We start from the raw sequence: 57,671 nt of genomic DNA on the forward strand, positions 1-57,671 counted from the left end.
TTTATGAATAATCGTACAAAGGTGAAAGCAGAGGAATTAGTGGCAGAGGCAAAAGCAAATGCAGCACAATCAGGGGCTGCGCCTACGCCAGAGCAGATGCAGCAAATGCAAGACCAAATTATGCAAACGGCTTTATTAGATGGTATTACACATTCCTTCTTAATCGCGACAGCTTTAACAGCGGTTGCCATAGTGCTGGCATTCTTCTTAAAACGTGTAAAAGTTGAAAGTGCAGCAAATACTATGGATTTAAAAAAGCCAACTAAATAATATGTAGAAACTCCCTTAAGATAAATTAGTTATCTCTAGGGGGTTTTTTAAGTAAAGTTCCAATGACGGTACAATTGATTAACTTTAATAGCGCTCTAATATAGGGCAATCTTATCTATATGTGGGAACAGTATGCTCTGTAAAATAAAGGTTTATCAACAAGCATAATGTTCAAGCTTTGATGCTGCATAATAAGTCAAATTTATGATAGTTTAATAGCAAATCGTTGACCAAAACAAAGGAGCTTGAAAATATTGTCGAATTTGTGTATTAGCGCATTGAAATAATGGGCAAACAGTCTTATAATGAAGGTTGTAATGTCACCAAGACAAGATAAGGATGGTATTATGATGCGCTTTTTGCACGATAAAGTTAAACACGCTAATAACAAGTCATACGATTGCTATCCAGCCCTTGTGACTGGTGAATGTGTAAGATATACGCTGTAACGACTGTTAAGTTTTACCTTAATGGTCTTTTTTACATGTAAGTAATAAAAAATAGTACTAGTGATGGCAAAGGAGAGTTCAAAATGTCAGAAACGAATAACCAAACACAGGCTGAGCAAGTAACTGTGAGTAAAGAGCAATTAGATGTACTAGATCAATTATTAAAGCCTGAAGTTCAGGAGTCACTTACAACATTAGTTGAGCAATTACCAAAGCTAACTGAAATGATGACATTAGTAACAAAATCATATGAGTTTGCTCAAGCTGTTGCAACAGACGAAGTGCTTAAAAATGATACTGTTGGAGCAGTATCAGAAATTGCTGGACCTGTAGTAGGTTCTGCCAAAAACCTTGCAGCAACTGCGATTGAAGCGAAAGACCGTGCATCTGAAAGCCAGGAAGTAATTGGTTTATTCGGTCTTATGAAAATGTTAAAGGACCCGCAAGTTCAAAATATTTTCCGTTTTGTTAATGCTTTCTTACAAGTAAACGCAGAACGTAAAGGTAAATAAGACTAAAGGTAAATTCAATTCGTAAGGACGGAGGATCAATTAATCATGTCAAAAGAAATCGTCATCCTAGGTGCTGGTTACGCTGGTGTGTTAACTGCACTAACAGCACGTAAATACCTATCAGCTGATGAAGCTAAAATTACTGTCGTTAACCAATTTCCAACACACCAAATTATCACTGAGCTTCACCGTTTAGCTGGTGGTACAATTGCAGAAGGTGCTGTTGCATTGCCGCTAAAAAAAATCTTTAAAGGTTTAGATATTGATTTACACATTGCAAAAGTAACAAACTTCAATGTAGATACAAAAAAAGTTGATTTAGATAATGGCTATACATTAACATACGATACACTTGTTGTATCTTTAGGTAGCCAAACAGGATTCTTCGGTATCCCTGGCTTAGAAGAAAACTCAATGGTTCTTAAATCAGTTGATGATGCAAATAAAATTAACAAACATATCGAAGATCGCATTAAAGCATATGCACAATCTAAAAATGAAGCAGATGCAACAATCGTTATCGGTGGTGGCGGTTTAACAGGTGTTGAGCTTGTTGGTGAAATCGTGGACAACTTCCCGAAAATCGCTGCAAAACATGGTGTTAATTTTGCTGATCTTAAAATTAAACTTGTTGAAGCTGGTCCGAAAATCTTGCCAGTTCTTCCAGATACTCTTATCCAGCGTGCTACTGAAAGCTTAACAAAACGCGGTGTAGAATTTATTACAGGTACGCCTGTTACAGGTGTTGAGGGTAATGTGATTTCCCTAAAAGACCGTGAACCAATTGTAGCAAATACACTTGTTTGGACAGGTGGGGTAGCACCACTGCCAATCGTAGGTGAATCAGGTCTTGCTGTTGACCGCGGTAAGGCAACAATTAATGAATTCCTACAATCTACATCACATGAGGATGTATTTGTTATTGGTGACGCATCTGTAGCATTACCAGCTGACGGCGGACGTCCATTATATGCGCCAACAGCACAAGTTGCATGGCAAATGGGTGAATGTGCAGGCTACAATGTATTTGCACAATACAAAAACCAAGATATGAAGCAATTCTCAGCAGTAAACTCTGGTACACTTGCAAGTCTAGGTCGTAAAGATGCTGTAGCTACAATTGGCGCTAGCAACACAGAGCTAAAAGGTCTTCCTGCTACATTAATGAAAGAAGCATCGAATATTCGTTACTTAACACATATTAAAGCTTTATTTGGCTTAGCATACTAAAATAGTAAATCCTCTTAAATGCAATTTTGCGTTTAAGGGGATTTTTTCGGTCATCTAAAATAGGCATCATTGATTAATAGTAAGAAAATAAGTAAAATTAATTAGACAGGAAAATTTTACTTGAGGTGATAGGGCTATGTTCACAGTATTTCAATCTAAAAAAGAGGACGTTGAGCAATTTAAAACAAAAATTGATGAATTAAATGCAAAGCTGGATAAAAAGGACCATGAATTTCAAATATTTTTAAACGAGCTACATAAAGAAATCATTGAAACGATTGAACAGCATAATAAGGTCAATGATCAGCATGCTGTTTTAGGTAAAATGGTTGGCGAAATCGTAGGAGAATTTAATAAAGTAGAAAATAGCACAATTCAATCCAATAGAATTTCAGAAAGCGCGCTGGATAAGGGCAACTCATTAATTTCTTCCTCTAATCAAATGATGACATTATCAGTGGAAAGTAAACAGGCTGTTCATGAGGTGGAGCAATTGATTGATGCATTAGGGGAGCAATCGCAAAAAACGTCGTTAAGCATGAGCAATTTAAGCGAACGCTCCAAACAAATTGCAGAAATTGTAAACGTTATTGGTGAAATTTCAAATCAAACGAATTTACTAGCTTTAAATGCATCCATTGAGGCGGCAAGAGCAGGAGAGCATGGTAAAGGTTTTTCCGTTGTGGCTGAGGAAGTTCGAAAATTAGCGGAAAGTACAAAAACAAGTACAGAGGATATTGCTAATTTAACAAAGAAAATTGAAGAACAAATTGGACTAGCCTATGAGGATAATAAAAATAATATGCAGCTAGTATCTGAGGGAATTGAAAAAAGTGCTAAAACGTCCACTCAAATTGATAATTTATTGCAAATTATGACGAATGTGCAAACAGGCATTAATGAGCTATTAGACTATATTAAAGATCAAAAATTATCAAATGAAGATGTGATGCATAAATTTAAGACAACGACTGCCTTATTTGATGAAACAAACCGTGTGTTAACAAGCCATATTGATGAATCCGAAATTGTAACGAAAAAATTATTAGAGGCAGTAGAGCAAGTAAAGCATTTTCCAACAGAGCAGTAAAAAACACCAGATTGTATGCCACAATCTGGCTAAAGCTTTAAAAAGAATTTTGATAAAAGTGCCTCTTTGCAGGCTGTATATTGCAGCATAATAAAATAACAGCCACCACTAACATAACCCAAGAGGCACTAACGATAACAAGACGAATGGTTATCCATTCAGCAACAATGCCAAACAGTATTGTTAAGATAATACTAAAAAATGCTTCAAAAAAGCTATACATGCTGCCGATACGTCCCATGCTTTCAGGTGGAATATTATTTTGATAAAATGTATAAAAGCCTGTATTCGCAAAGGCAGTTGCAAATGCTAAAAGAAAGCAACCAAAAGTTGCGATAGTGAATGTCCAGGATGCGGTAAAAATAACATAGCCCAAAGCTGTTAAAACAGACCCCATGCCAATAAGCCAAGCAGTAGAAATTCTTTCAACAACAGCAGAATTGATAACAGAGCCAATAAGGACACCAACTCCTGCGATACTAACTAAAACCCCATATTCCCCCTCAGACAAAGCAAGTATCTGAGTAGCAAAAGCAGCCTCTAAAGAATCGGTTGCTGTCATAAAGACAATCATCATATTAAATAGCAAACAGATTATCATGACATACGGGTTACTAACACTAAAGCGTATCACCATTTTCCAATCATCAAGCCATAATTGATAAAATAATTTTTTCGTTGTATGCCGAATAAATTGCTCGTGTACTTCTATATTCGGCATTTTTATAGTAAAGCAGGCGGATAACAATAAAGCTACTGCATTTAGGTAGATGGCTATATGGGGTGTGCCAAGCGTAAAAAGTAAGCCCGCAATAGCCGGTCCTGTAAGAAATGCGCCCGAATCCAATAAGCTACGCAGTGAGTTAAAGCGTTTTCGTTGTGCAGCCGGTATTAATTTTGTGATATAGGCTGTAGATGTTGGCTGATACATAGCACTTGCGGCCGTAATCGAAAAGACTAAGCTATAAATCCATCCTAAGCTAGAAAAGAGGGGCAGTAGCACAATTAATAAAGCTTGAAAAATATTGAGAAGAATCATGAGATATTTTTTGTTGAAACGATCTATCAAGCTGCCTGCCCAAAAATTTGTTAATAGAGAAGAAGTAGCTCTCACAATATATAAGCCAGATACAGCAAGAGCGGATTGTGTAAGGTTTAGCACAATAAGGTTTAAAGCAATAAAATAAACCCATTCACCAACACTAGAAATACCAATACTACATAATAAAATAACAGGATAGCGCCATGCTTTCTTCATCATAAATTCCTCCTTTTATTTTGGCAAAATAAAAAATCTCACCTCCAAGACCTATAGTCTTAGGGACGAGATTGTGGAATTTATCGTCACGTGGTGCCACCCTAGTTCACTATTATGTTACCATAATAGCCTTTTCAGTACGGCATAACTTCCATGCTTATACTGTAACTCTATAACGGGAGTTCCCGTCACACCATCATTCAACCGAAATCCAATGCGCTACTCCGAGACTTGTTTCGATAATTCGTTCCTGCTCATTTGCAGCACCCTGAGCTCTCTGGGAGGAACAGCCTTATGTACTCTTCTCTTCATTGTATTTTTGCTAGTGTAGCATATGTATGGAAACTTGGTAAAGAGTGCATTTAATATTTTCGAAGGAGTGTTTGTAATTGTGTGAAAGCAGATTGGCAAAGTTGTAGAGATAACATTGTATTATCTGTAATTTCAAGAGAATAATCTGCTCCTTCTAATATGACTAGATGATGATTCGTAAGCTGTGCTAGCTTTTCTTGTGAGTAGTGGGGGTCTGCTGTACCAATAGCTATAAATGCTTGCTTATTGCATAAGTTTTCCATCGTATGCTCCAGCGATAACATTGGTGTGAATAGCACATAGTAAGCAGGAATCACAGAAGGCTGCTGCATATAAAAATCTATAATCGGCATAGTGCCTAATGATTTTCCTAGATACACTGCATTTGTATAGGACTTTGTTTGCAAGCAATATTCTACAATAGTATTAACGCTGTTGTATACCATATTGGAAATAGCTAGTGGTTCCTGCTCAAACTGTTGCTGTTCAAACGTGTAGTTGATCTGTATAACATCATAGCCAAGCTCAGGCATTAGGGATTTTGCATAATAAAGGATAGGCTTATTATAGCTATAGCCTGTACCAGAGAACATAAAGCAGATTTTATTACTATTCTTGTCAAAAAAATCATAGGAAATGCCGTTGTAAATGTTTTGCTGAGGTTTGATTTTTATGTAAATTACTCCATTTGTTCTATCTATTGGTTTATAATTTTACTATAATAAGGAGGCGAACTTTATGAAAGCTATCATGATCAATGAATTTGGATCAGCGGATGTTTTAACATATTGTGAATGTCCAAAGCCTACGATTGCAAAAGGCGAGGTATTGATACGTACAACCTTTACAAGCGTAAATTTTGCTGATATTAAAAATCGTACAGGCAATAAAGCCAAGGCAAATTTTCCAATGATTCTTGGTTTAGATGTCGCAGGTATTGTAGAGGACGTATTCGATATAAATAGTCCTTTTCAAAAGGGTGATCAAGTAATTGCCTTTCCGAAAAATGGAGCATATGCAGAGTATGTTGTAGCAAAGGAACAGCTAGTATTTAAAATTCCACAAGATGTTCCTATAGAAAAAGTAGCCGCTGTACCGACTGTGCTATTTTTGTCGTATATCTTAACACATCAAGTAGCAGCCATTACTGAGCAGGATAGTGTATTAATTCATGCTGCCTCTGGCGGAGTCGGGACAATGCTAATTCAAATGGCAAAAAGACTTGGGGCAAGGCAAATCATAGGCACAGTAAGTCATTTAGACAAAGCAGCCATTGCTTACGAGCTTGGGGCGCATCAAGTATTTACTTATGATAGCTTCAGTGCATCTATTAATAATTATACAAATGGTGTTGATATTGTTTTTGATTCGATTGCAGGCGTAATTACAGAGGAAAGCTTACATTGTTTAGCACCATATGGCACACTTGTCCAATTTGGCAATAGCGGGGGTAGGGCAGGAACGATTAAAACATCGGATTTACATAGCAGCTGTCGCAATATGAAAGGCTTCAGCTTGGGTACAACAAGAGCGAAAAGACCTGAAATGCTACAGCAAGTGGCGCAGGCTATTTTTGCTATTGTAAAAGAAGAAGGCTTTCAAGTGCCAATTGCTAAAATTTTTACCCTAGAGGAAATGCGACAGGCTCATGAATTCATGGAAAGTCGTCAGCATCAAGGTAAAATACTAATAAAAATATAAATTAAGGAAAGATGATGCTCCATACTTATGAGAGCATCATCGTTCTTTATTAATTTTCTAATTCAGTTAACCTTTCAACAATACGCCTTTTGCGGTAGAGCATAATGCCTGTTTCAGCAATATCCTGAATCATGCCTTTATTAGCATAAGCACCAAAAATCATGCCAGCGATTGGAATCATTTGAAACAGCTTTTTCCAGCCTAGCTGATCGCGATACGTATAAAAGACCTCCTGCCAGCCTTGAAGCTGAGAAATCATATTTTCTGATGTCTTTTCGTAGCTATTCATCGTTGAAAGCTCCTGTAAAATCGCCTCTTTTCCAACAATATCAGCAGAGGTAAACTGGAGGCATTTGACAATAAAAATCCGTTCCATTTTATCGTTAGGATCATAGCCATGGATCATCGCAATTTCCTGCAATGTTTTTAATGCTGTGCCTAGAATCATAGGGATATCAATGGCTAATGTAAAAATACCACCAAAGCCAGTAGAAGCTCCTTGAACTGTCGCAAATTTCACACGCTCACTTTGTAATTGCTCACTAAGCGCTATCATATCCTCTAACGGTATTTGTCCAACATCAGAAATGGTTAAAAGATGCTCTGTTGAGGAATGCTTGCGAATCCTTTGTAGCATGGCTTGTTCACTAATTAAATATTTTCCACCTGACTGAATATAACTGCCTAATTCATCGACTAATAGGGCAATTTTATTTTGAATAAAGGCAGGTGTCATTTTATCGAGTATTTTAAACGGTATTCTTCCTAGCTTCTCCCAAAACCATAAACCCTTTTGATCATTTTCCCATGCATTGATTTCTTGTAAATGCTGTTGTAATAGCTCACGATTCTCCATGGTTATCAAATCCCCTTATTTGTTCATTTAACTGTACATACGAAAAAATAGCAGGAAAGTTTCATTGATGATATAAGCTAACATCTTCACGGAGATTCATATAAATATTTTTGGATAATATTCGTCATTTTCTCATCATAATCAGGGTAAGTATAATCTAGTAAGGATGCGACTTTTTTAGAATAAAATCTAAACATTTCACAGCATAGATTAAAGGAATCCCAAGCATCTGTATAACCAGCTAGGGAAAAGGTTTGAACCAGTTTCTCTAACTCTTTTTCGGGAAGATATTTACCAATAAATTTATAGTTCTTACCTACACTAAAATGACATCCTTGTCTTATTCCAATATCCCATGACATCATCCGTAAAAGCTCAGGTCGAAGAATTTGGTTGAAATGGTCCAATGCAAAAAGTAGCTCTTTTCTAAGTAAGCCTTTTGCTACATAAGCTGATACGTTCCAAAACTCATTGCAACAATCATCAAACTCTCGCTCGGATGGCTTTTTAATCCAATATTTCTTATCACTTGGAATAATTTTTTCTTTTATTCGTTTATCTTTATCCATCAATACTTCTACTAAACCATCTGAATCAGAGAAATATTGATCTACTTCATTTACAGGAATCAATGTCAAATCTATTTTTATACCATCGCTAAAATACATAATATAGCTGAACCAATTCCCTAACTCTGATGGGTATAGCTCCATATCTTCTGGTTTTTGCATAAATATTATGTCCCCAAATACATTTAGCCAATGGTCACTTTTCTTATAGGGCTCTATATTTGTGACAAAGAATGAAATATCATAATCTTGAAAGTTATCTTTTGGAATATTTGTATTAGTTCTTGAACCTTCAAGAACAGCTAGTCTAATTCGATCATCGTCCATAATAATAGTATCGAAAAGTGTAATTAGTTCATTTTCTTTCCTCATTTCAATTCCTCCCTTTACATTTTGATATGACAGAGGCTATTGCCAAACAGATGCAAGACGAGCAATGCCATCATTAATTTGCTGAAGTGTTAGCCCACCATAGCCGATAATAACCATTGCCTCCTCCGTTTTATGCTGATAGGAGGTAGCGCATGGATAGACACGAATTCCAGCTTCTTTGGCAAGCTCGATAGCCTTCGTTTCTAACAATCTATCAGGAAGCTTTATCACAATATGCAGCCCTGATTTTTCCCCAATTACTTGAAATTCCGCTGAAAAATAACTTGAAATAGCTGTTAGTAATGCTTGCTGCTTTTTACGATAAATTGTCCGCATTTTAGCTAAATGCTTATCAAACAAGCCCTGCTCCATAAAATCTGCTAAGACAAGCTGATCAACCCTTGAAACGACCGATTTTTGTTCATGATAAAAGGCTGTAAATGGCGCTACGAGTGATGTTGGTAGAATCATATAGCTAATTCGTAAAGCTGGTAGCAATGTTTTTGAAAATGTTCCAAAATAAATCACGTGCTGAAGCTGATCCATTTTAGCTAAAGAGGGAATAGGGAGTCCCTTATAACGAAATTCAGCATCATAGTCATCCTCTATAATATATGCTTGGTTTAAGCTAGCCCAGTGTAATAATGCCGCTCGTCTTTCTATGGTCATAATCATACCTAAAGGAAATTGATGGGCTGGTGTTGTGTATAGTAGGTGGATATTTTCGGACGGAATAGTGATACCTGCATCATCCACAGAAATAGCCTTAGTGGACAGACCACATTGCTGTAAAACCGCACGTACTCGTTTAAAGCCAGGCTCCTCTAATCCAACACATGTTTTTGGACCAAAGAAGTGACAAAGGGCTTGAAGCTGACTTTGTGTGCCGCTATAAATAAAGACTTGTGAAGCATCACAAGTAACGCCACGAGAGCGTTCTACATACCGAGCGATGGCTGTCCGTAAAGCATCCTCTCCCTGCCAAGGGCTTATTGTTAAATTATCCACAGTAAAATGCCTTTTTATTAGCTTATACCAAATAGCATAAGGAAAAGCCTCGTTATCCACATGCCCATTATTAAAATCAAATTGAATATGATTCACGGTGGGCATCACGGATATAGAGGGGGGCTGTTGCTTTTGCTGTAGCCAATCAACCTCAAAGGGAGCGATAAAATAGCCAGCGCGTTCCTTACTGTAAATATAACCTTCAGCAAGTAGTTGTTCATAGGCTTCCTTAATCGTATGTACACTCACATTTAGCGTTTGAGCAAGTGTCCGTTTAGAAGGTAATTGTTCATGAGCAAGCAGCCTTTTCTTTAAAATTGTCTGCTTGATTGCTTGATAGATTTCTATATATTTTGGTGATTTGCCAGTAAATACAATAGGTAATTCCACAATGAAAACCTCCTCTGGTATGGTTTGTTTTTTTGAAATTGGTTATATGTATCATATCAATTTTATCGTGTAATAGATAAAGAAGGAGTGAGGAATTATGGAATTTATTACATTAGAAAATGATATTGTTAAATTAAAGCCTTTGGAATTAAACGATAGCGAAGGGTTATTAACGGCAGGGAGTTATCCAGAAATTTGGTCTTATATGCCCATAGCAATTGAAAAAAGGGAAGATGTGGATAACTTCGTGGAAAATGCATTAATAGCAAAACAACAACAAAAGGAATTTCCGTTCGTCATTGTGGATAAACAATCAGGTGACATTGTAGGGTCTACTCGATTTATGGATATAGATAAGAAGCATCAGCGCCTTGAAATCGGCTATACATGGCTAACACCTGCTTATTGGCGTACAGCGATAAATACAAACTGTAAATATTTATTATTGCAATATTGTTTTGAACAGCTTCATTTACAACGAGTGCAAATTAAAACAGACCATAATAATAGACGTTCGCAACAGGCGATTGAACGTATTGGTGCTATAAAAGAAGGCGTTTTACGCAATCATATGGTACGCAAGGATGGCACCACTCGGCATACAGTGATGTATAGTGTAACAAAGGAAGAATGGCCACAGATAAAGCAGCATTTACAAAAGGCCTTCCAGCAATATATCAATGAATAGGATTAAAATGGAATTTTATTAATACTTAAGGCTTTTTTTCGGCTTGAAAAGTGTCAAAAAATAGCATGTAGGGTAGAGTATCTAAAACTTGAAAGAGGGTAATCTACTTGAAACCAAAGTTTACATTAAGACAAATTTATGGTGATAATGCTGTTTACACGCCTAGAACACCATATAGTGATAATCCATGGATGATGGACAATCAGCATAAACTGGATGCTTTAACCGCAAGGGAAGTAGCGATTGCTGATATACCTGTATTGGTGCATAGAGCCACACAAACTGCAAAAGCACAGGAGCTTCATCAATTAGCAGGGCTGCCATGGATTGAGCAGTCTTATAGCTATGATACAGAGGAAGAATATACAGCACAGCTTCAAGCTTGGTGTGCAGAGGGCAAGACCATTGTTTGTCAGTATATACATGATCCAGAGCATATGGAGCGCCAATGCTATTGGATGGATGCAGAGAAGTTTAATGAATTAAATACAAAAGCATATATTGATCATTTAATTGATAGCAAATTTGTACCAAGTCGTGTCAATGTGGAAACATATAGACTGTCAGACGCCATTAAAAATTGGCAGCCGCCTGTTGTTTTGAAGCCAGGGGATGACTCTCCAACATCAGGAGGCTATGGAGTAATTATTTGTCATAATAAAGAAGAGCTGACTGAAGGTTTACGGCAATTTCGAATGGCTGGTACAGAAAGTATTATTATTGAGGAGCTTTTACAGACAAAGGATAATTATAGCTGTCAATTTATTTATTCGAAGGAGCTAGGTGTTCAATACTTAGGCGCTTCACAGCAAATTACTGATGATAACGGTATTTATGAAGGAAATATTATGGTAGAAAAAGTGCCTGAAAAAGTAATTGAAGCGGGACACCATATTATGGAGCGTGGCGTTGCAGAAGGCTTTGTGGGAGTAGCAGGCTTTGATTTAATTGTTACAGAGGCTGGCGATGTTCAGGCAATAGATTTGAATTTCCGTCAAAATGGCTCTACCTCAATGCTGATGTTCCATGATGCTTTAGGCAAGCCTATCAATAAATTTGCGACATATGCAGCACAAAGACCAGAGGAGAATAGCGCCTTTTATCGAACCATTAAAGCATTGGTGGAGCAGGGAATCTTATTACCATTATCCTTCTATGATGGTGACTACTTCGAACAACCCGTTGCTTCTAGGTTTGTTGGGATTTGGTATGCAGATACATTAGAGGAGATTGAGCAGCTTGAAAAGCAATTACTAAAAAAGAATGGTCATTAATCGACCATTCTTTTTTTATAGATAATTGCTGTTATAAACCAAGTAACCAGTGACCAAACGATAATTGTTATGATAGGAATGATGACGTCTAACATGGAATATTGACCTTCTAATGCTTCTGCTAGTAGTAATAATTGCGAGCTAGGTAGCCACTCTGCTATCTTTAGAATCGGATAAGTAGAAGAAAGTAGCATAGCAAGTGGTCCTATGGAGAAAATAATAATAACAGGCAAAACAATAATGGATGCCTCCATTGTCGATTTAGCGAATAAGCCGCACATAGTACCTAATGCAATATAAAACACTGTTGAAAGGACGAATGCAAGAGCGATAAGCAGCAGATTAGCTGGCTCATAGCCTACCAGAAAGGCTGTTAAGGCTATAACAATAATTGTTAAAATAAATGTAAATAAGCTTTTGCCAATTAAAATATCACCAAGTGAAGCAGGGGAGAGCATTAAACCACGAAGTGTATTTTTCTCCTTTTCCTCAGCAATCAGGCAGCATTGTACATAGGCTGTTACGACTGCGAAGGCCATATTTATTGGCAGAAAAAGAGTATCCATTGTATGAGTACCAGTTTTATTGTAGATAAAAGCTAGCATTAATGGCAGCAATACCATTAGGGATACAGCATAATTACGTGAAAATTCCTTATAATCCTTTTTAAAAATTGCCTGAATACGTGTTATTGAAAGATTCATACTAAATCACTCCCTGTTATTTGCATAAAAATATCACCTAATGTTGGCTCATTTGTATAGATGCGAGAAATTTCGTTCGCTTGCATCCATTGATACAGCTTCTCTGCATCCTGTGCACCGTTGTGAATTATCTGCTGTGTACCATTTTTAAGCTCTACTGTAATGGAGTCATCACCAAACTCCTGCTTTAAAGCTTTTGGTGCACCAATTGCTTGAATTTTCCCATTATGCAGGAAAGCTACACGATCACACAGTATTTCAGCTTCACTCATATCATGTGTTGTTAAAAAAATTGTTGTTCCCATAGCATTTAATTTGCGCAAGCCATTGTAGATATGCTGCGTATTCACAGGGTCGAGAGCAGAGGTAGGCTCGTCTAAAAATAATAATTCAGGCTTATGCATAATAGCACGGGCAAGTGTAACACGTTGAATCATTCCCTTTGAAAGCTGACTGACCTTCTTTTTACGATCAGCATATAAGTTTACAAAATCTAAAGCCTCTTTTACAGCAGTTGCTGGTAGCTGGTAGAGTTCATGATAAAGCTGCAAATTTTCCTCAATTGAAAGCCTTGTATATAAACCACTATTATCCGATAAAATGCCAAACCGTTGACGATTTTGCTGTTGCTTCATATTTTTAGCTGGCTGCCCGAACAGTAAAACATTTCCAGATGTTTTATCAGTTTGAGCAGTTAATATTTTAATGGTAGTTGTTTTACCAGAGCCACTGGGTCCAAGAAAGCCAAATATTTCTCCTTTTTGAATGGTGAAAGAAACATCTTGTAATGCTGTTTCTTTCTGAAATGTTTTTTTCAAATGCTGTACATTGACTATTGTGTTCATAGGTAAACCTCCTGTTTGTTGTGGATGTCTACACTATAAACAACAAATAAGAGCCTTACAGTAAATTTCAGTTGAAAGGCAGAAAATTGATCTTCAATGAAACAATAATGAAGGTAACAGGAGTCGATTATTTCCTGGGAAATCTACTAAATTCCGAGTATTTTCTTTAAATTGGCTAGTTTATTTTTCGACAATGGCACAACAGTCTTGTCAGTACTATTGAGTGCCAAACTATAGCTATTGCGTGTCCAAGTAATAATTTCTCGAACCTTTTGTAGGTTGACAATATAGGAACGATGGCTTCTAAAAAAGCCAAATGCTGTCAATTTTTGCTCTAGCTCATTTAAAGATAACGCACATGGATACGCCTCTCCAACAACATACACCAAAACAACTCCCTCAACACTTTCAATATAATCAATTTCAGGTGGGTTAAATAAAATAATTTTGTCATTTTTCTTTGTAGGGATTTTATCAAAGCGAATAGGTATATGCTCAGGAGGTTGAGGTGCTTGTTCAGAGTCCTCTTCTTTCACATCTAAAATATGTAAACCTGTTGTATCTAATCGATAAATTTCACTACATGACATCATTAAGTCCTCTAAATTATTTGATAATAAAAGGATGCTTTTTTGTTGTGCTTGAATAACCTCGAATATTTCCAAAATATTTTGCTTAGAAAATTCATCAATATTTTGGAATGGTTCCTCTAAAACTTGAATAGGTGCTTGATTAAGATAGGTATTTAATAGCTTTAATCGTTGCTTTTCACTATAAGTAAGCTTATGAATACGATTATTTTTTTGCTTGGTAAGGTTAAAAAGCTTTAATAAATTTTCTATTTCATCATTTTTATAATGAAAAAGCTTTACAAAAAACTGGATATATTCGTATACAGTAAGACGTTCATATAAGGCACTTTCACGAAAAGAGGTAAAGGTATCTTGTCGTTTTAGAAACCAGTGCATTAATGTATGTATTTTTGAAACATCTGTATAGATACCAATAATCGCGCCAATTTGTAAGGAAAGATGGAAGCTAGAATAAATAACATTGCCTCCTTCGATATAAGGATCGACTAGAATTTTAATGTTTTCTGCCATTTTATAATGTTCCCCCTGTAGTTTTCTTGCTCGCATCTTTTTCTAATAGTGTATCAAAAAGCATTAAACTTATTAAATATCTTCAAAATATAGCTATATTGTTCATAAAAATAGTTGATAATGATTATCATTATCGTATAATGAAAATAGAAGGAATCAATAAGTACAGTAATGCAAGAGCTGCTGTTGAAATAACTATAAATCAAACGAAGGGCGTGTTCAGCATTGTTAGAACAAGAATTATATGATGTAACGATAATTGGGGGAGGGCCAGCGGGGTTATATTCAAGCTTTTATTGTGGTTTACGTGAAATGAAAACAAAGCTTATTGAATCACAGTCACAGCTTGGTGGGAAAATTCATGTGTATCCAGAGAAAATGATTTGGGATGTTGGCGGTGTTACACCTATTTCAGGAGGGCAATTAATTCAGCAATTAGTAGAGCAGGCATTAACATTTAATCCTGCTATTTATACAGATGAGAAAGTGCTGTCCATTGCTAAAAACGAAGAGGGTATTTTTATAATCACGGCTGAATCGGGAAATATTCATTATTCAAAAACAGTTATTGTTGCTATTGGTGGTGGTATTTTAAATCCACAAAAAATTGAAATTGAAGGTGCCGAGCGCTTTGAAGTATCCAATTTAAACTACACAATCAAATCCTATGAAAAATTTAAGGATAAAGCTGTTATTATTTCGGGTGGTGGTAATACAGCTGTTGATTGGGCACTAGAGCTAATGGAAGTAGCCTCAAAGGTCTATTTAACATATCGTAAAGATCAGTTATCTGCCCATGAAGCTCAAATTACAGAGCTAATAAATAGTACAATTGAGTGTCATTATAACTCTGAAATTACAAAATTAATTGCAGATGATCAAGCAGGCATGATTAAGGCTGTTGCTTTAACAAATCATAAAACGGGTACTGTCACAGAAATTCCTATTGATGAAGTAGTTATTAGTCATGGTTATGTACGTGATAAGGAGCTGTTAGACAATAGCCCGTTAGCCATTGAGCGTCAAAATGACTATTTTATTGCAGGCTCCATTAATAGTGAATCTTCTATTCCCGGTCTTTTTGCTGCAGGAGATATTTTACATCATGATGGAAAAATTCATTTAATCGCCGCAGCCTTCCATGATGCACTTCATGCTGTAAATAGTGCGAAAAAGTATATTCAACCGGATGCCTCTGAGGGCGGTATTGTATCCTCGCATAACGATATTTTCAAACAACGTAATCGCAAGCTACTACAAGAAAGCTTAAAATAAATGATCATATTGAAAAACACCGAATGAAAAAATAATGTTCATTCGGTGTTTTTTTATATAGAAAGAACATAGCTTTCTCTTTTTTGGATAACCTAAGCTAGAAATAATAATATGAGGTGATGATTATGATAATCGAAAGGTCATCTGACTGGGAAGAAGGCTTTATTAATCGATTAAATCATCTTGAACAATGGCAGAGCTGGACATTATATAAGATGAGCTATGATACAGTAAAAATGAAATTGATTCCTGATTTTACAGGATTACAGGCAACCAACTATTTGCCTAATTTAAAGCCGCTAAAGCACCAGCTAGAAGCTGCTGAAACGGTTATTGAGCGCATGAATGGCAAGGCTATTTTAGCAGATGAAGTAGGTCTAGGGAAAACGATTGAAGCGGGCTTAATTTTAAAGGAATACCTTATTCGAGGGCTTGTTAAAAGAGCCTTAATTTTAGCCCCTGCCTCTCTTATTAATCAATGGATTGAAGAGCTAAATACTAAATTTCATATACCAGCCGTTGCTTATAAAAAAAATTGTCCAATTGAGCGCTATGATGTCTTAATTATGAGCATGGATACTGCCAAAAAGAGCCCACATAAAGAACGTATTTATGAGCAGGATTATGACATGATTATTATTGATGAGGCACATAAATTAAAAAATAATAAAACGCAAATTTATGAATTTGTACAAGGCTTAAAGAAAAAGTTTTGCTTATTACTTACAGCTACACCAATTCAAAATGATGTTTTTGAATTATATTATTTAATTTCCTTATTAAAGCCTGGTCATTTAGGAAATTATGATACATTCCAATCCGCCTTTTCAGCCAGCAAGCATCATTTAGAGCATAATGATTATTTAAAGGAGCTGGTCAATCAAGTAATGGTTAGAAACCTGCGAGAAGATACAGGTATTGAATGGACAAACCGCTGTGTGCAAATTGTGCCGATTACATTTACGAAGGAAGAGCAAGAGGTTTACGATATGCTTGGCACACTAACAGGCACAGGCTCCTTTGCATTAATTACATTACAAAAGGAAATGTGTAGCAGTAAGGAAGCGACAGCTCTTACATTAACAAATATGCTGGAAGACTATGCACAACCACAGGACATTGAAGCAATTTTAACAAAATTAATGGCTTTAGAGGTCAATGCAAAGGCAGAAAAGACACTTGAAATTATTGAGCAGGTGAAGGATAAGGTTATTATTTTTACAGAATATCGTGCCACTCAAATTTATTTGCAATGGTATTTACATGCTAGAGGCATAACAAGTGTATTATTTAACGGTAAATTTAATAAAAGTAAACGAGATTATATGAAGCATCTTTTTAAAGAAAGGGCACAGGTGTTGATTGCAACAGAGGCAGGCGGTGAAGGGATAAACCTGCAATTTTGTCATCATGTGATCAACTATGATTTACCATGGAATCCAATGAAGCTGGAGCAACGCATTGGTCGTGTCCATCGTTTAGGGCAGGAGCATGACGTCCATATCTATAATCTTGCTATTGAAAATACAATTGAAGAAAAAATCTTGGAATTACTTCATACAAAAATTGATGTATTCGAGAAGGTCGTTGGCGATTTAGATGCTATTTTAACAAACTTTAAAGAATCTGTATAAGGTGAGGAGAACAAGCTATGTATCCGCAACAGGTCCAGCATTATTTAAAGGAATTTTTTATGGAAAATAACTGTACGATTTTAGGAGAAGAGGATCACTATTTAACTGTGCAATTAACAGTAGATATTGATAAAAGAATTATGAATAGACCGTTTTATTGGCAATATATCGAGGCGACAAATAGTGAGCCAAATCCAGCACAAGTTACCTTTATTACCAATCAAACAGCTATGGCTGGCAATCTATTTGGAGAAGCTATTCATTATGGATCGCCACGTTTAAATCGCTTATTTCAAGCAACAAGAGAGCTAGGTGCTTATGTGCAATTGTTTGAAAAGGTTGATGGTGATATGGGGCAGGTCATTTTAACGCCTTGGCTAGGTGTTAATTTTAAAGTTTCCTACTGCTGTGATCGTACAAAGGAGATGCTTTATTCCTATGGTATTAATTTATTGACGGGTGTTATCAAAGAGAATTTTCATGAAAGTATTTGTGCATCAGAGTTTGATACAGCACCAGCAGATAATGCTTTTCATGTCCAGTATATTATTAAGCCTATTCGAGCGCTTGAAAGATTAAAGGAGGCGATCGATTCAATTATTGAACAGGACGATCATTCATGGGCAGTTGAAGCACAAAAACGCTGGCAGCGAGATCAACGTGTGCTCGATTATTTCTATGAGGATGTAGAAGAGAAGCCTGAATGCTATGAAGTTGAAAAAAAGGCATTAGAGGAGCAATACGCATCCAGAATTAAGATAGAAATTATTAATGGAGGATTATTTTATCTATTTTAAGCAAAGGGATACTCGCAAAGCTAGAGCGAATACCCGCGGAGCCGAAGTGAATACTCGCGAATGCGAGAGAAATACCCGCGAATGCAAAAGGCACATCCGCAGGTAGGGGAGAAACTTCTTCTATATTTAATGATTCTCCACGAGGTTTTGAAGCTGTGCCAACTTATTGTCCCAAAATAAATCAAAGTATTGGAGCCAATTTTCAACTTCCTTTAAACGCTCTGTGTGCAATGTATAGATTTTTTCGCGGCCCTTTTTTTGGGCGGAAACGAGCTGAGCCTGCTCCAATATTTTTAAATGCTTAACAACGGCTGTTCGGCTGATAGCAAAATGCTCGGCAATGTTAGAGATAGGTCTATCGCTTTTGGCAAGAAGCTGTAAAACATTGCGTCTTGTTGGGTCAGCAATTGCTTGAAAAACATCGTATTGAACTGCTGCTTGTGTCATTAAGCTTCCACAGCCTCTTTTAATTTTTGATGGATAATCATTGTCCAGCCACCATCCATATTTTTGCGTACAGCCTCAGCTGTTAAATTAGCTTTAGGAATAGTATGAGAAGATTCCTTCCAACCGCCATGTGTTAATGTAAATTCTGTTTGCTGGCCTACTTCTTGCAGCTCAAACGTCACAAACCAGCCATTTTGGTCCCAAGCAAAGCGTAGAAAATGGGGTGCATCTACACGCTCTACTTTACAAGGTGATGGTCCAAAGGGTGATTGTATTGTAAATTCATGGCCTTCAATAGGTTGAAAATCATTAGGCATAAACCAAGTAGCAATCTGGTCGGCTGTCGTCACCGTTTCCCATACTTTTTCGATAGGGGCATTGAGCGTAATTGTTTTAACAATATCTTGCAATTGTTCAATCATATTGATAACTCCTTTATTTTAAAATATAACCATAAGGTGTTACAAATATATAACACCTTATGGTTATATGTCAATGAAAATCAATTATCCTCTTTTTGTTAGTGATTGTGTATGCTACAATATTTTTTATAATTTTCTGATAGAAAGAGGGGAATGCCTTGACCAATCTATCTGTTTTCTTAGTTATGTGCATTTTGTTGATTATTTTACCTGGTCCTGATACAGCCATTGCTACTAAAAACACATTGACTGTAAATAAAAAGGGCGGTTTGCAGACGATAATTGGCTGCTGCTGTGGCTTACTGATTCATACATGTGCGGCTGTTATTGGACTTTCTGCGATTATTGTGAAATCGGCCTATATATTTGCCGTTTTAAAATATGTTGGTGCTATTTATTTATGTTATTTAGGGATAAAAACATTGTGGGCACTGCGAACAATTCGTACACAGTCACCTGCTGTACATGATGAGGCGAATATAGACCATAAATATGCACAGCAATCTTGCTTTAAGCAAGGGTTTCTCACAAATGTAACAAACCCAAAGGTTGCTGTATTTTTTCTAACATTTCTTCCTCAGTTTGTAGATGGCAAGAGCGATACTTTTCTGCCATTTCTGATAATGGGGCTAATATATATCGCTTTAACAGCACTATGGTTTGTGTTCTATGTCTATCTTTTAGATAAAATTAGTGCCTTTATGAAAAAGCCAACGACAAAGGCTGTTATTGAAGGGCTGACCGGGGCTGTACTAATTGGCTTCGGCATTAAGCTAGCATTTGAAAAGGCTCATTAAAAGGTGACACAATAAAAAACTTCACGAAAATACAGCGTACTGTACTTTCGTGAAGGTCTACTAGAAGAATAGGAAACCAATGCTAATAATAATTCCTGTAAAAATTAAAATAAATAAACAGAAGCCCATAATATCCTTTGCTTTTAAGCCAGCAATTGCAAGAGCCGGCAATGCCCAGAATGGCTGAATCATATTTGTCCACGCGTCACCCCATGCAATTGCCATCGCTGTTTTTGCATAATCTGCTCCAAGCGATGTAGCAGCATCTAGCATAATAGGTGCTTGCACTGCCCATTGCCCGCCACCAGAAGGTACAAAGAAATTGACAAGACCTGCTGCATAGAAGGTAAACAAGTAAAAAGTATGTCCATTTGAAATATTTACAAACCACTCTGAAAATACAGCCGCTAAGCCAGAAGCGGTCATCATCCCCATAATTCCTGCATAAAACGGAAATTGGAAAACAATACCTGTTGTTGTTTTAATAGCATCCTGTGCAGCTGCAAGGAAACGCTGTGGTGTGCCGTGGAAAATAATTCCTAATATAATGAAAATGGTATTCACAACATTTAAATCAAGCATAAAGCCCTTTGTTATAAAATGATGGAATAAATAGGCAAGCCCGATTAAACCAATTAAAATTGTTAAAATATAGCTGCGCTCAGAACGGCTAGCAAAATTATTTTCAGGCTTTGGCAGTTCTGTTTTATCTTCAACTAGTAGGGCAGGATCAACCTCCACCACATCTTTTTCCTTTGGCATCATCCAACGATTAAAGAAAGGTAAGGTTAAGACAATAACAATGACGATAAATAAGTTATATGTTGAAAAAAGCGTTACACTTGTAGGAACAACTCCCATAATATCTGCAAATGGATGTCCCTCTGTTGCAATTGATAGTGGAACAGAGCCAGCAAGTCCCCCATGCCAAATGACAAAACCTGAGTAAGCGCTTGCTATTAATAGGCGATAATCTACTTTCTTAACATAACGAGCAATTTCCTTTGCAAATAAGGCACCAATTACAAGTCCAAATCCCCAGTTAATCCAGCATGCTAACAGTGAAACAAATGTTACAATAATAATTGCCATGCTCGGTGTTTTGATTTTACTTGCAACACTTGATAGTGCTTTTTTAAAGACAGGGCTATTCGCTAAAATATGACCTGCAGCTAAAACAATAACCATTTGCATTGTAAATGATAGTAATCCCCAAAAGCCATCTCCCCAATATGTCACCATATCAAGAGGAGAGGAATCCGTTAAAGTGACCCCTAATAGTAGCACTAATACTGTGAGTATAGTGACAAATATATATGGGTCAGGTAAATATTTTTCCATTATAGCATTTGAAATTTTTGTTAAAGTTTTCATTTTGCAAATCCCCTTTCTTTTCTACCATCCCATATTGATAATATTGCATAGAAAAATAGCGAAATAAAGAGAAATTTAGCACGAAGAACGATAAACGAAACTTAAAATAGAACAATTTGTTTAGTGATTATTTTGGATTTTATATAAGTAAAGATTGCTATAATAATTAACAAAGCCTTGTTACTACTGTATTTATCGTAATTATTTTAAGGTTAATCAAGGATGGAAAGTAACTATAATAAATAAGGACATTTAGAATATTTTTTATAACAAATTAGAATAAATAAGGAGCTAATTATGGAGTTACGAGATTTAAAAGCATTTATGGCAGTAGTGGAACATGGAAGCTTTACAAAGGCTGCAAATGAATCATTTGTATCACAGCCATCACTCAGTAAAAGCATAAAAAAATTAGAGGATACATTACATGTTGAGTTATTAAACAGGTCTACACGCAATATAGAGCTAACAGATGCAGGTAAAATTGTTTTTAAGCAGGGGCAAAAAATTATACGATCCGTGCAAGATTTACATATTTTATTGGATGATTTATTAAATATTAAAACAGGCTCCATCAAGCTAGGCATTCCACCTTTAATTGGAACGTTATTTTTTCCTGAGATCGCTAGAAGGTTTCATCAGCACTATCCAAATGTACATTTAGAGCTTGTTGAGCGTGGGGCTAAAATGGTTGGAGCACTTGTAGAAAATGGTGATGTTGATATGGGCATTGTTGTATTGCCTACAGATGAACGGAAATTTTCGATTCAGCCATTTATAGAGGATCAATTTTTTGTCTTTATCAATGAGGCTCATCCACTAGCACAGCAGGATTCTATTCAGCTACAGCAATTAAAAGATGAAGCATTTATTCTTTTTGCTGAGGAATTTACGTTGCATGATTATGTTATTAAATCGTGTAAAAGTGCTGGCTTTACACCGATAGTAGCCTATAAAAGTTCACAATGGGATTTAATTATAGAGCTTGTATCCTCTAATTTAGGGGTGACATTGCTGCCATATTCCATTGCAGCTAAACAAACAAATAATAATGTAAAAATTATTCCGCTTAATAAATTTGATATGCCTTGGCGTCTAGGAATTATTACAAAGAAAAACACTTATCAATCTTATGCATTGAAGCAGCTACTTCAAATGATTGGTATGAAGGAGGAAAATTGATTTATTCCTATTTAGCATAAATAGTATTCTAATTAATTCCTTTACTTATAAAATCATAATGATGTAGAATTTTCCTTAATAAACGAGCAATTTTAGGGGGTTTCGAGATGGTGGATGGGAAAGTATGGAGTTCATTTCAGGAAGCTGTTGCAGATATTAAGGATGGCGATACATTAGCTGTAGGAGGCTTTGGACTTTGTGGAATACCAGAAAAGGCCATTGCTGCGCTTGTACAGCAAGGAACAAAGGATTTAACGGTTGTAAGCAATAACTGTGGTGTAGATGATTGGGGATTAGGTCTTCTACTTGCAAATAAGCAAATTAAAAAAATGATTGCTTCCTATGTTGGTGAAAATAAAATTTTTGAGCAGCAGTTTTTAAGCGGAGAGCTAGAGGTAGAATTAACACCTCAAGGTACACTTGCTGAACGTCTTCGCGCAGGTGGTGCAGGAATTCCTGGCTTTTATACGGCTACTGGCGTTGGTACACCGATTGCTGAAGGGAAAGAAGTAAAGGTGTTTGATGGGAAGGAATATATTTTAGAAGAAGGAATTACTGCTGATTTTGCGCTTGTAAAAGCATGGAAGGCAGATAAGCTAGGAAATCTAGTGTATAGAAAAACATCACGTAACTTTAATCCACTAGCTGCAATGTCTGGAAAAATTACAATTGCAGAGGTGGAGGAAATTGTAGAAGTAGGCGAGCTAGACCCAGACCATATTCATACACCAGGCGTTTTTGTACAGCGTGTATTAGTAGGGGAAAATTATGACAAGCGTATTGAGCGTTTAACGGTAACAAAGGGGGAAGCATAATGGATACAAGACAAAAAATTGTGAATAGAGCTGTAAAGGAAATAGAAAATGGCATGAATGTCAATTTAGGTATTGGTATCCCAACTCTTGTTGCGAACGCTATCCCAGCTGATTATAATGTGCTTTTACAATCGGAAAATGGGCTTCTTGGTATTGGTCCTTACCCAACGGAGGATGCAGTGGACCCTGATTTAATTAATGCAGGGAAGGAAACAGTAACGGCAGTGCCAGGAGCTTCCTTCTTTGATAGTGCTGAGTCCTTTGCTATGATTCGCGGTGGTCATATTGATCTTGCTATTTTAGGCGGGATGGAGGTTTCAGAAGAAGGCGACCTTGCAAACTGGATGATTCCTGGAAAGATGGTCAAGGGCATGGGCGGCGCAATGGATCTTGTCGTTGGTGCTAAAAGGGTTATTGTTGTGATGGAGCATGTCAATAAAAATGGTGAATCAAAAATTAAAAAGCAATGTGAGCTACCATTAACGGGGAAAGGCGTTGTTCATCGTTTAATTACGGATCTAGCAGTATTTGATTTCACTGAAAATGGTATGCAGCTTATTGAGCTAGCAGAGGGTGTTACATTAGAGGAAGTTCAAGAAAAGACGGACGCTTTGTTTATGGTAGCGCTAGTATAATAAAAAGATGAGGCTTATCAAACAGCCTCATCTTTTTCGGCATTAACCCTCTAAAGCTTCATCCTCATGATAGTGAGTTGCTGCGGATTCAATATCGACCTGCAAATAATTAGCCCAATCCACATTGTTATAATCCTCTTCACTAAAATAAATATTTAATAGCTCTGTCATTGTTTGATCGCCATCGGGTTCGGTAAGTGGCGCATACCAAGTAATAGCTGGTGTTTTAACATCTTTAAGCTTCGATAATTCCGCAAAAATTTTAGTTGAATCCTTTAGCATCTGACTTTTTGAACCCTCTGTTACATCCGTATCTTGAATAGAAATCGTCACAACACCTTTAGATTCTTCCACAGAAAATTTATTTTTCACAATCGCACCGACAATATCTTCAACAGAAGTATCCTTATCCACTGCTACCTCCGTCGGCTCCACTTTTTTCCCACATGCTGTTAGTAATAATGATATAGTGAGTAATACATACATAAATTTTTTCAATAGCATAACCTCCCTTATTACTTCATATATGGGCAAAATGAAAGGGAATTATACAAGGTAAGAGAAAATGAATATTTATGAAATTATTCTAATATTGCTTACATATAGCAAAATGAGTGGGTTGTATAGATAATTAAAATTATGTTGGAATAATAATAGATGGAAATAATCCTATACTGATGAATTAATAAAAGTGCTGTAATCACTTAGCGTTTCATCTTGATTAAAGCTATTGTAAGCTATAGATAGCATTATTCTTATTTGCATCAGATTATCTTTTTTCGTAAAATAATTTAAAAATTATACATTTTAATAAACCAAATACTTTATTAGAAACAACAACATTAGCAAAGATAATAGTATTTCTATTGAGAATTCCTTTATACTTAAAAGGGGATTTTAGAAGATGTTGCATAACGTTCTAATATCAAATAATGAATGGGGTTATGAAATTGATTAATTTTTTGTCGTTAAAAGACCATGTATATAATTATATTGTGGAGCAAATCAACAACGGGACGCTAGTTGCTGGTAAAAAGGTTAATGAAAAAGATATATGCGAGGATTTAGAGGTTAGTAGAACACCTGTTAGAGAGGCACTTATTCAATTATCCTCTGAAGGCTTTTTAGAAAATGTACCAAGAAAAGGATTTATTATTAAAAGGCTGACAACAGAGGATGCACAGGAAACATATTGTATTATTGGTGCATTAGATGGTTTGGCTGCATCACTTGCTATACCGTATTTAACGGACAAACATATACAAGAAATGGATTTTTATGTTCAAAGCATTGATTTGGCAATTCAAACAGGTAATTTCCAAATGTACGATAAAATGCAGGCTGCCTTTCATAGTGTTTATTTATCTATGTGCCCTAACAAAAGTCTTGTAAATCTGCTGCTACAATTGCAGAAAAGATTTATGAAAACATTTGATCATCTGGGTGACACAGATGATACAAAGGCTAAGCTAATCCAAACGAATAATGAGCATCGAAAAATGATAGAGCTATTTAAAAATAAGGAAGCAAATGAACTTGAGAGATACTTAAAAGAAGTTCATTGGAATACTGAAAAAGCTAATTTTTTACCCTTATAGTTATAAAAAATATATTAATTTTAAGTTGGATATTGAAAGGGATAATTTTATGCTGACAAAGCAACATTTAAAAGATTTTCTGAAAACGCATACAAGTCATGAAATGATTAATAAGAGAAATTGATTGTACGCTATTGATTATGCTGGAGAGGATAAACTGAATATTGCTTTTTGTGCTGATAATGAGGATATCTTTAAATATAGAGCTATCTTATATGCGAAAGTAGCTATTGAATGTTTGAAAAACAGCATCAAGAATAGGTGAATTTGGTAGGAACTCAGCGGGATTTTTCCGTTGAGTTTTATTGTGCATCAGGCGTGTTGATTAACCTTTATTTTACAGAGAATCGCTTAGAATTCGTTGATTTCTGTTACAGGTGGACGCTTTCTGCGGGTGCGGCTTCAACTCATTTATTTCGGCAAATGCCGAAATAAATGGATTTTCAGCTCGCACTTTTTCCGCTAGAGTCGCCACCTTTCACGCCAATCAACGAGAGAATGCAAGATTGATAAGTCTTGGCTTGATAAATTCGATCAAGGTACAATGACAAGTGGTGACTTTGAAGGATTGAAGATTATCATTGCACAACGTTAACGGATTTAAGATACTTATAATAAAGTAGTTATAGTTTATTGCTGTATATTTGATTTGAAATGTAAATAAACGTTCATAAATTAGCTGCAATTACCTATGAAATGTGGTATCCTATATACAGGAGGGATTACTATGACTACTTTTTTAAAAGGGGAGTTATTTTGTGGACCAGGTGGAATAGCTTTAGGTGCTAAAAATGCCTTGATAGAAAAAAGTGATGAAATATATAAAATTAAACACGTTTGGGCTAATGACAGGGATGAAAGTTCTTGTGATACCTTTAGAAACAATATTTGTCCCAATAGTCCTGAATCAGTTATTAACTCTAACGTTGAGGACTTAGATATTAAGAATTTGCCATACATCGATGCTTTCACTTTTGGTTTCCCGTGTAATGATTTTAGCGGAGTTGGAAAACAAAAGGGAACAAATGGATATTTCGGTCAATTATATAAATATGGTGTTGAAGTCATAAACCAATTTAACCCAAAATGGTTTTTAGCAGAAAATGTTTCAGGGTTAGAAAATTCAAACTATGGTGCAGATTTTCAAAATATATTAGAGGAATTACAAAGAGCTGGATCAGGATATGATTTAGTGCCTCATTTATACAAATTTGAGGAGTACGGAGTTCCTCAATACCGACACAGGATAATTATAGTTGGAATTAGAAAAGACTTAAATTTAACATTTAAAGTTCCGGCTCCTACACATCTATCAAATTTTATAGGAGCTAAAGAAGCGCTAGATAATATTCCTTTAAATGCGTCGAACCACGAATTTACAAAACACAAACAGGATGTAGTTGATCGCTTGAAGCACATTCCTCCTGGTGAAAACGTTTGGTACAATGAACTACCAGAACAATTTCAACTAAAAGTTAAAGGTTTGAAATTAAGTAATTTATATCGTCGTTTACATCCTGACAAACCATCTTATACACTTACTGCTAGTGGTGGTGGCGGGACTCATGGTTATCATTGGGAAGAAGCTCGTGCATTGACAAACAGAGAAAGAGCACGACTTCAAACATTTCCTGATAATTATATTTTTCATGGTAGGAAAGAAGAAGTAAGACAACAAATAGGTATGGCTGTTCCTCCTAAAGGGGTTCAAATCATATTTGAATCAATATTAAAAACTTTTGCAGGTATTGAATATGAGCATATTGAACCCTCATATCAACTAAACAGGGTCACCGTATCATAGAATGATGGTGACCCTACTTTTTTAATTTAACGTGATAGATACTTCAGTATTACTTTCCCAATAAATTGTAACAATATCTCCAGGTTGAGCGCCTAACTCAATCTTTAAATATCGTCCTAAAAGTTTCAAGTTTCCATCACTTTCAAAGTTTTTACCTAAATCTTCTGCTTGACTACCACTTGCTCTTAGTTTGAATTCTTGGTTGTTTACGTAAAATGTTAAACCTCTTCTAAGTTCTAATCGTCGTGCGTCATCTATTGGAATAGGAATGTAAACTTCGAATTCATCTCTTCTTCTTGTTCCTGAATTACTTGTAGTTCCCCAGTTTAGATGTACATGTTTTAATTCAACACTCATAAATGATCCTGTTCTATCCATTTGTTCACCTCCAACAGCAATTTAGATAATAATAGACATTTAAGCTTTGTTATTATCTGTAATATATTATATTATAATTTGGTGAATTAGGAAATATTATCTATGTTTTTGTCGATAGAATAGGTTATTTTTAATAAAGCAAAGCCCAGGTACTCATATGAGTCTGGGCTTCTCTATTTATACTTTTAATTGATAACGCTATTTAACACATCGATATACGGCTGTATGTCTAATGATTTATTGTTCATTCTAATAATAATTGTTCCGACTTGTGCGTCACCAAAGTTTTTCGCTCTAACCTCTTGAGCTTTTTCAACGCTTGGCCACTCATAAATACTAACATCCTCTGTTGTAATTAGGGTTGTGCATTCTAAGCTTATACAATTGTGGCTATTATCACGAGAATCTGTTGTCGGGAGTTTAGCGTCTTGAAATGCTTTCAATATATCTTCTGCAGAATAGGATTCTGTAGATTGTTTTAAATCAGCTTTAGTAGTTAAATGTTCCTCTGTAACTTTGTAATCAAATTCGTATTCACCGATTTTATCTAACCCTGTTTGAGCTATACCCTTATTGCTTAATGCAACTTTACCGTCTGCAGCATAAGATTTAGCTAAGCTATCTTTTATATTCACTTTAACGAAAATAGAGTCAATTTTCTCGTCTTTGTCTTTAGCTAAATCGCTAGTAGATTCGACTAATTCACGTAAATCCTTTTCTTCTGTTAAAGGAGTCAACAAAGTAACATACCAAATACTTCCGTCAACGCGTTCTTCTTGGATGGTGTAATCAAGTTTGTTTTCCTTAGTTTCTTCCTCTTTAGCTGACGTTTCAACTTTTTCACCGTCTTTTGATTTATCAGCTGATTCTGAGCCCTCAGTCGGAACCATAATAAATCCAACAATGAATAAAACTAAAGATACAACTAAAACAAGGCCACCTTTCATTTTCTTCTTTTTAATAACTCCAAGCACTAATAAAACAAGACCTACTAAAACTCCAAGTGCTCCTAGTAATGCTAATAAAACGCCCATTTCAAATTCTCCTTTATGTATGGTGTAATTTAATTATACCAAAATTCCCATATTCCGTTAATACAAAATATGATTTATTCTCTCAGTATTTTGTGGAGGTATCAATATTTATCAGTATTTATCGTTTATTTTTATCCCAATTTTATCCCAACATGTATTTTCGCATAAAAAATCACCCTCCAATAAATGAAGGGTGACTCGCTTCAAAGCCATGTGGCTGTAAGATCAAAGTAAAAAGCCGCGTATGCCGTAGTTATTATAGAAAGTTTTAAACCACCACTCCTCAAAGTGGGTGTTCGCAGAAGCCTTCCTGCTTATCCTCATGCACCTTGGTGTGAGGCCCGTCATTCCAACTCCAATAATAAAACTCCCTTTTACAGCTTAAAGGTTAAAACTTAATATTATACGAACAATGCAGCCTTTATGGATATAATAAAACATGATTAACCAACTTGCAAGTAAGAGGGTTTTAACAAATATGTCAATGGTTAGATGTGCCAATCCATATATAAAGTTTTTTTACAAATAGGTATGAAAAAGACGAACAACCTTTGCTTATTATGGCGGACTATGTAAAGATATAGGCATATAGAGGTTTACCTTGTAAAAAAGTAAAGGAGGAAGCAAAATGGCAGCTTATCCAAATTGTCCACAATGTCATTCTGAATATACATATGAGGACGGTGTTAATTATGTGTGCCCAGAATGTGCACATGAGTGGAGTATGGAGGCAACTGAACAGGAATCAGAGGCTCTAATTGTTAAGGATGCGAATGGCAATCTGCTTGCTGATGGTGATTCAGTTACTATTATTAAGGATTTAAAGGTAAAGGGTAGCTCTTCCACATTAAAAATTGGCACAAAGGTGAAAAGTATTCGCCTTGTGGAAGGTGACCATAATATTGACTGTAAAATTGATGGCTTTGGTGCCATGAAATTAAAGTCAGAGTTTGTGAAAAAAGCTTAAAGCGCAATAATGCACCTAAACTTAGTTAAAAGTTTAAGGTGCTTTTTTTCTTGAAGCTTTACGCATCGTAATAGCAAAAGCTGCACCGATTAAGGCGAAAATCGTATGTAATAGCGCGATATAGCCTGCACCAATTAGTAATGCACCTATTTCTGCAAAGGAGTAGGCGAATGTATAGAGTCCGTTATGTAGATTATGAATAATAGCCCAAACAAATACAGGCACAGAGCTAATAATAAAAACAATCCAAATATTTTTATAGAACAAATAAGAAAGACACCCAAAAATTGCATAGGAGATCATAAAGCCTTGTTGATTACCTAGCAGGGATGAGTTAAGCGCAAACATAAATGACAGTACAATAAAGATAATATGAAAAAAAGCTAAGGTTTTTTTCATAGGGGAATCGTGCTGAATAGCTTGCTTGGCACTAGCAAGCTGTTGACATTGTGGGCATGCTGCTAAATGCTGCTCGACAAATGCCTTTGTTGGTGCTTGGAGCAGCTCCTTTTGATAAAGTGGTAATAAATCTTTTATAATGGCGCATTTTTGTGACAAAATGTTTTCCCCCAATCTCCTCCTATTATACGACTTTTTCTCGAAAATAAAAAAAGCCTTCCGTGAATTTTTCTTTCATGCGGAAAACTTGTACATGCACATTATTAAGTTGCTGTAAGCACTTCATTTGTTAATGCTTGAATATCAATATGTGTTTTTTCTTTAACAGCGTCCTTTAAAATTTCAGTACGGAAATAACGGACTGTTGCTTCAAGTGGGATGGCTAAAAGCTTAGATAGCGCTGTTTGATACATATAGACGAATTCCTTATCTGTATTACCACGTTTTAATTCTGCAAAAGCCTCATAAAATTGATCAAGCTTATCCGCGAATTCAAGAAGACGACCCTCTAAAGTATCATCTTTGCCTTCTTTCATACGCTCAAAGAAGATAGCTTGAAACTCCTGTGGGATTTCATTGACAATAAATTTTTCCATCATCTTTTCTTCCACATGTGCTAGCATTTGCTTTAGCTCTGGGCTTGCGTGTTTGACAGGTGTTTTAATATCACCAATAAACACTTCCGCAAAGTCATGATTGATTGTTTTTTCATATAAAGATTTCCAATCAACCTCAGCGCCATTCATTTCCTCTAATGTAGCAAAGAACATAGCATACTGTGATACTTTCCAAGAATGGGCTGCTACATTATGCTCCTCAAATTTGAAGCGGCCAGGACAACGAATAATACGTTCTAAATCATTGAGGCTTGTAAAAAATTGATGAATTCCTATAAAAATCACTCCTTTTATTCTATAAGTGCATGGTACTATAATTTTTACCCTCTTTGTGTTCTTTTCAAACAATTTAACAATGATTCAGCCTATGTTTACAAAGGGTTCACAAATGCTAACCAAGCAGGCTATGGTTGAATGTTATAATGTAGGGGATTGCTAAAGAGAGGAGTTCAACTAATGTTTTCAATATATACACTTCTTCTTTATATACATATTTTAAGTGCTGTACTTTCGATTGGACCTTTGTTTGTTGTCTTAACAATCATTAAGAAAATGCGTACAGCTTCAAATGATGATATGCCTCCCTATATAGAAGCCTTTAAGGGCGCTATTGCGATTGTAAAGCATTCAGGTCATGTTCTTGTTATATCAGGTATTTTATTAATGTGGTATGCGGGTTATGCCTGGAATACTTCATGGATTGCGCTCACTTTTCTTGTAATGCTTGCATCCATTGTGTTTTTGGCAAGAGCCTTTAAGCCGACATTGCGTACATTTAATACACCTGCCTATCATCAGCAGCAATTTGTTGCACTGTTACAGCGAAAAGCATGGATGTATATTGTATTATTGCTTATTATGCTATGGTTAATGGTAGCAAAGCCAATTATTTGGTAAAAATCGCACCCTTTTAGAGCGTGCGATTTTTGCTTTTTATGCTATAAAAGAAAACTTTAAGTTTAAAGAAAAGCGCTCAATTTAGTATTTACTTCTCGGTTATTATTTGAGCAATAAAGTCGCTAGATGATGTTAAGTTTTCTTTAAGTGACATGACGTATGATGATTGAATAATTAGAATAAGTTAAAACATGGATAAGATACAATGAAAAATCATCTCAGGTGGGAGAAATAATCTATTGTGGGTAAATTCAAGTTAAAGTTATCGTTTCTTATTGTAAGTATGGCGATAATAGTGGTGCTTGTGACATCTAGCGTCAGTATTTGGAGCAGCTATCGAAGCTTTTATGAAATTTCATCTATAACTGAAGATGATCTACAAAAATTAACAATGAATAGTTCTACTATGGAGCAAATCGCTGATAATCGTGCTGTTTCCTTTAGCTTATTGTTTAAGAAAAGTATTGTTCCAATTATTATATTAACGGCTATCATAATAGTGCTTGCAATAGGATTTGCACGAAAGATTACAAAGCCTTTAAATGTCCTCTCAGTAATGATAGAGCGAGGGGAGGGGGTACAAAAGACTATGACTTGGTATTATGAAGCAGACCTATTGAAAAAAAGCGTGCAAAATATGATAGTTTGCTCAGACAGTAAAATTAAGGATTTAACAAATCAATTGAATTTAGATGCGTTAACAGGTATCCCTAATCGAAGACAAATGGATCAAGCCTTAAATGACTTAATTCTCAATAAAGTGCCGCATACTATTATTTTAATTGATTTAGATGATTTTAAAAGTATCAATGATACATATGGTCATATGGTAGGGGATGAGGTGCTAAAAGATTTTGCTCACCGTATGCAGGAGTGCATAAAGAATCAGGGCATGTGCTTTAGATATGGTGGAGAGGAATTTATGATTATATTGCCTACCAAGACAATAGATGATGCTGTAGCATTAGCTGAAAATTTACGTATTAAACAGGCTTTACAAGAAACGGTCTGTGGTAAACCAGTGACAATGTCTGCGGGCATTACTGCATTTGCGCCGAATATCCAAAGTCCAAATCAATTGATAGAAATTGCAGATCATGCTTTGTATCAAGCAAAGCATTCGGGAAGAAATTGTGTATGTGTAGTAAAAAATATGCGACAAATGATTATTAAATAATAGGTGGTTTATATTAAAGGGCATGCTAGTCAATAAATACTAGCATGCTCTTTAGCTTGCATTTAAACTGAAATATCAACCATTGACCCCTTATACGGATGGGGTGCTTGCTGTTGAGGCATGTCTTCTAGTAATTCCATAGCTGCAGAAGTATTTACATTGAGCGCATTCTGCATCACACTCATCTGGACAGTTTGTTGAAGCTCCAACAATTGCGCGGACATAAGTGAATTAATTTCCATTATTACATTCCTCCTTTTCCTTTTTATCGGCTAAAAATTTGGATATCCAAGATAAAATTTAATTCCTCTTAAAATCACACCTACATAAATACCAATCGCTTAAATTGTTAAAAAAATCATCGAAATTGTATATTTTTCCGTTTTTATAGCAATAATCCCTAATATCAGGTAAATAATCCTGATTTATAAAGTTGTGAATTTATTGTTGCTTGTATACTAGAGTGCTTAACTCTAGTGCGCTAGTAATAAATTTGCAAAAAGTAATTAAAATAATGGAGGTATTACTTACTATGAAGAAAAAAGCATTAGCGATAGCAGTCGCATTGTCCGTTAGTTTTAGTCTGTATGCTAGTCCATCTTCCGCCAACACTCAATTAGCAGCAAATTTTCCAGATAATACTCTATGGACAATCCCTCAAATTTATACGTTAGCGGTTGGCGAATTTCAACAGCTAAATCAGATTGATTCATTGTCGCTTTCATTGGAACAAAAGGAAAATGAAGAACAGAAAAAAATGCCAGATGGTCAGTATATGATCAAAAAGGGTGATACATTATTTTCTATAGCACGTAAAAATAATATTTCAGTAGATGAGTTAAAGACATGGAATCATCTTGCATCAGATTTAATATATGCAGGCGAAGCATTGGCTATTAAAGCTTCAGCAGCAAAGGCAAAACCGAAAGCTTCTGAAAGTGCCTCGACAAAGCCAGCAACAGCACAAACAAAACCTGCAAGTGCTCCAGCAAATAATGATAATAAAACATTAACAATGCGTGCGACTGCATATACAGCATATTGTGAAGGGTGCTCAGGTATTACAGCAAATGGCACGGATATTCGCTCGAATCCAAATTTAAAGGTTATTGCGGTAGACCCACGCGTAATTCCTTTGGGGACAAAGGTTTGGGTGGAAGGCTATGGTGAAGCAATAGCTGCTGATACAGGGGGAGCGATTAAGGGAAATAAAATTGATGTGTTTATTCCATCGAAGGGACAAGCACTCGAATGGGGTGTTAAAACGGTAACGGTGAAGATTTTGAATTAAGTGAGATAAGGGATTTCTCGAAACTTTGAGAAATCCCTTTTGTACTGCATAAGTAGAGGCTAAGTTGGCAACCATCAGAAATAAAGGAGGTATTGTCAATGAAAAAAATAAGCTTAATGGGCCTTTCTTTATTAGTTTTTGTTAGTGGCTGTAGTTTCTTTGATAAAAAGGAGGAGCAGGTGCCTGTCAATGCATCACAATTAACAGCTACCGCTAAAGTAATTGGCGCTAATAATGAAAGTTATGGAAATGCCTATTTTCAGGAAGAGGATAATGGTGTGAGGCTAACATTAGCATTAACAGGTTTACCGCCAGGGACACATGGCATTCATATTCATGAGGTAGGAAAGTGTGAGCCACCTAAATTTGAATCCGCTGGTGCGCACTTTAATCCAACGAATAAGGAGCATGGCAAGCTAAATCCAAAAGGCTATCATTTAGGGGATTTACCGAATTTAGAGATTGGCGAGGATGGCAATGTGGATGTAGACTTTTTAGCAGAAGGGCTGACTTTGCAAAAAGATCAAGTAAATTCATTGTTCGATAGTGATGGTAGCACTATTGTTATTCATGAATCAGCGGATGATTATAAAACAGACCCAGCAGGCAACTCAGGAGCAAGAATTGCTTGTGGTGTTATTCAATAAAATAACATAGAAACTGTATCTGCTTGATAAGGGATACAGTTTTATTTTGGTATCCAAACGTCCTCAGCAGCAGATACAATTACGCTGGTGCGTACTTAATTTAGATAAAAAATAATGTTTATTGTAAAGAAGATGGGGAATTAGACAAATGATACATACCTATAGATAGATTACTTTAAATAGTAATAATATACTGAATTTACTATAAATAGATTGACATTATTATACTATATTTGATAATTTTAAATAGATTCTTAATTTTAACTAAAGGGGGAAGGTTATGATGAAGAAAAAGCAATTTAGATTATTGATGCTGCTAAGTATTCTTGCACTAATGGTTTTAGCAGCATGTGGGTCAAATAGTGGGGATGGTGCAAAGGATACAGATGATGGAGATGATTCTGCAACATCAGCTGATAAGCCAAAGTTCTTAAGCCTATTAACAGGTGGTACACAAGGTACTTACTATGCACTTGGTGGTACATTTGCTGATTTAATTACAACAGAAACAGATATTAAAACAACTGCTGAGGTGTCGCAAGCATCTGCTGCCAATATGACGGCTTTACAGGAAGGTAAAGGAGAAATTGCCTTTGTTCAAACGGATATTGCATACTATGCTACTGAAGGTACATTAATGTTTGAGGGCAATAAAATTGATACAATTGCAGCCTTAGGTGCACTTTATCCTGAAACAATACAATTAGTAACAACTGAAGCTTCAGGTATTAAAACGTATGCTGATTTAAAAGGGAAAAAGATATCTGTAGGGGCACCAGGTTCGGGAACATATGCGAATGCAGAGCAATTGCTTGAAATTCATGGTTTAACGATGGATGATATTAAGCCGCAAAATCTTGACTTCGGTGAATCAACGGACGGTCTTCAATCAGGTCAAATTGATGCAGCCTTTATTACAGCGGGTACACCAACAGCTGCTGTTGAAGCATTAAATGCTACAACGAAAGTGAATATTATTGGTGTTGATGCGGGTAAAGCAGATGAGTTAATTGCTAAGTACCCTTACTATGCAAAGGATACAATAAAAGCAGGTACGTATGGTCTTGCAAATGATGTAGAAACAGTTTCAGTGCTTGCAATGTTAGCAGTGAACAAGGACTTACCAGAGGAAATTGTTTACTCAATGACAAAAGCTATTTATGACAATCCAGATAAAATTTCTCACCCTAAGGGAGAGTTTATTAAAGCTGAAACAGGTCTAGATGGTATTAGTATTGATGTGCATCCAGGGGCTCAAAAATACTTTGATGAGAAAAAATAATGGCGAAACGCTCTGACTATACATGACGATTGCCTAAAACACAAAGAGGTTCGGGTTGCATAAAACTTCGAGCCTCTTTCTTACTGTTAGAATAGACGAATAACTTTTAAAGTGGGGTATAGATAAAATGCGACAGCGAAAATTGATGATAGTAGTAGTTTTATGCTGTTTTTGCCTATGCATGGTTATATTTTTTCCACTTCAAAAGGCCTTCGTTTTTACAGAAACACGAGCAGAGCAACCAAAACAGCACTATATACTACTTACAAAAGATAATAAATTTCAAATTAGATATACACACTCAATACATCACTCAGATGTAGTGGAATTTTACCAATATGTAGAAGATGATCGTATACAAATGTTAAGGATGGAATATGAGGATTTAGCGATTGGTATGCCTGGCTATGCAGAAGAAAACCAAACATTGACACAACGAGATGGCAAGTATTTTCTGTCTTTTGACAATCATAAAATAATTGATAACTTTACCATTTATATAGGGGATCTGGACTTAGAGCTTGTATGGATTTATAAAGGTGTTGAATATGATTTAAAAAAAGATTTACAAAGGGGAAAATCCTACTTATTTGAAATAAAGCGATTATCGTTATATGAACAGTGGAAAGGAGTTAGACTGAAATGACAACAAAAGAAAAATCGAAAAAACAAGAAAAGAATATAGAAGAGTTCGAGCAAATTTCTGCTGAAGAGCAACAGGCCATACTCGAAAAATATGATATTGAATCAAATGTAAGAACTGTAACAGGTATAATGAAGCATGTTATTTTCTTTGGTCTTTTAGCATTTTCATTGTACCAGCTTTATACGGCTATTTTTGGGCAATTTCCAGCTCAAATTCAACGCAGCATTCATTTAGGCTTCGGTTTAACACTTATTTTTCTATTATTCCCTGCACGTAAAAAGGCACCGAAGCATAAAATTGCCTGGTTTGATTATATTTTAGCATTGTTATCTATCGGGGTTGGCTCTTATTGGACGATGAATTATAAAGAGCTTGTAAATAGCAATGGTACAATCACACAAATAGACTTTTTCGTTGGTTTAATAGCGGTTGTATTAGTGTTGGAGGCTGCTCGACGTGCTGTAGGATTACCGATTACTATTATTGCTACTGTTTTCTTAGTTTATGCATACTATGGTCCATATTTCCCAGCATTTATGGCACATAGAGGGCAAGATTTAGAAAGTATCGTAAACCTTATGTATTTTACAACAGATGGTATATTTGGTACCCCAATTAGTGTATCAGCCACATTTATTTTTGTCTTTTTACTATTTGGTGCATTTCTTGTGAAAACGGGAGTAGGTCAATATTTTAATGACTTAGCAGTTGCGCTAGCTGGTAAATTAATTGGTGGACCTGCAAAAGTAGCTGTGTTTTCAAGTGCACTGCAAGGTACAATTTCAGGGAGTTCTGTAGCAAATGTAGTAACATCAGGGTCCTATACAATTCCAATGATGAAAAAGCTAGGCTATCGTAAAGAGTTTGCAGGTGGAGTTGAAGCGGCAGCATCAACAGGTGGTCAACTGATGCCACCAATTATGGGTGCAGCAGCATTTTTAATGGTTGAGTTTATTGGTCGCGGTATTACGTATTGGGATATTGCAAAGGCTGCGGCTATTCCAGCACTGCTATATTTTACAGGTATTTGGATTATGACGCATTTTGAAGCAAAGCGAGTTGGCTTAAGTGGTTTAAGTGATGACCAGATGCCTAACCGCCGAGAGGTATTTAAGAAAATTTATTTGCTGCTCCCTATTATTGCTATTATCATATTAATGTTAACAGGTACACCAGTTATGCATGCAGCATTATATGGAATTATTATTTCAATTGGTGTGGCTATGTTTAATAAGGAAACACGTCTAAAGCCTAAAGATGTGGTTGAAGCACTAGTTGAAGGTGCCCGTACGGCTTTAGGGGTAGTGGCAGCTACAGCCTGTGCTGGAATTATTGTAGGTGTTGTAGTAAAAACAGGTCTTGGTTTAAGTTTAGCCAATAGCTTAGTAGCTTTAGCTGGTGGTAGTATTATTTTAACATTAATTTTTGTTATGATTGCTTCTTTAATTCTAGGTATGGGAGCACCTACTACTGCTAACTATGTTATTACATCAACAATTGCTGCACCAGCAATTGTAGCGTTATTATCACCAAATACGCCACAAGAATTAGTGCCAGTAGTAGTTTTATTATCTGCTCATTTCTTTGTGTTCTATTTTGGTATTATTGCGGATATTACACCACCAGTAGCGCTTGCAGCCTTTGCAGCTTCGGGCATTTCGGGCGGCGATCCTATTAAAACAGGCGTTAACTCAGCAAAGCTAGCCATTGCGGCATTTATTATTCCATATATGATTGTCTTTTCACCAGCCCTATTAATGATTGATACAACTGTACCTCAAATATTATGGGTAGTATTTACAGCCATAACAGGGATGGTAGCAATTGGTGCAGGAGTTATTGGCTATTGGTATCGTAAATTATTTTGGTTTGAAAGAATCATTATTATTGCGGCAGGGCTATTACTTATTTATCCAGAGAAATTTTCAGATTGGACTGGATTAGCCATCTTTATCGTGATGTTTGTCATTCAATTTTTATCTAATAAAAAGGGCAATCATCCTAATACTAACAATAAAACAGGTATGACGGCATCTTAAAGCTTGACTACTGAAGCTTTCAAAATTTTATTTTCATATAATAAATTAAAATAAGAACTTGTAGCGGAGGAAACTATAGTCTAGGCTTCAGACTGTTGACAAAGGGCATTGAGATATTGAAACTCAATGCCCTTTTTGTAATTTAAGGAAAGTCTATATGCAGATGATATTCCATCTGATTATGAGATATGTTTGATATATATAATGCATAATGCGTATAAATCATTGCTTTTTATTAATTTTTCATTGTATAATCTTTTTATCAGAAAATTCAATAAATTAAGGAGTGGTACAATGGGTAAATTATTCAACTCAAAATTTGAAACATATTTAATGGATCAGGAGTTTGACTTTCAACAAGAGGAAGAGAAGCATGAGGAGCAAACACCACAAGTACATTATGAAGAATATCCAGAGGGATTTTTTACAAGTTTATAGGGATGATTGAAAGGGCTATGCTAAAAGTGAAAAACTTTTAATATAGCCCTTTTGTACATAATAATGACTAAATGGATTATTGAAGGCATATTCATTGAATATAGTAAGTTTTTTTGATTAGCTATGTCTAAATATGTATATATGTTTATAAAATAGATTCATGTATAATGGGAAACAAAAAATATGTATAGAAGGTGTCATCATGTCAAAAGCATTAACAGTAGAGGAAACCATTTATCAATGGTTTGAGTATTTTCATACACATCCAGAAGTGAGCTGGAAAGAGTTTGAAACAACGAAAAAGATTGCCTCGATATTGGATGAATTGAATGTAAGCTATCGTGTATTTGGTGATATCCCTGGACTGATTGCTGAAATTGGAACGGGCGATGAAATTGTTGCGGTACGTGCAGATATGGATGCATTGTGGCAAGAGGTAGATGGCACATGGCAGGCAAACCATTCTTGTGGTCATGATGCAAATATAACAATGGTTCTGGGTACATTATTATTGCTGAAAAATCAACCATTACAGCATCGTGTTCGTTTTATTTTCCAGCCTGCTGAGGAGCTTGGCAATGGGGCATGTGCAGCCTTTGACCATGGAGCGGTTGAAGGGGTATCACATTTATTTGGCGTACATTTACGACCAATTGAAGAGTTACCACTTGGTAAAGTTTCTCCAGCTATCCATCACGGTGCAGCCTATTTTTTAGAAGGGATGATTCAGGGGATTGATGCACATGGTGCAAGACCACATCAGGGAAAAAATGCTATTGATGTAATTATGGCTATACAGCAGATGTTACATAGCATCCACCTGTCACCATTTGAGCCATATTCCGCAAAGCTCACAAAAATTATTGCAGATGGCGGTAGCACGAATATTATTCCAGGTAATGCTAGTTTTTCAATGGATATTCGTGCACAGCATAATGAGCAGCTTGAATTGCTTCGTAGTAAAATTGAAGCGGGATTAAAGGCTATACAACAACAATTTGATATTACAATGAACTGGAAGTGGCTTGATTTTACACCAGGTGCTGAGGTATCACCGATTGCAGCAAAAATGGCAAAGGATGCCATTATTGAAGTGTTAGGTGAGGAGCATTTAGCGAATGAAATAATAACACCCGGCAGTGATGATTTTCATTTTTATACAGTGAAAAAGCCAACATTAAAAGCTGCAATGATTGGTATTGGCGCAAATTTAGCACCAGGCTTACATCATCCAAAAATGACATTCGATCATCGTGCATTAATCGATGCTGCTAAAGTTCTTGCGGCTGTATTAGCAAAAACACCTGAATATGAATAATAAAATTATCAAAGAAAACTCGAACAGCTACAAAATTTTGTAGCATAAGTTCGAGTTTTTTTGGTCTTAAAGTATTTTTTATGCATGGATATTCAAGTATTTACATGGTTTTCAATCGCTACTTGGAAGCGTTTTATTACGCTAAAACAGTTGAATTCTCTTGAGAAGCATAATTTTTTTGCGTTGACTTTTAATTTTTTGAATATTAAGCTAAAAATCGTAAAAAATTATTTGCGTCTTTGTGAATTCGAAGGAGAGCTTGGTGCAAAAAAGGGGATGGGAGAATTGAAGAAAGATATAAATGCAGGTTGGGCACTACTAACTTTTGCTATTATGATTACGGCAATGCTTATTACTGTAGTAGTTTTAGAGCAAGGTCCTCACGTACCTTTACTTGTTGGTACAACGGTAGCAGCAATTGTTGCCAAATTACATGGCTATAAATGGGCAGAAATTGAAGAAATGATGTATAAAGGAATACGTCTAGCTTTACCTGCTATTGTTATTATTATTTTAGTAGGTTTAACAATTGGTGCATGGATCGGTGGCGGCGTTGTAGCAACGATGATTTTCTATGGTTTAAAGCTAATTTCTCCAGCGTGGTTCTTAGTAACAATTATGGTGCTATGTTCAATTGTATCTTTAGCTATTGGGAGTTCTTGGTCAACAATGGCTACAATTGGTGTGGCAGGTATGGGTATTGGCTTAAGCATGGGAATTCCTGCAGCAATGATTGCGGGTGCAGTTATTTCAGGCTCATACTTTGGTGATAAAATGTCACCATTATCAGATACAACAAATCTTGCAGCAGGATTAACAGGCACAGATTTATTTGACCATATTAAGCATATGCTTTATACAACAATTCCAGCCTTGATTATTTCACTTGTTGTCTTTGGCATTATGGGTAGAAAATTTGCAGATGTTTCAATGCAATCAGAGGAAATTTTAACAACATTAAAAGTGATGGAGGACAGTTTTGTTATTTCTCCATGGCTATTGCTTGTACCAGTAGGGGTTATTGTATTAGTCGCTAAAAAAGTACCAGCAATTCCAGCTTTAATTATTGGGATTGTAGCAGGCTTCCTCCTACAAATCCTTGTACAGGGTGGTACAGCTACAAGCGCTGTACAAGCATTACAGGAAGGTTTTACAATTTCGACAGGCAACGCTATGGTAGATGATTTATTTAATCGTGGTGGCTTAGATTCCATGATGTATACGGTTTCAATGACAATTGTTGCCATGACATTTGGTGGGATTTTAGAATATTCAGGCATGTTAAAGGCATTGATGGATGTTATTGTGAAGCTTGCTAAATCTACAGGTAGTTTGATTGCTTCAACAATTGCTGCTTGTATTACAACGAATGCGACATGTTCAGAGCAGTATATTTCAATTGTTGTTCCTTCACGTATGTTTGCAGGGGTTTATCAAAAACGTGGGCTTCATTCTAAAAACCTATCTCGTGCACTAGAGGATGGGGGAACATTAACTTCCGTATTCTTCCCTTGGAATACTTGTGGTGTGTTTATTTTAGCAACATTAGGTGTAGGCGCTATGGAATATGCACCATATGCGATTCTGAATTTTGCAGTACCAATTATTTCAATTATTTATGGCTATATCGGATTTGCAATTGTAAAATTAACGCCTGAAGAAATCGCAGCTGCTGAGCAACGTAGAAAAGAGCAAGAAGCTGAAAGTCTAGTATAATGGCTTAGAATTCTCGTAGGCATATAAACACCTACGAGAATTTTATTTTAGTATGTAGCAAAATTTAATTCATAGATGGTGCGAGGGCGACCTTGCTGATGGGTCATTTCCTCACCCACAGCCTTTGCATAGCCATTATCAACTAACTTTTTAATAATACGCTCGGTTGTTCGGCGTGTAACTTGTAAATATTCAGCAAGGTTTTGCGCTGTAAATTGAGTTGATTGACGCTCATGACTAAAGTTAATGATTTTAGAAATATTTAATGGGCTTAAATTTGTGAGCTTTGCCATTTCCAATACATATGGATCATTGGTTTTTAAAGCTAGCCTGCCTTCTGTATTTGGAAAAGGACCTAATAAATTTTTATGCTCGTCAAGAAGATAAATTTCACGAGGCTTTGTAAATGCCAGTGCATGTTGAGCATGTTGTGTAGCTTCAAAAATAGAATGTCCATAGCCAAATGCTAGTTTAAATGGCTGATTAATTTTCTGAATAAGCTTCTCTAAGTTGTCCTTTTCAAGAGCTATTTGTAAATGCCCAGCAGTTGTATAAAGCTCAAAGGAGTGCGAGGTAATTTGCTTATAGGTTGAAAAAGTAGCCTTTGTAATTTCGCTAACGACTGTTGATGGAGAAGAGGCATCTTCAGGAATTTCTAAAAAACCAACAACAGCTTTTACCGATTCAGATTTAGTTAATAGTGATTTTGATTTTGTTTCTTCAAGACATTGAATAATGGCATTTGTTGTATCTAACATACGCATTGCAGGTATTTGTCTTGCTTGTAATTCGTCGAACACACTATGAATACTTGTAATAACAAAATCAATGCTTTTCGCATTCCATAAGGCAATATGCTGATGTAGAATCGTTTCAGTCGGCTCTGTAATGGATATATGTTGAACATATGGCTTTTCACCAGTATATTCTATTTCAGCTAAAACATTATCAACAAATATTGGATTCATTACATCAATCGAAATTCTATTGATTGGTATGGCATGTGTAGCTACTAGTGATAATAAAGTTGTTGAAATCGCTATTTCATCCTGTTTAAGATAATTCCACGGTATTGGAATTTCCGACAGTAATGATTGGGCATGTAAATAAGGTAATGTTCCCCCTAATAAAAGAGCATCACATGGTTTCATTTGTTTTAGTAGAGTAGGTGCTTCCGCTGGATGATTGTACAAATAAAATTCTAATTGAACATTGGGGATATTTTGTGCGATACTAATAATACGTTTCATAAAGGCTTTAGAACAAATAATCGCTATTTTCGTAGACATAGGCATCACTCCTTTGCTATTTTTTTCAGTAATTAGCGACATATTAACGACTATTAAAACATGAAGGAGATTAATGATTATGAAAATCCAACAAGTAGATATTTTTGCTATCCATTTACCATTGATTGACCCATTTATTATTAGCTATGCTACATATGATACAATGCCCTCCATTATTTTAAAAGTAACAACTGATACAGGGGTTGTCGGATATGGAGAAGCTGTTCCTGATGAGCATGTAACAGGTGAAACATGGGAAAGTACCTATGCGGTATTAAAAAATCACCTTGCACCTGCTGTTATTGGAGAAAGCCCAATGGCATTTGAAAAGCTGCATGATAAAATGAACAAAATTGTGAAGGACGTACCAGCCGCAAAGGCAGCGATTGATATTGCCTGCTTCGATATTGCTGGAAAGGCATTGGGCGTACCAGTATATCAGCTATTAGGTGGACGCTATCATGAAAAATTCCCAATTACACATGTTTTAAGTATTGGAACACCTGAAGCAATGGCAGAGGAGGCAGCTAATCGTGTAGAAATGGGCTACCGTTCATTTAAAATGAAGGTGGGAACAGAAGTTATGCGTGATGTTGCTCGTATTAAAGCAGTACGTGAGCGTGTTGGAGAGGATATTGCGATTCGGGTTGATGTCAATCAAGGCTGGGGCAATGCAGCTACTACACTACAAGGCTTACGTGTTATGAAAGACTTAAATATTGATTGGCTAGAGCAACCAGTCAATAGTGAAGATATTGATGGAATGGTTGAGATTAAATCAAAATCTGATGTAACGTTAATGATTGATGAAGGGCTGCGTGGTGTACGTGAAATGCGTGAAATTATTGCTAAGCGTGCAGCCGATAAAGTAAATATTAAATTAATGAAATGCGGGGGCATTTATCCTGCTATGAAGCTTGCTGTGATGGCTGAAATGGCAGGTATTGAATGTCAGGTTGGCTCAATGGTAGAGTCCTCTGTAGGTTCTGCTGCAGGCTTCCATGTAGCATTTTCGAAAAAGATTATGACAAGTGTTGAATTAACAGGACCACTTAAGTTCTCAAAAGATGTGGGCAATCTACATTATGATGTGCCGTTTATTTGCTTAAATGAGCAGCCTGGCTTAGGTGTAGATGTAGATGAAGCTGTGATTCAGGAATTATGTAAGTTCTCAGCTGTTGTTACAGCCTAAGGGGGTAGGATATGAAAAAGCTTTATACAGGTATGCTTGGTGAAACGCCATTTGATGTTATACAACTAGCACCTCAGCATTTACAGCAAATTGAGAAGCTACAGATGGAGGTTTATCAGGCATTAGAAGATCAAACGATTTTACAGCCTTTAACGACAGAGGAATTTGACTATATTTTAAATGGCAATGGTATGATGCTCGGTGCGTATGTAGGGGAGGAATTAATCGCCTTTCGTGCTTTATTAAATCCTCCTGCTGAGGATGAGCATCTTGGGTATGACTGTGGCATTGCAGAGCATGAGTTCCATCGGGTTTTATATCAGGAGATATCTAATGTTTCGCCGAAATATCGCGGCTATGGCTTACAGCAAACATTAGCGGCGGTGGCTATGAACCAGATTGATTTAGAAAAATATGATTACATATGTTCAACAGTGAAGCCCTATAATATTCCAAGCTTAAAGGATAAATTTTCTCAGCAGCTTGTGATTAAAGGCTTAAAGGTGAAATATGTAGATAAGCTACGTTATATTTTCTATAAAGATTTACGACAAAAGCCGCCTATTTTTACAGATCAGCAAACGGTGTCAATGGGGGATATAGCCGCTCAGCAACAGCTATTAAAGCAGGGCTATTTAGGCACAGCTATGTTTGAAGAAAATAATGATTGGTTTGTTGTATATGAAAAGTAAAAACCTTATCCTTCACTAAAGCAAAATGTGAAGGATAAGGCTTTTTTTATTTTTTCATTGGACAAAAGCCACAAGCCATTAAACCAGGGATATCTTTGGAAAAACAGCATGATTTGCGAACAGGAACATTCACTAAATTTGTTGGGCTTTGATTGCCTGTATATTGTGCCCACCAAGATTTATTGGAGAAGCGTGCCCATGTTTTTGGGTTTTCTAAGGCTTCTATATCCTCCATTGCTTGGTCAGCTAGGCCGGGGTTGGCTAGCAATACATGATAATGCCATAGTAAATAGCCAAAGAAATTTTCCCAAATAGTAAGGGGGGAGATAGATGTCACCTTTCGAAGCTGTTGAACAATTACGTGCCCATCATAGAGAATTTTTTCAATAACGGCCTGACGTTCATCTTCATCAACATAGCGCCAGTCATTAGGGTTTGCAAACATAGCAACGGTAAAGCTATTAAATTCTTTAGCGGCATCAAAGCGCAATTCAATTGGCTTACCATCCCAAACCTCATCATAGGCAGCGAGCATATAAAATTGCATAGCAAAAAACATACCGTAACGGCGCGCAAAATGGGAAATAGCCGCAGTTTCCGTTGCTGCATCTGTAATGCCCATCATCAAGTTTAAAAAATCAGGATGGTAAAAATCTTTATGTATATCAGCCAATGTAAATAAAGTCCGCTTAGGCTCAGTTGTATAAATACTATAAGAGTTTAGTTGTTGCACTTGATCCATCGTTAAAGCTGGCATGGTCATCCTCCTTTATTTAGTTAATTATAAAGTAATCATTTTTGCTTCACAAATGGAATGCAATGTAGTAAAATGCATTAAACATATAAGATATATATGAATTAAAGTCATGGATAAAAAAATTAAGATTTTTTTAGATTATTGTTGACATTTTAATTGATAATGATTATCATTATCGTATAAAGATTATTCCTCCTCTACAATACAGTGTAGAGAGGATGAACTTTAGCTACTTTTCTCCAGAAGTTTGCTAGTTCATGATTACGCTCCTAAAACCCCCCTCATTTTTTGGGAACGTGAAAATCTCTAGGCGACTCATCCTACGATAGGATGGAGTCGTCTTTTTTTATCTTGTTCAGCAAATTCTTTTTGTATCGAAAGCGAAGCGTCAGCGGAAGATGCTTTATGTACCGAAAGCATTAGCGACAGGTATAATTATGCTGGAGTGTAATTGATGCCATATAAAAAAACAGCCCAATAAAGGACTGTTTATGGGGAAGTGGACTGTTGTACAGCACTTTTTCTCCCTAATATCATTGTATAGTAGCTATGCAATAGCATACCAATAATAATTACGCCAAGACCCGCTAGCGCAATTGGATTTGGGAAGGCTATTCCGAGTAGTAGTACCTCACCGATAATTACAAATAAAATTTCGGTTGATTGTGTTGCTTCTACAGCAGCAAGCTTTCCCTGATGATCTCTGACACGATCTGTTGCAATGAAAAATAAGATTGTTGCAATAACGCCTGAACTAATGCCGACTAGTAAAGATTGGAATAGTTGACTTGCTGACGGCAGTCCCACTGTTATCATGGCGTAAATAGCGATAATAATCCATGCTGGCATCGACGCAATTGTCATGCCAAGGACACGCTGAAAGGTATCAATACGTCCACCACAGATTTCCATCATTTTGCGATTCCCTAGAGGATAGGCAAAGGCAGCAATGATAACAGGCAAAATACCAAGCATTAAACTTCTAAATGGAACAGATTGTGCCTGAGGTATTTGAATAAGTAGAATACCTACTAATATGACACAAGAGATTAGAAGAGAGATTAACGGAATCTTTTGCCGTACCTTTTTCCCCGCGATAATAGAAACAAAGAGGGGGGCTAATAATACCCCAGCAACAATGGTAAATTGCCATGTTCCAGATACAAGCCAGCCTGGACCAAATGCCGCTGCAAATGTTAAAGGTGCATAGAACAATACAAAGCCAACAAAGCTCCAAAGCAACCATCCAATAGGCTGTGCCTTCATTTCTCCAGCTAGCTGTGAAAAGCCCTTACGATAAAAAACAATCACCAGCAAAAAGGGGAGCATAAAGAAATATCGTAGTGATGCACTCCAAAGCCAGCTACCTCCCTGCATTTCCATTGCATGATTTAAAATAAATGTGACAGCAAAGAACAGTGAAGCTAAAATGCCTAATGCAATTTCTTTCATCAAGACCACCTCAATTGGAGTTGTATCATAAAACTCCATATGTAATATTGTAATGTGAAAATTCAGTCATTAATGCTGAAAAAATGACGAAGAAAGGAAAGCCTTTCTTCGCAATAGCATTCAAAACCTTTTATTGTGCCTGTTGTTCAAAGAGCTGAACAATTTCAATAATGACTTGTGCTGCTTTCTCCATTGTTTCAGCAGATACATATTCAAACTTACCATGCATATTTTCACCACCAGCAAAAATATTTGGTGTTGGTAAGCCCATATAGGATAACTGTGAGCCATCTGTACCACCACGGATTGGTAAAGTGTTTGGTGTAATATCTAATTTTTCCATTGCAGCACGGGCAATGTCAACAATTTCTTTTACAGGTTCAATTTTTTCACCCATATTATAGTATTGATCTTCCATTGTAATGCTTAGAGCATCTTTTCCAAACTGCGCTTGGATTTTAGCTGCTGCATCAAGCATTAACTGTTTTTTCTCTTCAAATTTTTGACGATCATGGTCGCGTACAATATAAGATAGCTCTGTATGCTCAATCAATCCATTAAAGTTCGTTAAATGAATAAAGCCCTCATAGCCCTCTGTTTTTTCAGGAACTGCATCAGCAGGCATTTCATTTTGAAAGGCAATCGCTATTGTTATTGCATTTATCATTTTATTTTTAGCAGAGCCAGGATGGACACTAGTGCCCTTTGTAATAACTTTTACGCCAGCGGCATTAAAGCTTTCGTATTGTAGCTCTCCAAGTGGCCCACCATCCATTGTATAGGCATAGTCTGCTCCAAATGCAGCTACATCAAATTTATGTGGACCACGGCCAATTTCTTCATCAGGTGTAAAGGCTACACGAATTTTTCCGTGTTTGATAGAAGGGTTTTGAATAAGGTATTCCATAGCCGTCATAATTTCAGCAATACCAGCCTTATCATCTGCGCCTAATAGGGTAGTACCATCTGTTGTAATAAGTGTTTGACCAATATAATTTTTCAGTTCAGGGAAATCTGTTGGTGACATTACTAAATGTTCATTTAACTGAATATCGCCACCATCGTAGTTATCTACACGCTGTGGCTTCACATTTGTCCCCGTATAATCTGTTGCTGTATCCACATGTGCTAAAAAACCAATTGTTGGTACTTCTTTATTTGTATTTGCCTCTAATGTAGCAAATAAATAGCCATTTTCATCTAAGGTAATATCTGTTAAGCCAATTTCAGCAAGTTCATCTTTTAAAACATATAATAGATCAAATTGCTTTTGTGTGGAAGGCGTAGTTTCGCTTGTAGAGTCTGATTGTGTATCGATTTTTGCATAGCGAATTAATCGCTCAATTACTTGTTCTTTCATAAAATATGGCCTCCTATATGTGTATATGTTAGTATTGTATCACTTTACTTCGGGTTTCGGAATATTGAAGGATGCTTAAGGAAATAAGGAATTGGGCGCTATAATACGTCAGCATAATGACTTCATGAGAAAAAGCTAATGGTGCAACAAATTTATTGATTGCTAAATAGGAATCAGAGGCGATAAATAATAAAGCACCAATTGTAGCAAATTTAGAGCCAGTTTGAATGGCTGTCCAGCCCATTGTAAAAATAATAGCTATATAGGCAAGCACTGCAATGCCGAGTAGGGTGCTTCCTGTTTGAAATACAGACCCCGCAAGCCATATCCCCATCATCGCCCCATAAAGCAATAAAATCAGCTTTGCCCAAGCAGGTACTTGCTGTTTATGAGCAGTAACAAATGCAGCAATATAAAAAATATGCCCAATTAAAAAGCTAGTTAGTCCAACTAAAAACCACTGTAATGTATAATCGCCAATCATACAAAATATAAGACCTGTGATAATCAATAGTTGGTATTTTCGAACATGTAATGGTTTTTGAATAGTAGCTAATATAATCATCAATAACATTGGGATGACTTTAAAGATGAGTGTTAATCCTTCTGCAATATGGGAAAAAAGAAAAATATAATAAAGGCTGAATAACATGGTAAATGCTATTAATAGTTTTTTTAGCAATTGCTTCAGCTCCTCTCCATTTGAAATTCTTTCTTAATTAATAGAATTCCTTTATCTAAAAAAGAATTTTTTATAGAGAGTGTTCACTTGGCATAGAAGTTACCCTTTTATAATATGAAACCTTTTTCATCTGTAACCGTAAATTAAGAAGACATACAATTGAAGAGAGGATGAAATAAATGACTAAGCTACTTATAGCTTCGGCAGTCATTGCAGTGATCGCAAGTGTGTTAGTAACACCGCTTATTACAAAAAAGCGTGAGGATGGAAAATCCAAAAAGGTTATTGGCTACTTTTTTATCGGTGTTTTTGTATTAAGCTTGTTAGCAACAGGTATCACTTTATATATAACAAAAATCGATGTAAATTGGCTTGTTTTTTGGCCTGCTATTATTGTGCTGACATTAGTAGGTGCGCTGCTGGCAAGTGGTATTGAACGAAAAATAAAGGGCATTTTATTTTTAGCAAGTTTAGGCGTTGCCATTTATGTATTATCAGCACCTTTATGGAATGCTAATGAAAAATTTAAGTCTTCTGAAATGAAGGAAGAGGTGGAGATCACACCGTTCGATGAAACACAGACGCCCGCAAGCGTTCCGCCAAAATTTGCACGCAATAAAATGAAAAAGGCGTTTGGACAAGTGCCAAATACAAGTTATTATGAGCTGGGACGTCTTCAAATTCAAAAGGTGAAGGGCGAATATGTGTATATAGCACCAGTTGAATTTTCAGGGTTTTTTAAATGGATGAATGGCGACACAACGCCAGGCTATTTTATTATGAGTGCGACAGACTCAGCAGATAATCCACGATTTGTGAAGGAGGAAATGAAGTATGTTCCTTCTGCATACTTAAATGCGAATTTAGAGCGCCATATTCGTCTACAGCATCCATTCCTAATTTTTTATGGGGATGTTCAGCTTGAGGTTAATGATGAAGGAAAGCCGTATTATATTCGCTCATATGGTGAATTTATCTCAGCGCGTAATGGCTTTGATGTGAAAGGGATTGTGTTAGTGGATGCCTTAACAGGGAAATCAGAGGTGCTAGAGCTAAAAAATATTCCGGAATTTATTGATGGTGGAGTGTCACCCGAAACGGTCAGCTTACAAAATAGTTATTTTGGTAACTATGTTCATGGATTCTGGAATAGTATGTTTGGGAAAAAGGATGTAAAAATTCCATCTGATGAGGGAACAGAATCAAATGTTAGCCCAATTTTTGATGAGAATGGTGATATGTATTACTTTACAGACTTTACAAGTCCAAAAGAGGGCGTAGATTCTATGCTGGGCTATTCTTTAACAAATGCGCGAACAGGTGCAGCAACATATTATACAGGAAATCAAGATTCAAGCTATATGGATTCACAAGGTAATTTACAAATTATTGAAAAGAAATTTATAGAGAAAAAATGGACTGGTGAAATGCCAGTGTTATATAACTTTTATGGTGAAGCAAGCTGGTTAACGGCTGTACTGGATTCTAATGGCTTTTTACAAAACTATTTTATTGTATCAGCAGCAAATCCCGAGATTTCTGTTTATGCAACAACACCTAAAGAAGCGCTGAAATTATATAAAACAGCCTTAAGCCGTGGAGGAAATACAGTGGACGGGAGCTCCAAAGCGGAGGAAAAGCAGGCTAGTGGAAAAGTATTACGTGTATACAAAGAACGTTTAGGTGATTTTACAACAGTATCGTTCTTGCTAGAAAATGGTGAAAATTATTTAGTAAGTGCTGAAACAGAGCCTTTAGCTATTTATTTACAAGAGGGTGATGAGGTCATTCTCACATATGGCGATACAGGCGAGCAATTCTTGCCAGTTCGTTCACTAATGATAAAAGGGCTACAATAGAAAAAATAACAAAGGGCGATCTTCATGCAGTGAAGGTCGTCCTTTGTTATTTAGTGTGCTGTTGAATATAGCGCAACATTTTTTCTCGATGGTTGGTAAAAAGTGTTTGTGCATGATTATTTAACATGAAAATATCTTGCAGGTAACTTTGCAATAGTTTATTTTCATATTCGAAAGTTAGTTGGTCATTATTTTCTAAAATATAATCTAACAAAAGGGCGTGTAAGACAACTACTTCTAAATTTTGTGTATTGGTAATAAATTTTAGTTGAAGAATCGTTGTATGTGACACAAATTGATCAATATAGTCAATAGCAGGTTGATATTGTGTAAAGTCAATATGTGCTTCAAGTCGCTTTCTTAATTCTGTACAATTATTATTTAATTCTTCCATTTTTAAAAATAAACTTCTAACACTTCTCCTATGCTGTTGCTCCAAAGTACGAGCAAGATGCTTATTCACAAAGGCCATTTTGTCTATAACTCCTTTCAGTGATAGGATTATCTTGGTTCAGTGGGTGTCCAAACGCCCACTGAACCAAGATAAAAGCCCGACAGATGTACCTGACGCTAGCGCGTAATCGATTATTATAAATATGAATGGAATTGCTGGAAAAAGAAAGAGTCCTATTTATTAATTTGCAGTTATATATCTGATGGAGCTTATGTAAAAAATACTAGTTAAAATGAAAATGGGGTTGTTATCATACGATAGTAACCCCATTTCTAATAGTTTATTTCCAATTAAATCCTTTTTTAGCTAAAAACTCTTTAATATGAGGACGACGTTGCTCAATTAGGAAGTCAGCCATTTGTTTTGTCCAATTATCAATTTTTCTATTTGATGATCGGCTATTATAATAGGCTTCCATTGTTTCGTTATATGCTGGTAAAAGCTCCTCATATTTTTGAGCATTGTATTCATTTTCATGTAATACAGCAGATACAGGTAAACGAGGTTTTACCTCATTGCGACGTGCAGGAACGCCGATTGTTAGCCCAAATAATGGGAAAACATAATCAGGTAGATTGAACAACTCACTGATTTCAGCAGGGTTATTGCGTACACCGCCAATATAGCAAATACCGTAGCCCATTGATTCAGCAGCAATCACAAAGTTCTGTGCAAATAATGACACATCTGCTACACCTACAAGGACATTTTCAGCGGAGTCAGCTACGATATCCACACTCTCTAATCTACCAGCCATTTGCAGGCGCTTAAAGTCAACACAAAAGACAAAAGCACCTCCGGAGGTTTCATATTGGCGTGGGTTGCCAGAAAGTAAACCTAATTTTTCCTTTTTCTCTTCATCTGTTACCCATATAACACTATAGGCTTGTACAAAATGTGATGTTGCAGCCATTTGTGCTGTAGCAATTAAATCTTCAATAATGTCTTTTGAAATAGGTTTACCATCATAAATACGCACTGAAGAATGGTTACGTAATAATTCTTTTACCATGTATAGACTCTCCTTTGTTTCTTTGTATATGAAAAGCATAGCACGCTTTATAGTCAAAATCGAACAAAGAAGAATATTTAATCACTTATAGGAAGTTCTATAAATTATCTCATAACGTAAAATATTTATAATGAAAATCTATAGAAGTCCAATCCATTTCCAATAAGTTGCAGAGAAGAGCAAAATCAAAATAAAGCCTACAACGGTTAATGGAATACCTGATTTCAGGAAGTCTTTTGTTGTAAATGCGCCCGTACCATAGGCAAGCATATTTTGTGGTGCGCTGATTGGTAGCAGGAAGCCAAAGCTAATGACAAATTGCTGTACAATGACGAAACCAACTTGGTCAACATTCGCCGTTAATGTTGATGCTAAAACGATAAATACTGGTATAAGCGCGGATGCTAAGCTTGTTGCACTTGCAAAGCCTAAATGAATCAAAATATTAAAGAGTGTGACGAGTGCAATCGTAGCTAAAATCGGCATAGAATCTAAACCAAGTGAGCCAAACACTTTATCGGATAACCATGATGCACCTTCCGTACTTAATAAAATCGTTCCTAGCATAATACCTACCGCAAAGACAATAATTGTTCCCCAAGGAATATGAGATTCAACTTCCTTCCATGTATATACACCGATTTTTGGTAATAATAAAATAGCAATAGCAATAATTGTGACGGTTGTTGTATCAAATGGATGAAGTCTTCCTTCAGTTGCCCAAAAGAACAGTAAGATAACAGAGGTAATAATTAAACGTATTTCAGGGCCTTTTAACGGACCAAGCTCTTCAAGTTGTTTCTTGATAACCTCTTTACCACCCTCAATATTGCTTGTTTCAGGTTTAATAAGCATAATCATGACGAAAAATAGCACAACTGACATAATAACGGAGAATGGACCAGCGTAGAGTAGCCATGCCCCCCAAGAAATATTCACATTAAATTGTTCTTGAATAAAATTTAATGCAACCATATTTTGGGCTGCTGCTGTTTTGATACCAATATTCCAAATAGAAACAGCTTGTACAGAAGTAATAACAAGTAGGGCAGCGAGTCGGCTATCACGTGGTAAACCAAATGCTGCGACCATTCCGAGTAAAATGGGAACAACGGCACCAGCACGCGCTGTAGCAGAAGGGACAAAGAATGCAAGGGCTATTGATACTAGAATAGCGCCAAATACAATAGCTTTCGTTTTTGTTCCTACAAGTGAAAGAATCCAGAGAGCGAGTCGCTTATGCAAGTTGGTAAGCTGCATTGCTGCTGCTAAAAAAAGAGCTGCTGCTACTAGAGCGACTGCGGAATTACTAAAGCCACTTAATGCAAGCTTTAGAGCACCTGCTGTACCTAATTCTGTTGTAGGGTCATTAACTGTTGGCGCAAGCCCAAGTAACACAGTAACAAGTGCAATAATCATCGCTGAGCTAACAGGATATGATACAGCTTCTGTTACCCAAAGAATAACTGCGAAGGCTAGGATGGCTAGAGAGCGCTGTCCTGCTACAGGTAGCTCACCATTATTCGGCAAAAATGTAATAATAATTAGTAGGGCAAAGGCTAGCGCAATCCAGAGAGGCTTTAAATTACGTTTTGTAGCTTCTTGTTTCAGTGCTGACATATTTTCTCATCCTTTCTACACTATTATTCATAACATCGGTTAGGACAATACTTTATTAAGATAGAAAACTGTCCATTTTATTATAGAATAATCAGTATGTAAAATAATTACTTTTTAGAGCATTAAGCAGATAATAAAGAGAAAATATACGGTCATACAAAAGACAAAATAACTATGTAAGTAATTCAATGCCAGTGTATAGGGGATATTATAATTCCGATAAATATTTTTGTGGAAAAATGCTGAGCATGCTTTTATGATTACGCAGCACATTGTTAGTGAAGACAGGAGGCTGAAATTGCCAATGCCTCCATTGTTAATATTGTACCCGTTTCAAATAAATGCAATCGTAATAGTTTGTTAAATTTCTATAATAATACTATTTCTTTTTCTTAAATGCTGAGGTGACTTTAGGCTCTGTGCCTTTCACTAATCGTTTAATATTTTCAATATGTAAAATCATAGCGATGACAAAAAGCAATAGTGCGATAACAGTTGGGCCGATTCCGGGAATCCATAAATATGTGGCTGTACAAAAGACAAGATAAAACTCAAGTACACCAACAATTAAATAGTTTGTAGCAAACGATAAAATAACAAAAAGTATAAGTGCAAATAAACCAATTTTCCAATTCACAGCAAGCAAAATACCAATAATAGAGGCAGTCCCTTTACCGCCATTAAAGCCCATATAAAACGGGAAGTTATGACCTAAAATAACACCTGCAGCTATCAGGTATGTCAGCAGCCATATTTGCTCTTCTGTCAAAAATGTAGCATCCCCAAAATATAGGTGTGCACCAATAATGGCAATAACTCCTTTGCCAATATCAATGAGAGCGACTAAAACACCGTATTTCCAGCCAAGAGAAAGTGTGGCATTGGAGGCTCCAGCATTGCCATGACCAGCTTTTTTTAGGTCAACCCCCGATAAAATTTGCGCCACCTTCGAACCATGAATGCAGCCAATAAGATAGCCGACAATAAGAACAGTAATCACGGCTTTTACCATAAAAATACTCCTTTCGAATTGATTTCTAAAAATAATGTATGTGTTCATATTACGAAAAAAAGCAAACAGAAGTTTCGGAAAAAATAAAATTTATAGGTTGACAGAAAAAAACTCTATGTTTATACTGTGTAACAACGATGGAAATTGAATCACATACTCTTATCAAGAGCGGCGGAGGGACAGGCCCTATGATGCCCAGCAACCAGTGAGTGACGAACTTACTACGGTGCTAATTCCTGCAGATTCATGCTTGAATCTGGCAGATAAGGGGAGGAAAACTTGCAACTGCAACCCTCTTCTTAGCTGAAGAGGGTTTTTTGTTTTCTACAGAAAATCCTCCTCATCTCCGGTACCATCGTAAAAAAATAACCATTTGGAGGTATACAATGACAGATTTTAAACCAGAAACATTATTGTTACATGGTGGTCAAGAGCCAGACCCTGTGACAGGCACCCGTACAGTTCCTATCTATCGTTCAACAGCTTTTGTTTTTAAAGACACTGCTCATGCGCAACGTCTTTTTGCCTTAGAGGAAGCGGGGAATATTTACACACGTATTACAAACCCTACTGTAGATGTTTTTGAAAAGCGTGTAGCTTTATTGGAGGGTGGGACAGCGGCAGTAGCACTTTCATCTGGTGCAGCAGCGATTGCCTTCTCCATTTTAAACCTAGCAGGAGCTGGTGATGAAATAGTAGCAGCTAGTTCTTTATATGGTGGTACTTATAATTTATTCGCAAATACATTACCAAACTACGGTATTAAAACAATTTTTGTAGATGAAACAAACCCAGAAAATTTCCATGCAGCGATTACTGATAAAACGAAGGCTGTTTTTGCTGAAGTCTATGGTAATCCAAGCTTAAAGGTTTTAGATATTGAAGCGGTTGCTAAAATTGCTCATGACAACAGCTTGCCATTAATTATAGATAGCACATTTGCTTCTCCTTATGGCTCTACACCAATTGACTTTGGGGCAGATATTGTTGTTCATTCAGCAACAAAATGGATTGGTGGTCATGGTACAACTTTAGGTGGTGTTGTAGTAGATGCTGGTAAGTTTGACTGGACGAGTGGACGGTTCCCTGGCTTTACGGAGCCTGATGCTTCCTATCATGGACTACGTTATGGCATTGATACAGCATCCACTGCTTTTGCTACAAAGCTACGTGTACAATTATTACGCGACTTTGGTCCAACATTGAGCCCTGACGCTGCTTTTAATTTCCTACAAGGTTTAGAAACGCTTCATTTGCGTATACCTAAACATAATGAAAATGCATTGGCAGTGGCTGAATATTTACAAAACCACCCATCTGTGGAATATGTAAATTACAATGGTCTTGAGGATTTCCCTACACATCATTTGGCGAAGAAATATTTAAGAAATGGCTTCGGTTCAGTGCTTACCTTTGGCATTAAAGGTGGACGTGAAGCAGGAAGAAAGCTTATTGATAGTGTAAAGCTATTCTCACATGTAGCGAATGTAGGAGATGCTAAATCGTTAATTATACACCCAGCATCCACGACACATCAGCAATTATCAGCAGAGGAATTGGTCCAAGCTGGCGTAGCCGAATCGCTCATTCGCTTATCTATCGGCTTAGAGGCAGTGGAAGATATTATTGCTGATTTAGAACAGGCAATTGCACAAGCAACATCAGCTGAGCAAACAATAGAAGCTTAAGCTAGAGAAGATAAAGAGCAATGTTGTAGCGTTTACGTATTTTCTCATTTGAAGTGCCTCATTTGGTAATGCGTAAAACGTTGCTGCATCAGCTATTTACCTCATTTGGTAAATTGTCAGAACTTTCTCGAAAATAAAACCTAGTATTTTTATTTGTATTATTGACTTAAATAAAACCATGCTATATACTAGGAAATAATATAAATGAGCGACACTAACTTTTTAAAGGGTAAACAGTTAAAAGTGCTGTCTAACCAGCAGCTATTTCTCTCTAAAAACTGATGATAAAGGAGTGGTTTAAATGGGTAATATTTATAGTGCACAAAATATTGCATCTTATTTTAT

The 57,671-nt window shown here is 36.3% G+C and carries 58 protein-coding genes, 1 other RNA gene, 1 riboswitch and 1 other annotated feature (2 of these 61 only partly in view); of the genes, 32 read left to right on the forward strand and 27 right to left on the reverse strand.

All coding sequences use genetic code 11. From position 1 onward, the window contains the following. From MHB42_RS01715 to MHB42_RS01730, 4 genes are all read left to right on the forward strand, one after another. On the forward strand, positions 1–270 hold the 3' end of the coding sequence (locus MHB42_RS01715; protein WP_340804028.1) for a DHA2 family efflux MFS transporter permease subunit. 1,245 nt of this gene lie to the left of the window's left edge; the window shows 270 of its 1,515 coding nt (coding positions 1,246–1,515); its start codon lies off the left edge, out of view; it ends in the stop codon at positions 268–270. Positions 271–802: 532 nt separating this feature from the next. After that, positions 803–1,231: a DUF1641 domain-containing protein gene (locus tag MHB42_RS01720; RefSeq protein ID WP_340804029.1), complete on the forward strand. Its 429-nt coding sequence runs from the start codon at positions 803–805 to the stop codon at positions 1,229–1,231. Between the two features lie 45 nt (positions 1,232–1,276). Then, a complete protein-coding gene (locus MHB42_RS01725) occupies positions 1,277–2,461 on the forward strand; it encodes an NAD(P)/FAD-dependent oxidoreductase (RefSeq protein WP_340804031.1) in 1,185 nt (394 codons plus the stop codon). Between the two features lie 136 nt (positions 2,462–2,597). Continuing rightward, positions 2,598–3,551, forward strand: coding sequence for a methyl-accepting chemotaxis protein (locus MHB42_RS01730; protein WP_340804032.1), 954 nt, complete (start codon positions 2,598–2,600; stop codon positions 3,549–3,551). A 37-nt stretch (positions 3,552–3,588) separates the two neighbouring features. Here the strand turns inward: MHB42_RS01730 and MHB42_RS01735 are convergent, their stop codons facing one another. Both MHB42_RS01735 and MHB42_RS01740 read right to left on the reverse strand, forming a co-directional pair. Then, positions 3,589–4,812 (reverse strand): MFS transporter, encoded by a 1,224-nt coding sequence (locus MHB42_RS01735; RefSeq protein WP_445299968.1) that lies wholly within the window; start codon positions 4,810–4,812, stop codon positions 3,589–3,591. 55 nt (positions 4,813–4,867) lie between these two features. Further along, positions 4,868–5,130: a binding site (T-box leader), on the reverse strand. A 41-nt stretch (positions 5,131–5,171) separates the two neighbouring features. Continuing rightward, a complete protein-coding gene (locus MHB42_RS01740) occupies positions 5,172–5,714 on the reverse strand; it encodes a hypothetical protein (RefSeq protein WP_340804034.1) in 543 nt (180 codons plus the stop codon). A gap of 145 nt (positions 5,715–5,859) precedes the next feature. Here MHB42_RS01740 and MHB42_RS01745 point away from each other — a divergent pair, with 145 nt between their 5' ends. Further along, a complete protein-coding gene (locus MHB42_RS01745) occupies positions 5,860–6,822 on the forward strand; it encodes a quinone oxidoreductase family protein (RefSeq protein ID WP_340804035.1) in 963 nt (320 codons plus the stop codon). Between the two features lie 49 nt (positions 6,823–6,871). Here the strand turns inward: MHB42_RS01745 and MHB42_RS01750 are convergent, their stop codons facing one another. The 3 genes from MHB42_RS01750 to pdxR all read right to left on the reverse strand — a co-directional run bounded on the left by MHB42_RS01750 (position 6,872) and on the right by pdxR (position 10,017). Beyond that, positions 6,872–7,678: an EcsC family protein gene (locus tag MHB42_RS01750; protein ID WP_340804036.1), complete on the reverse strand. Its 807-nt coding sequence runs from the start codon at positions 7,676–7,678 to the stop codon at positions 6,872–6,874. 86 nt (positions 7,679–7,764) lie between these two features. Further along, positions 7,765–8,619 carry an aminoglycoside 6-adenylyltransferase gene (gene ant(6), locus MHB42_RS01755; protein ID WP_340804037.1) on the reverse strand — a complete coding sequence of 285 codons (855 nt, stop codon included), beginning with the start codon at positions 8,617–8,619 and terminating at the stop codon, positions 7,765–7,767. Positions 8,620–8,655: 36 nt separating this feature from the next. Beyond that, positions 8,656–10,017 (reverse strand): MocR-like pyridoxine biosynthesis transcription factor PdxR, encoded by a 1,362-nt coding sequence (pdxR, locus tag MHB42_RS01760; protein ID WP_340804038.1) that lies wholly within the window; start codon positions 10,015–10,017, stop codon positions 8,656–8,658. Positions 10,018–10,114: 97 nt separating this feature from the next. Between pdxR and MHB42_RS01765 the strand changes: the two genes are divergently transcribed. Beyond that, positions 10,115–10,705: a GNAT family N-acetyltransferase gene (locus MHB42_RS01765; RefSeq protein ID WP_340804039.1), complete on the forward strand. Its 591-nt coding sequence runs from the start codon at positions 10,115–10,117 to the stop codon at positions 10,703–10,705. A gap of 107 nt (positions 10,706–10,812) precedes the next feature. Continuing rightward, positions 10,813–11,979, forward strand: coding sequence for an L-aspartate--L-methionine ligase LdmS (gene ldmS / locus MHB42_RS01770; protein ID WP_340804041.1), 1,167 nt, complete (start codon positions 10,813–10,815; stop codon positions 11,977–11,979). On the opposite strand, the gene MHB42_RS01775 is transcribed toward ldmS, so the two are convergent. The 3 genes from MHB42_RS01775 to MHB42_RS01785 form a co-directional block, all read right to left on the reverse strand. After that, positions 11,976–12,683, reverse strand: a complete 708-nt coding sequence (locus MHB42_RS01775) for an ABC transporter permease (RefSeq protein ID WP_340804042.1) — start codon at positions 12,681–12,683, stop codon at positions 11,976–11,978. The genes ldmS and MHB42_RS01775 overlap by 4 nt on opposite strands. Further along, positions 12,680–13,528 carry an ABC transporter ATP-binding protein gene (locus MHB42_RS01780; RefSeq protein WP_340804043.1) on the reverse strand — a complete coding sequence of 283 codons (849 nt, stop codon included), beginning with the start codon at positions 13,526–13,528 and terminating at the stop codon, positions 12,680–12,682. The genes MHB42_RS01775 and MHB42_RS01780 overlap by 4 nt, the downstream gene beginning before the upstream one ends. 146 nt (positions 13,529–13,674) lie before the next feature. Beyond that, entirely contained in the window at positions 13,675–14,631 is a 957-nt protein-coding gene (locus MHB42_RS01785) for a LytTR family transcriptional regulator DNA-binding domain-containing protein (protein ID WP_340804045.1), read from the reverse strand. A gap of 225 nt (positions 14,632–14,856) precedes the next feature. On the opposite strand from MHB42_RS01785, the gene MHB42_RS01790 reads away from it, so the two are divergent. From MHB42_RS01790 to MHB42_RS01800, 3 genes are all read left to right on the forward strand, one after another. Further along, positions 14,857–15,906: an NAD(P)/FAD-dependent oxidoreductase gene (locus MHB42_RS01790; protein WP_340804046.1), complete on the forward strand. Its 1,050-nt coding sequence runs from the start codon at positions 14,857–14,859 to the stop codon at positions 15,904–15,906. 119 nt (positions 15,907–16,025) lie between these two features. Further along, positions 16,026–17,540, forward strand: a complete 1,515-nt coding sequence (locus MHB42_RS01795; RefSeq protein ID WP_340804047.1) for a DEAD/DEAH box helicase — start codon at positions 16,026–16,028, stop codon at positions 17,538–17,540. Between the two features lie 17 nt (positions 17,541–17,557). Continuing rightward, a complete protein-coding gene (locus tag MHB42_RS01800) occupies positions 17,558–18,337 on the forward strand; it encodes a YqhG family protein (RefSeq protein ID WP_340804048.1) in 780 nt (259 codons plus the stop codon). 126 nt (positions 18,338–18,463) lie between these two features. On the opposite strand, the gene MHB42_RS01805 is transcribed toward MHB42_RS01800, so the two are convergent. Then, positions 18,464–18,784, reverse strand: coding sequence for an ArsR/SmtB family transcription factor (locus tag MHB42_RS01805; protein WP_340804049.1), 321 nt, complete (start codon positions 18,782–18,784; stop codon positions 18,464–18,466). Further along, positions 18,784–19,206: an SRPBCC family protein gene (locus MHB42_RS01810; RefSeq protein WP_340804050.1), complete on the reverse strand. Its 423-nt coding sequence runs from the start codon at positions 19,204–19,206 to the stop codon at positions 18,784–18,786. Before MHB42_RS01810 ends, MHB42_RS01805 begins: the two co-directional genes overlap by 1 nt. A gap of 158 nt (positions 19,207–19,364) precedes the next feature. Between MHB42_RS01810 and MHB42_RS01815 the strand changes: the two genes are divergently transcribed. After that, positions 19,365–20,003 (forward strand): LysE family translocator, encoded by a 639-nt coding sequence (locus MHB42_RS01815; protein WP_340804051.1) that lies wholly within the window; start codon positions 19,365–19,367, stop codon positions 20,001–20,003. A 60-nt stretch (positions 20,004–20,063) separates the two neighbouring features. Here MHB42_RS01815 and MHB42_RS01820 read toward each other — a convergent pair whose 3' ends face one another. Beyond that, complete coding sequence (locus tag MHB42_RS01820) at positions 20,064–21,377, reverse strand: short-chain fatty acid transporter (RefSeq protein WP_340804052.1); 1,314 nt, start codon at positions 21,375–21,377, stop codon at positions 20,064–20,066. Between the two features lie 297 nt (positions 21,378–21,674). Here MHB42_RS01820 and MHB42_RS01825 point away from each other — a divergent pair, with 297 nt between their 5' ends. The 3 genes from MHB42_RS01825 (at position 21,675) to MHB42_RS01835 (ending at position 24,009) form a co-directional block, all read left to right on the forward strand. After that, complete coding sequence (locus MHB42_RS01825; RefSeq protein WP_340804053.1) at positions 21,675–22,559, forward strand: LysR family transcriptional regulator; 885 nt, start codon at positions 21,675–21,677, stop codon at positions 22,557–22,559. 107 nt (positions 22,560–22,666) lie between these two features. Beyond that, positions 22,667–23,374, forward strand: a complete 708-nt coding sequence (locus MHB42_RS01830) for a CoA transferase subunit A (RefSeq protein ID WP_340804055.1) — start codon at positions 22,667–22,669, stop codon at positions 23,372–23,374. Continuing rightward, the gene (locus tag MHB42_RS01835; protein ID WP_340804056.1) at positions 23,374–24,009 is read left to right on the forward strand and encodes a 3-oxoacid CoA-transferase subunit B; all 636 of its coding nucleotides are present in this window, start codon (positions 23,374–23,376) and stop codon (positions 24,007–24,009) included. Before MHB42_RS01830 ends, MHB42_RS01835 begins: the two co-directional genes overlap by 1 nt. 42 nt (positions 24,010–24,051) lie before the next feature. Here the strand turns inward: MHB42_RS01835 and MHB42_RS01840 are convergent, their stop codons facing one another. Further along, complete coding sequence (locus MHB42_RS01840; RefSeq protein WP_340804057.1) at positions 24,052–24,513, reverse strand: hypothetical protein; 462 nt, start codon at positions 24,511–24,513, stop codon at positions 24,052–24,054. A gap of 446 nt (positions 24,514–24,959) precedes the next feature. Here MHB42_RS01840 and MHB42_RS01845 point away from each other — a divergent pair, with 446 nt between their 5' ends. Together MHB42_RS01845 and MHB42_RS01850 are read left to right on the forward strand one after the other, a co-directional pair. Continuing rightward, on the forward strand, positions 24,960–25,607 hold the full coding sequence (locus MHB42_RS01845) for a GntR family transcriptional regulator (RefSeq protein ID WP_340804058.1): 648 nt from the start codon (positions 24,960–24,962) through the stop codon (positions 25,605–25,607). A gap of 727 nt (positions 25,608–26,334) precedes the next feature. Further along, on the forward strand, positions 26,335–27,411 hold the full coding sequence (locus MHB42_RS01850; RefSeq protein WP_340804059.1) for a DNA cytosine methyltransferase: 1,077 nt from the start codon (positions 26,335–26,337) through the stop codon (positions 27,409–27,411). Positions 27,412–27,432: 21 nt separating this feature from the next. On the opposite strand, the gene MHB42_RS01855 is transcribed toward MHB42_RS01850, so the two are convergent. From MHB42_RS01855 to ssrS, 3 genes are all read right to left on the reverse strand, one after another. Further along, positions 27,433–27,789: a hypothetical protein gene (locus tag MHB42_RS01855; RefSeq protein WP_340804060.1), complete on the reverse strand. Its 357-nt coding sequence runs from the start codon at positions 27,787–27,789 to the stop codon at positions 27,433–27,435. A 185-nt stretch (positions 27,790–27,974) separates the two neighbouring features. Then, the gene (locus tag MHB42_RS01860) at positions 27,975–28,823 is read right to left on the reverse strand and encodes a hypothetical protein (protein WP_340804061.1); all 849 of its coding nucleotides are present in this window, start codon (positions 28,821–28,823) and stop codon (positions 27,975–27,977) included. A gap of 231 nt (positions 28,824–29,054) precedes the next feature. Then, a non-coding RNA gene (gene ssrS, locus MHB42_RS01865) (6S RNA) lies at positions 29,055–29,247 on the reverse strand. Between the two features lie 204 nt (positions 29,248–29,451). On the opposite strand from ssrS, the gene MHB42_RS01870 reads away from it, so the two are divergent. Continuing rightward, on the forward strand, positions 29,452–29,790 hold the full coding sequence (locus MHB42_RS01870; RefSeq protein WP_340804062.1) for a zinc ribbon domain-containing protein YjdM: 339 nt from the start codon (positions 29,452–29,454) through the stop codon (positions 29,788–29,790). A 33-nt stretch (positions 29,791–29,823) separates the two neighbouring features. Here MHB42_RS01870 and MHB42_RS01875 read toward each other — a convergent pair whose 3' ends face one another. Continuing rightward, the gene (locus MHB42_RS01875; protein ID WP_340804064.1) at positions 29,824–30,348 is read right to left on the reverse strand and encodes a zf-HC2 domain-containing protein; all 525 of its coding nucleotides are present in this window, start codon (positions 30,346–30,348) and stop codon (positions 29,824–29,826) included. Positions 30,349–30,452: 104 nt separating this feature from the next. Next, positions 30,453–31,091, reverse strand: coding sequence for a YfbR-like 5'-deoxynucleotidase (locus MHB42_RS01880; protein WP_340804065.1), 639 nt, complete (start codon positions 31,089–31,091; stop codon positions 30,453–30,455). A 171-nt stretch (positions 31,092–31,262) separates the two neighbouring features. Between MHB42_RS01880 and MHB42_RS01885 the strand changes: the two genes are divergently transcribed. Beyond that, positions 31,263–31,703 carry a DUF2269 family protein gene (locus tag MHB42_RS01885; protein ID WP_340804066.1) on the forward strand — a complete coding sequence of 147 codons (441 nt, stop codon included), beginning with the start codon at positions 31,263–31,265 and terminating at the stop codon, positions 31,701–31,703. 283 nt (positions 31,704–31,986) lie between these two features. Then, a complete protein-coding gene (locus MHB42_RS01890) occupies positions 31,987–32,880 on the forward strand; it encodes a GGDEF domain-containing protein (protein ID WP_340804067.1) in 894 nt (297 codons plus the stop codon). A gap of 62 nt (positions 32,881–32,942) precedes the next feature. Here the strand turns inward: MHB42_RS01890 and MHB42_RS01895 are convergent, their stop codons facing one another. Beyond that, positions 32,943–33,122, reverse strand: coding sequence for a YjfB family protein (locus MHB42_RS01895; RefSeq protein WP_340804068.1), 180 nt, complete (start codon positions 33,120–33,122; stop codon positions 32,943–32,945). A gap of 290 nt (positions 33,123–33,412) precedes the next feature. Here MHB42_RS01895 and MHB42_RS01900 point away from each other — a divergent pair, with 290 nt between their 5' ends. The 8 genes from MHB42_RS01900 to nhaC all read left to right on the forward strand — a co-directional run bounded on the left by MHB42_RS01900 (position 33,413) and on the right by nhaC (position 42,257). Next, positions 33,413–34,171, forward strand: a complete 759-nt coding sequence (locus MHB42_RS01900) for a 3D domain-containing protein (RefSeq protein WP_340804069.1) — start codon at positions 33,413–33,415, stop codon at positions 34,169–34,171. A 98-nt stretch (positions 34,172–34,269) separates the two neighbouring features. After that, positions 34,270–34,818, forward strand: a complete 549-nt coding sequence (locus MHB42_RS01905) for a superoxide dismutase family protein (protein WP_340804071.1) — start codon at positions 34,270–34,272, stop codon at positions 34,816–34,818. A gap of 283 nt (positions 34,819–35,101) precedes the next feature. Beyond that, positions 35,102–36,100, forward strand: a complete 999-nt coding sequence (locus MHB42_RS01910; RefSeq protein WP_340808506.1) for a TAXI family TRAP transporter solute-binding subunit — start codon at positions 35,102–35,104, stop codon at positions 36,098–36,100. A 181-nt stretch (positions 36,101–36,281) separates the two neighbouring features. Next, a complete protein-coding gene (locus MHB42_RS01915) occupies positions 36,282–36,746 on the forward strand; it encodes a DUF1850 domain-containing protein (protein ID WP_340804072.1) in 465 nt (154 codons plus the stop codon). Continuing rightward, positions 36,743–38,785, forward strand: coding sequence for a TRAP transporter permease (locus MHB42_RS01920; RefSeq protein WP_340804073.1), 2,043 nt, complete (start codon positions 36,743–36,745; stop codon positions 38,783–38,785). The genes MHB42_RS01915 and MHB42_RS01920 overlap by 4 nt, the downstream gene beginning before the upstream one ends. A 294-nt stretch (positions 38,786–39,079) precedes the next feature. After that, positions 39,080–39,223 (forward strand): hypothetical protein, encoded by a 144-nt coding sequence (locus MHB42_RS01925; RefSeq protein WP_340804074.1) that lies wholly within the window; start codon positions 39,080–39,082, stop codon positions 39,221–39,223. A 202-nt stretch (positions 39,224–39,425) separates the two neighbouring features. Then, positions 39,426–40,541, forward strand: a complete 1,116-nt coding sequence (locus MHB42_RS01930; RefSeq protein ID WP_340804076.1) for an amidohydrolase — start codon at positions 39,426–39,428, stop codon at positions 40,539–40,541. Between the two features lie 285 nt (positions 40,542–40,826). Next, positions 40,827–42,257 (forward strand): Na+/H+ antiporter NhaC, encoded by a 1,431-nt coding sequence (nhaC, locus tag MHB42_RS01935; protein WP_340808507.1) that lies wholly within the window; start codon positions 40,827–40,829, stop codon positions 42,255–42,257. A gap of 47 nt (positions 42,258–42,304) precedes the next feature. Here the strand turns inward: nhaC and MHB42_RS01940 are convergent, their stop codons facing one another. Then, entirely contained in the window at positions 42,305–43,546 is a 1,242-nt protein-coding gene (locus MHB42_RS01940; RefSeq protein ID WP_340804078.1) for a hypothetical protein, read from the reverse strand. A 79-nt stretch (positions 43,547–43,625) separates the two neighbouring features. On the opposite strand from MHB42_RS01940, the gene MHB42_RS01945 reads away from it, so the two are divergent. Continuing rightward, positions 43,626–44,738: a mandelate racemase/muconate lactonizing enzyme family protein gene (locus MHB42_RS01945; protein ID WP_340804079.1), complete on the forward strand. Its 1,113-nt coding sequence runs from the start codon at positions 43,626–43,628 to the stop codon at positions 44,736–44,738. Positions 44,739–44,749: 11 nt separating this feature from the next. Next, positions 44,750–45,430 carry a GNAT family N-acetyltransferase gene (locus MHB42_RS01950; protein WP_340804080.1) on the forward strand — a complete coding sequence of 227 codons (681 nt, stop codon included), beginning with the start codon at positions 44,750–44,752 and terminating at the stop codon, positions 45,428–45,430. Positions 45,431–45,476: 46 nt separating this feature from the next. Here MHB42_RS01950 and MHB42_RS01955 read toward each other — a convergent pair whose 3' ends face one another. The 4 genes from MHB42_RS01955 to MHB42_RS01970 all read right to left on the reverse strand — a co-directional run bounded on the left by MHB42_RS01955 (position 45,477) and on the right by MHB42_RS01970 (position 49,651). Further along, positions 45,477–46,187: a Fe-S oxidoreductase gene (locus tag MHB42_RS01955; protein ID WP_340804081.1), complete on the reverse strand. Its 711-nt coding sequence runs from the start codon at positions 46,185–46,187 to the stop codon at positions 45,477–45,479. A 489-nt stretch (positions 46,188–46,676) separates the two neighbouring features. After that, positions 46,677–47,639, reverse strand: a complete 963-nt coding sequence (locus tag MHB42_RS01960) for a DMT family transporter (RefSeq protein WP_340804083.1) — start codon at positions 47,637–47,639, stop codon at positions 46,677–46,679. A gap of 130 nt (positions 47,640–47,769) precedes the next feature. After that, positions 47,770–48,999, reverse strand: coding sequence for a peptidase T (gene pepT / locus MHB42_RS01965; RefSeq protein WP_340804084.1), 1,230 nt, complete (start codon positions 48,997–48,999; stop codon positions 47,770–47,772). Positions 49,000–49,027: 28 nt separating this feature from the next. Further along, a complete protein-coding gene (locus MHB42_RS01970; protein WP_340808508.1) occupies positions 49,028–49,651 on the reverse strand; it encodes a lysoplasmalogenase in 624 nt (207 codons plus the stop codon). A gap of 209 nt (positions 49,652–49,860) precedes the next feature. Between MHB42_RS01970 and MHB42_RS01975 the strand changes: the two genes are divergently transcribed. Continuing rightward, a complete protein-coding gene (locus MHB42_RS01975; protein ID WP_340804085.1) occupies positions 49,861–51,540 on the forward strand; it encodes a hypothetical protein in 1,680 nt (559 codons plus the stop codon). Positions 51,541–51,586: 46 nt separating this feature from the next. Here the strand turns inward: MHB42_RS01975 and MHB42_RS01980 are convergent, their stop codons facing one another. The 4 genes from MHB42_RS01980 to MHB42_RS01995 all read right to left on the reverse strand — a co-directional run bounded on the left by MHB42_RS01980 (position 51,587) and on the right by MHB42_RS01995 (position 55,638). Next, a complete protein-coding gene (locus MHB42_RS01980; RefSeq protein ID WP_340804086.1) occupies positions 51,587–52,012 on the reverse strand; it encodes a hypothetical protein in 426 nt (141 codons plus the stop codon). Positions 52,013–52,274: 262 nt separating this feature from the next. Continuing rightward, positions 52,275–53,006, reverse strand: coding sequence for a class II chromate reductase ChrR (gene chrR, locus MHB42_RS01985; protein ID WP_340804087.1), 732 nt, complete (start codon positions 53,004–53,006; stop codon positions 52,275–52,277). A gap of 138 nt (positions 53,007–53,144) precedes the next feature. Further along, the gene (locus MHB42_RS01990) at positions 53,145–54,626 is read right to left on the reverse strand and encodes a DASS family sodium-coupled anion symporter (protein WP_340804088.1); all 1,482 of its coding nucleotides are present in this window, start codon (positions 54,624–54,626) and stop codon (positions 53,145–53,147) included. 379 nt (positions 54,627–55,005) lie between these two features. After that, positions 55,006–55,638, reverse strand: coding sequence for a glycerol-3-phosphate acyltransferase (locus tag MHB42_RS01995; protein WP_340804089.1), 633 nt, complete (start codon positions 55,636–55,638; stop codon positions 55,006–55,008). Positions 55,639–55,794: 156 nt separating this feature from the next. Further along, a riboswitch (SAM riboswitch) is annotated at positions 55,795–55,908 on the forward strand. A 116-nt stretch (positions 55,909–56,024) separates the two neighbouring features. On the opposite strand from MHB42_RS01995, the gene MHB42_RS02000 reads away from it, so the two are divergent. Together MHB42_RS02000 and MHB42_RS02005 are read left to right on the forward strand one after the other, a co-directional pair. Beyond that, positions 56,025–57,326 carry an O-acetylhomoserine aminocarboxypropyltransferase/cysteine synthase family protein gene (locus tag MHB42_RS02000; RefSeq protein WP_340804090.1) on the forward strand — a complete coding sequence of 434 codons (1,302 nt, stop codon included), beginning with the start codon at positions 56,025–56,027 and terminating at the stop codon, positions 57,324–57,326. A gap of 301 nt (positions 57,327–57,627) precedes the next feature. Beyond that, positions 57,628–57,671 carry the beginning of a hypothetical protein gene (locus tag MHB42_RS02005; RefSeq protein ID WP_340804091.1) on the forward strand. 343 nt of this gene lie beyond the right edge of the window, so only the first 44 of its 387 coding nucleotides appear in the window; its start codon is at positions 57,628–57,630; its stop codon lies off the right edge, out of view.

It is taken from the genome of Lysinibacillus sp. FSL K6-0232 (assembly GCF_038008325.1).
Classification (GTDB): domain Bacteria; phylum Bacillota; class Bacilli; order Bacillales_A; family Planococcaceae; genus Lysinibacillus.

Excerpts from the sequence above, each read along its gene's own strand:
- MHB42_RS01720 (WP_340804029.1), top strand. The coding sequence starts at position 803 with ATGTCAGAAACGAATAACCAAACACAGGCTGAGCAAGTAACTGTGAGT.
- MHB42_RS01725 (WP_340804031.1), top strand. The coding sequence starts at position 1,277 with ATGTCAAAAGAAATCGTCATCCTAGGTGCTGGTTACGCTGGTGTGTTA.
- MHB42_RS01730 (WP_340804032.1), top strand. The coding sequence starts at position 2,598 with ATGTTCACAGTATTTCAATCTAAAAAAGAGGACGTTGAGCAATTTAAA.
- MHB42_RS01735 (WP_445299968.1), bottom strand. The coding sequence starts at position 4,812 with ATGATGAAGAAAGCATGGCGCTATCCTGTTATTTTATTATGTAGTATT.
- MHB42_RS01740 (WP_340804034.1), bottom strand. The coding sequence starts at position 5,714 with ATGTTCTCTGGTACAGGCTATAGCTATAATAAGCCTATCCTTTATTAT.
- MHB42_RS01745 (WP_340804035.1), top strand. The coding sequence starts at position 5,860 with ATGAAAGCTATCATGATCAATGAATTTGGATCAGCGGATGTTTTAACA.
- MHB42_RS01750 (WP_340804036.1), bottom strand. The coding sequence starts at position 7,678 with ATGGAGAATCGTGAGCTATTACAACAGCATTTACAAGAAATCAATGCA.
- MHB42_RS01765 (WP_340804039.1), top strand. The coding sequence starts at position 10,115 with ATGGAATTTATTACATTAGAAAATGATATTGTTAAATTAAAGCCTTTG.
- MHB42_RS01775 (WP_340804042.1), bottom strand. The coding sequence starts at position 12,683 with ATGAATCTTTCAATAACACGTATTCAGGCAATTTTTAAAAAGGATTAT.
- MHB42_RS01780 (WP_340804043.1), bottom strand. The coding sequence starts at position 13,528 with ATGAACACAATAGTCAATGTACAGCATTTGAAAAAAACATTTCAGAAA.
- MHB42_RS01785 (WP_340804045.1), bottom strand. The coding sequence starts at position 14,631 with ATGGCAGAAAACATTAAAATTCTAGTCGATCCTTATATCGAAGGAGGC.
- MHB42_RS01795 (WP_340804047.1), top strand. The coding sequence starts at position 16,026 with ATGATTATGATAATCGAAAGGTCATCTGACTGGGAAGAAGGCTTTATT.
- MHB42_RS01800 (WP_340804048.1), top strand. The coding sequence starts at position 17,558 with ATGTATCCGCAACAGGTCCAGCATTATTTAAAGGAATTTTTTATGGAA.
- MHB42_RS01805 (WP_340804049.1), bottom strand. The coding sequence starts at position 18,784 with ATGACACAAGCAGCAGTTCAATACGATGTTTTTCAAGCAATTGCTGAC.
- MHB42_RS01810 (WP_340804050.1), bottom strand. The coding sequence starts at position 19,206 with ATGATTGAACAATTGCAAGATATTGTTAAAACAATTACGCTCAATGCC.
- MHB42_RS01820 (WP_340804052.1), bottom strand. The coding sequence starts at position 21,377 with ATGAAAACTTTAACAAAAATTTCAAATGCTATAATGGAAAAATATTTA.
- MHB42_RS01825 (WP_340804053.1), top strand. The coding sequence starts at position 21,675 with ATGGAGTTACGAGATTTAAAAGCATTTATGGCAGTAGTGGAACATGGA.
- MHB42_RS01830 (WP_340804055.1), top strand. The coding sequence starts at position 22,667 with ATGGTGGATGGGAAAGTATGGAGTTCATTTCAGGAAGCTGTTGCAGAT.
- MHB42_RS01835 (WP_340804056.1), top strand. The coding sequence starts at position 23,374 with ATGGATACAAGACAAAAAATTGTGAATAGAGCTGTAAAGGAAATAGAA.
- MHB42_RS01840 (WP_340804057.1), bottom strand. The coding sequence starts at position 24,513 with ATGCTATTGAAAAAATTTATGTATGTATTACTCACTATATCATTATTA.
- MHB42_RS01850 (WP_340804059.1), top strand. The coding sequence starts at position 26,335 with ATGACTACTTTTTTAAAAGGGGAGTTATTTTGTGGACCAGGTGGAATA.
- MHB42_RS01855 (WP_340804060.1), bottom strand. The coding sequence starts at position 27,789 with ATGGATAGAACAGGATCATTTATGAGTGTTGAATTAAAACATGTACAT.
- MHB42_RS01860 (WP_340804061.1), bottom strand. The coding sequence starts at position 28,823 with ATGGGCGTTTTATTAGCATTACTAGGAGCACTTGGAGTTTTAGTAGGT.
- MHB42_RS01870 (WP_340804062.1), top strand. The coding sequence starts at position 29,452 with ATGGCAGCTTATCCAAATTGTCCACAATGTCATTCTGAATATACATAT.
- MHB42_RS01885 (WP_340804066.1), top strand. The coding sequence starts at position 31,263 with ATGTTTTCAATATATACACTTCTTCTTTATATACATATTTTAAGTGCT.
- MHB42_RS01890 (WP_340804067.1), top strand. The coding sequence starts at position 31,987 with ATGGCGATAATAGTGGTGCTTGTGACATCTAGCGTCAGTATTTGGAGC.
- MHB42_RS01895 (WP_340804068.1), bottom strand. The coding sequence starts at position 33,122 with ATGGAAATTAATTCACTTATGTCCGCGCAATTGTTGGAGCTTCAACAA.
- MHB42_RS01900 (WP_340804069.1), top strand. The coding sequence starts at position 33,413 with ATGAAGAAAAAAGCATTAGCGATAGCAGTCGCATTGTCCGTTAGTTTT.
- MHB42_RS01905 (WP_340804071.1), top strand. The coding sequence starts at position 34,270 with ATGAAAAAAATAAGCTTAATGGGCCTTTCTTTATTAGTTTTTGTTAGT.
- MHB42_RS01910 (WP_340808506.1), top strand. The coding sequence starts at position 35,102 with ATGAAGAAAAAGCAATTTAGATTATTGATGCTGCTAAGTATTCTTGCA.
- MHB42_RS01915 (WP_340804072.1), top strand. The coding sequence starts at position 36,282 with ATGGTTATATTTTTTCCACTTCAAAAGGCCTTCGTTTTTACAGAAACA.
- MHB42_RS01920 (WP_340804073.1), top strand. The coding sequence starts at position 36,743 with ATGACAACAAAAGAAAAATCGAAAAAACAAGAAAAGAATATAGAAGAG.
- MHB42_RS01925 (WP_340804074.1), top strand. The coding sequence starts at position 39,080 with ATGGGTAAATTATTCAACTCAAAATTTGAAACATATTTAATGGATCAG.
- MHB42_RS01930 (WP_340804076.1), top strand. The coding sequence starts at position 39,426 with ATGTCAAAAGCATTAACAGTAGAGGAAACCATTTATCAATGGTTTGAG.
- MHB42_RS01940 (WP_340804078.1), bottom strand. The coding sequence starts at position 43,546 with ATGTCTACGAAAATAGCGATTATTTGTTCTAAAGCCTTTATGAAACGT.
- MHB42_RS01945 (WP_340804079.1), top strand. The coding sequence starts at position 43,626 with ATGAAAATCCAACAAGTAGATATTTTTGCTATCCATTTACCATTGATT.
- MHB42_RS01950 (WP_340804080.1), top strand. The coding sequence starts at position 44,750 with ATGAAAAAGCTTTATACAGGTATGCTTGGTGAAACGCCATTTGATGTT.
- MHB42_RS01955 (WP_340804081.1), bottom strand. The coding sequence starts at position 46,187 with ATGCCAGCTTTAACGATGGATCAAGTGCAACAACTAAACTCTTATAGT.
- MHB42_RS01960 (WP_340804083.1), bottom strand. The coding sequence starts at position 47,639 with ATGAAAGAAATTGCATTAGGCATTTTAGCTTCACTGTTCTTTGCTGTC.
- pepT (WP_340804084.1), bottom strand. The coding sequence starts at position 48,999 with ATGAAAGAACAAGTAATTGAGCGATTAATTCGCTATGCAAAAATCGAT.
- MHB42_RS01970 (WP_340808508.1), bottom strand. The coding sequence starts at position 49,651 with ATGTTATTCAGCCTTTATTATATTTTTCTTTTTTCCCATATTGCAGAA.
- MHB42_RS01975 (WP_340804085.1), top strand. The coding sequence starts at position 49,861 with ATGACTAAGCTACTTATAGCTTCGGCAGTCATTGCAGTGATCGCAAGT.
- MHB42_RS01980 (WP_340804086.1), bottom strand. The coding sequence starts at position 52,012 with ATGGCCTTTGTGAATAAGCATCTTGCTCGTACTTTGGAGCAACAGCAT.
- chrR (WP_340804087.1), bottom strand. The coding sequence starts at position 53,006 with ATGGTAAAAGAATTATTACGTAACCATTCTTCAGTGCGTATTTATGAT.
- MHB42_RS01990 (WP_340804088.1), bottom strand. The coding sequence starts at position 54,626 with ATGTCAGCACTGAAACAAGAAGCTACAAAACGTAATTTAAAGCCTCTC.
- MHB42_RS01995 (WP_340804089.1), bottom strand. The coding sequence starts at position 55,638 with ATGGTAAAAGCCGTGATTACTGTTCTTATTGTCGGCTATCTTATTGGC.
- MHB42_RS02000 (WP_340804090.1), top strand. The coding sequence starts at position 56,025 with ATGACAGATTTTAAACCAGAAACATTATTGTTACATGGTGGTCAAGAG.